Source organism: Sediminibacterium soli, assembly GCF_009939225.1.
Classification (GTDB): Bacteria; Bacteroidota; Bacteroidia; order Chitinophagales; family Chitinophagaceae; genus Sediminibacterium; species Sediminibacterium soli.
On sequence record NZ_JAACJR010000003.1, the window covers coordinates 1 to 57,671 of the forward strand.

47 protein-coding genes (1 of these 47 running past the window's edge) are annotated in these 57,671 nt (G+C 49.1%); 30 read left to right on the forward strand and 17 right to left on the reverse strand.

The window, feature by feature from the left end; all coding sequences use genetic code 11:
* Window positions 1–122: 122 nt before the first annotated feature.
* From GWC94_RS00140 to GWC94_RS00160, 5 genes are all read right to left on the reverse strand, one after another.
* Window positions 123–443, reverse strand: a complete 321-nt coding sequence (locus GWC94_RS00140; RefSeq protein ID WP_161832982.1) for a phage antirepressor KilAC domain-containing protein — start codon at window positions 441–443, stop codon at window positions 123–125.
* A gap of 172 nt (window positions 444–615) precedes the next feature.
* Window positions 616–2,964: a DUF3987 domain-containing protein gene (locus GWC94_RS00145; protein ID WP_161832983.1), complete on the reverse strand. Its 2,349-nt coding sequence runs from the start codon at window positions 2,962–2,964 to the stop codon at window positions 616–618.
* Window positions 2,965–3,272: 308 nt separating this feature from the next.
* Complete coding sequence (locus tag GWC94_RS00150; RefSeq protein WP_161832984.1) at window positions 3,273–3,578, reverse strand: excisionase family DNA-binding protein; 306 nt, start codon at window positions 3,576–3,578, stop codon at window positions 3,273–3,275.
* A gap of 225 nt (window positions 3,579–3,803) precedes the next feature.
* Window positions 3,804–5,018 (reverse strand): site-specific integrase, encoded by a 1,215-nt coding sequence (locus GWC94_RS00155; protein WP_161832985.1) that lies wholly within the window; start codon window positions 5,016–5,018, stop codon window positions 3,804–3,806.
* A gap of 419 nt (window positions 5,019–5,437) precedes the next feature.
* Window positions 5,438–5,848, reverse strand: coding sequence for an agmatine deiminase family protein (locus GWC94_RS00160; RefSeq protein WP_317163418.1), 411 nt, complete (start codon window positions 5,846–5,848; stop codon window positions 5,438–5,440).
* A 287-nt stretch (window positions 5,849–6,135) separates the two neighbouring features.
* Here GWC94_RS00160 and GWC94_RS00165 point away from each other — a divergent pair, with 287 nt between their 5' ends.
* The 8 genes from GWC94_RS00165 to GWC94_RS00200 all read left to right on the forward strand — a co-directional run bounded on the left by GWC94_RS00165 (window position 6,136) and on the right by GWC94_RS00200 (window position 19,290).
* The gene (locus GWC94_RS00165; RefSeq protein WP_161832987.1) at window positions 6,136–8,520 is read left to right on the forward strand and encodes a WG repeat-containing protein; all 2,385 of its coding nucleotides are present in this window, start codon (window positions 6,136–6,138) and stop codon (window positions 8,518–8,520) included.
* 110 nt (window positions 8,521–8,630) lie between these two features.
* Window positions 8,631–9,314: a response regulator transcription factor gene (locus GWC94_RS00170; RefSeq protein ID WP_235918402.1), complete on the forward strand. Its 684-nt coding sequence runs from the start codon at window positions 8,631–8,633 to the stop codon at window positions 9,312–9,314.
* Window positions 9,311–10,576, forward strand: coding sequence for a sensor histidine kinase (locus GWC94_RS00175; RefSeq protein WP_161832988.1), 1,266 nt, complete (start codon window positions 9,311–9,313; stop codon window positions 10,574–10,576). The genes GWC94_RS00170 and GWC94_RS00175 overlap by 4 nt, the downstream gene beginning before the upstream one ends.
* Before the next feature lie 64 nt (window positions 10,577–10,640).
* The gene (locus tag GWC94_RS00180; RefSeq protein WP_161832989.1) at window positions 10,641–12,026 is read left to right on the forward strand and encodes a TolC family protein; all 1,386 of its coding nucleotides are present in this window, start codon (window positions 10,641–10,643) and stop codon (window positions 12,024–12,026) included.
* A 6-nt stretch (window positions 12,027–12,032) separates the two neighbouring features.
* Window positions 12,033–15,179: an efflux RND transporter permease subunit gene (locus tag GWC94_RS00185; RefSeq protein ID WP_161832990.1), complete on the forward strand. Its 3,147-nt coding sequence runs from the start codon at window positions 12,033–12,035 to the stop codon at window positions 15,177–15,179.
* Window positions 15,163–16,269, forward strand: a complete 1,107-nt coding sequence (locus tag GWC94_RS00190; protein ID WP_161832991.1) for an efflux RND transporter periplasmic adaptor subunit — start codon at window positions 15,163–15,165, stop codon at window positions 16,267–16,269. The genes GWC94_RS00185 and GWC94_RS00190 overlap by 17 nt, the downstream gene beginning before the upstream one ends.
* 21 nt (window positions 16,270–16,290) lie before the next feature.
* Entirely contained in the window at window positions 16,291–17,241 is a 951-nt protein-coding gene (locus tag GWC94_RS00195) for a DUF1259 domain-containing protein (protein ID WP_161832992.1), read from the forward strand.
* Between the two features lie 471 nt (window positions 17,242–17,712).
* Window positions 17,713–19,290 (forward strand): WG repeat-containing protein, encoded by a 1,578-nt coding sequence (locus tag GWC94_RS00200; RefSeq protein ID WP_161832993.1) that lies wholly within the window; start codon window positions 17,713–17,715, stop codon window positions 19,288–19,290.
* Window positions 19,291–19,557: 267 nt separating this feature from the next.
* Here the strand turns inward: GWC94_RS00200 and GWC94_RS17035 are convergent, their stop codons facing one another.
* Together GWC94_RS17035 and GWC94_RS00210 are read right to left on the reverse strand one after the other, a co-directional pair.
* The gene (locus GWC94_RS17035; RefSeq protein WP_161832994.1) at window positions 19,558–19,683 is read right to left on the reverse strand and encodes a DUF4172 domain-containing protein; all 126 of its coding nucleotides are present in this window, start codon (window positions 19,681–19,683) and stop codon (window positions 19,558–19,560) included.
* Window positions 19,684–19,737: 54 nt separating this feature from the next.
* Window positions 19,738–20,109: a response regulator gene (locus GWC94_RS00210; protein WP_161832995.1), complete on the reverse strand. Its 372-nt coding sequence runs from the start codon at window positions 20,107–20,109 to the stop codon at window positions 19,738–19,740.
* A 94-nt stretch (window positions 20,110–20,203) separates the two neighbouring features.
* Between GWC94_RS00210 and GWC94_RS00215 the strand changes: the two genes are divergently transcribed.
* The 3 genes from GWC94_RS00215 to GWC94_RS00225 are packed head-to-tail and all read left to right on the forward strand — an operon-like array spanning window position 20,204 to window position 21,869.
* Window positions 20,204–20,764, forward strand: a complete 561-nt coding sequence (locus GWC94_RS00215) for a DUF937 domain-containing protein (protein WP_161832996.1) — start codon at window positions 20,204–20,206, stop codon at window positions 20,762–20,764.
* 43 nt (window positions 20,765–20,807) lie between these two features.
* On the forward strand, window positions 20,808–21,239 hold the full coding sequence (locus GWC94_RS00220; RefSeq protein WP_161832997.1) for an EthD family reductase: 432 nt from the start codon (window positions 20,808–20,810) through the stop codon (window positions 21,237–21,239).
* A 60-nt stretch (window positions 21,240–21,299) separates the two neighbouring features.
* Window positions 21,300–21,869: a dihydrofolate reductase family protein gene (locus tag GWC94_RS00225; RefSeq protein WP_161832998.1), complete on the forward strand. Its 570-nt coding sequence runs from the start codon at window positions 21,300–21,302 to the stop codon at window positions 21,867–21,869.
* A 50-nt stretch (window positions 21,870–21,919) separates the two neighbouring features.
* On the opposite strand, the gene GWC94_RS00230 is transcribed toward GWC94_RS00225, so the two are convergent.
* Both GWC94_RS00230 and GWC94_RS00235 read right to left on the reverse strand, forming a co-directional pair.
* Entirely contained in the window at window positions 21,920–23,026 is a 1,107-nt protein-coding gene (locus tag GWC94_RS00230; RefSeq protein WP_161832999.1) for a PepSY-associated TM helix domain-containing protein, read from the reverse strand.
* Between the two features lie 33 nt (window positions 23,027–23,059).
* Window positions 23,060–25,414, reverse strand: coding sequence for a TonB-dependent receptor (locus GWC94_RS00235; protein WP_161833000.1), 2,355 nt, complete (start codon window positions 25,412–25,414; stop codon window positions 23,060–23,062).
* A gap of 219 nt (window positions 25,415–25,633) precedes the next feature.
* On the opposite strand from GWC94_RS00235, the gene GWC94_RS00240 reads away from it, so the two are divergent.
* Window positions 25,634–27,253 carry a GH35 family beta-galactosidase gene (locus GWC94_RS00240; protein WP_161833001.1) on the forward strand — a complete coding sequence of 540 codons (1,620 nt, stop codon included), beginning with the start codon at window positions 25,634–25,636 and terminating at the stop codon, window positions 27,251–27,253.
* Window positions 27,254–27,291: 38 nt separating this feature from the next.
* Here GWC94_RS00240 and GWC94_RS00245 read toward each other — a convergent pair whose 3' ends face one another.
* Window positions 27,292–28,707, reverse strand: a complete 1,416-nt coding sequence (locus GWC94_RS00245; RefSeq protein WP_161833002.1) for a DUF6055 domain-containing protein — start codon at window positions 28,705–28,707, stop codon at window positions 27,292–27,294.
* A 253-nt stretch (window positions 28,708–28,960) separates the two neighbouring features.
* Here GWC94_RS00245 and GWC94_RS00250 point away from each other — a divergent pair, with 253 nt between their 5' ends.
* Together GWC94_RS00250 and GWC94_RS00255 are read left to right on the forward strand one after the other, a co-directional pair.
* Complete coding sequence (locus GWC94_RS00250) at window positions 28,961–29,566, forward strand: HAD family hydrolase (protein ID WP_161833003.1); 606 nt, start codon at window positions 28,961–28,963, stop codon at window positions 29,564–29,566.
* 195 nt (window positions 29,567–29,761) lie between these two features.
* A complete protein-coding gene (locus GWC94_RS00255; protein WP_161833004.1) occupies window positions 29,762–31,387 on the forward strand; it encodes a hypothetical protein in 1,626 nt (541 codons plus the stop codon).
* 36 nt (window positions 31,388–31,423) lie between these two features.
* Here GWC94_RS00255 and GWC94_RS00260 read toward each other — a convergent pair whose 3' ends face one another.
* Window positions 31,424–31,669, reverse strand: a complete 246-nt coding sequence (locus GWC94_RS00260) for a hypothetical protein (RefSeq protein WP_161833005.1) — start codon at window positions 31,667–31,669, stop codon at window positions 31,424–31,426.
* Window positions 31,670–31,866: 197 nt separating this feature from the next.
* Between GWC94_RS00260 and GWC94_RS00265 the strand changes: the two genes are divergently transcribed.
* The 10 genes from GWC94_RS00265 to GWC94_RS00310 all read left to right on the forward strand — a co-directional run bounded on the left by GWC94_RS00265 (window position 31,867) and on the right by GWC94_RS00310 (window position 43,841).
* Complete coding sequence (locus tag GWC94_RS00265) at window positions 31,867–32,337, forward strand: ribosome maturation factor RimP (protein WP_161833006.1); 471 nt, start codon at window positions 31,867–31,869, stop codon at window positions 32,335–32,337.
* 49 nt (window positions 32,338–32,386) lie between these two features.
* Window positions 32,387–33,637, forward strand: coding sequence for a transcription termination factor NusA (nusA, locus tag GWC94_RS00270; protein ID WP_161833007.1), 1,251 nt, complete (start codon window positions 32,387–32,389; stop codon window positions 33,635–33,637).
* A gap of 135 nt (window positions 33,638–33,772) precedes the next feature.
* Entirely contained in the window at window positions 33,773–36,655 is a 2,883-nt protein-coding gene (gene infB / locus GWC94_RS00275) for a translation initiation factor IF-2 (protein ID WP_161833008.1), read from the forward strand.
* A gap of 153 nt (window positions 36,656–36,808) precedes the next feature.
* Entirely contained in the window at window positions 36,809–38,221 is a 1,413-nt protein-coding gene (locus tag GWC94_RS00280; protein ID WP_161833009.1) for a peptidylprolyl isomerase, read from the forward strand.
* Window positions 38,222–38,532: 311 nt separating this feature from the next.
* Entirely contained in the window at window positions 38,533–38,991 is a 459-nt protein-coding gene (locus tag GWC94_RS16730; protein ID WP_161833010.1) for a MarR family winged helix-turn-helix transcriptional regulator, read from the forward strand.
* A gap of 52 nt (window positions 38,992–39,043) precedes the next feature.
* On the forward strand, window positions 39,044–39,760 hold the full coding sequence (locus GWC94_RS00290) for a pirin family protein (RefSeq protein ID WP_161833011.1): 717 nt from the start codon (window positions 39,044–39,046) through the stop codon (window positions 39,758–39,760).
* Window positions 39,761–39,762: 2 nt separating this feature from the next.
* Window positions 39,763–40,635 (forward strand): pirin family protein, encoded by an 873-nt coding sequence (locus GWC94_RS00295; RefSeq protein WP_161833012.1) that lies wholly within the window; start codon window positions 39,763–39,765, stop codon window positions 40,633–40,635.
* 82 nt (window positions 40,636–40,717) lie between these two features.
* Window positions 40,718–41,245, forward strand: coding sequence for a YceI family protein (locus GWC94_RS00300; protein ID WP_202628588.1), 528 nt, complete (start codon window positions 40,718–40,720; stop codon window positions 41,243–41,245).
* Window positions 41,246–41,376: 131 nt separating this feature from the next.
* Window positions 41,377–41,940, forward strand: coding sequence for an NADPH-dependent FMN reductase (locus GWC94_RS00305; RefSeq protein WP_161833013.1), 564 nt, complete (start codon window positions 41,377–41,379; stop codon window positions 41,938–41,940).
* A gap of 53 nt (window positions 41,941–41,993) precedes the next feature.
* On the forward strand, window positions 41,994–43,841 hold the full coding sequence (locus GWC94_RS00310; RefSeq protein ID WP_161833014.1) for an amidophosphoribosyltransferase: 1,848 nt from the start codon (window positions 41,994–41,996) through the stop codon (window positions 43,839–43,841).
* 95 nt (window positions 43,842–43,936) lie between these two features.
* On the opposite strand, the gene GWC94_RS00315 is transcribed toward GWC94_RS00310, so the two are convergent.
* A complete protein-coding gene (locus tag GWC94_RS00315) occupies window positions 43,937–45,019 on the reverse strand; it encodes a mannose-1-phosphate guanylyltransferase (protein ID WP_161833015.1) in 1,083 nt (360 codons plus the stop codon).
* Window positions 45,020–45,104: 85 nt separating this feature from the next.
* The gene (locus GWC94_RS00320; RefSeq protein WP_161833016.1) at window positions 45,105–46,067 is read right to left on the reverse strand and encodes a KpsF/GutQ family sugar-phosphate isomerase; all 963 of its coding nucleotides are present in this window, start codon (window positions 46,065–46,067) and stop codon (window positions 45,105–45,107) included.
* Between the two features lie 215 nt (window positions 46,068–46,282).
* Between GWC94_RS00320 and recQ the strand changes: the two genes are divergently transcribed.
* Together recQ and tnpA are read left to right on the forward strand one after the other, a co-directional pair.
* A complete protein-coding gene (recQ, locus tag GWC94_RS00325; RefSeq protein ID WP_161833017.1) occupies window positions 46,283–48,568 on the forward strand; it encodes a DNA helicase RecQ in 2,286 nt (761 codons plus the stop codon).
* 81 nt (window positions 48,569–48,649) lie between these two features.
* Window positions 48,650–49,255, forward strand: a complete 606-nt coding sequence (gene tnpA / locus GWC94_RS00330) for an IS200/IS605 family transposase (RefSeq protein WP_202628589.1) — start codon at window positions 48,650–48,652, stop codon at window positions 49,253–49,255.
* A 414-nt stretch (window positions 49,256–49,669) separates the two neighbouring features.
* Here the strand turns inward: tnpA and GWC94_RS00335 are convergent, their stop codons facing one another.
* Both GWC94_RS00335 and GWC94_RS00340 read right to left on the reverse strand, forming a co-directional pair.
* Window positions 49,670–52,291: a DEAD/DEAH box helicase gene (locus GWC94_RS00335; RefSeq protein WP_161833018.1), complete on the reverse strand. Its 2,622-nt coding sequence runs from the start codon at window positions 52,289–52,291 to the stop codon at window positions 49,670–49,672.
* Between the two features lie 2 nt (window positions 52,292–52,293).
* Complete coding sequence (locus GWC94_RS00340) at window positions 52,294–53,883, reverse strand: site-specific DNA-methyltransferase (RefSeq protein WP_161833019.1); 1,590 nt, start codon at window positions 53,881–53,883, stop codon at window positions 52,294–52,296.
* Window positions 53,884–54,016: 133 nt separating this feature from the next.
* Here GWC94_RS00340 and GWC94_RS00345 point away from each other — a divergent pair, with 133 nt between their 5' ends.
* The 3 genes from GWC94_RS00345 (at window position 54,017) to GWC94_RS00355 (ending at window position 56,164) form a co-directional block, all read left to right on the forward strand.
* The gene (locus GWC94_RS00345) at window positions 54,017–54,370 is read left to right on the forward strand and encodes a helix-turn-helix domain-containing protein (RefSeq protein WP_161833020.1); all 354 of its coding nucleotides are present in this window, start codon (window positions 54,017–54,019) and stop codon (window positions 54,368–54,370) included.
* A gap of 275 nt (window positions 54,371–54,645) precedes the next feature.
* Window positions 54,646–54,900: a hypothetical protein gene (locus tag GWC94_RS00350; protein ID WP_161833021.1), complete on the forward strand. Its 255-nt coding sequence runs from the start codon at window positions 54,646–54,648 to the stop codon at window positions 54,898–54,900.
* Window positions 54,901–55,219: 319 nt separating this feature from the next.
* Window positions 55,220–56,164: an isopenicillin N synthase family dioxygenase gene (locus GWC94_RS00355; RefSeq protein ID WP_161833022.1), complete on the forward strand. Its 945-nt coding sequence runs from the start codon at window positions 55,220–55,222 to the stop codon at window positions 56,162–56,164.
* A gap of 204 nt (window positions 56,165–56,368) precedes the next feature.
* Here the strand turns inward: GWC94_RS00355 and GWC94_RS00360 are convergent, their stop codons facing one another.
* Window positions 56,369–56,617 carry a hypothetical protein gene (locus GWC94_RS00360; protein ID WP_161833023.1) on the reverse strand — a complete coding sequence of 83 codons (249 nt, stop codon included), beginning with the start codon at window positions 56,615–56,617 and terminating at the stop codon, window positions 56,369–56,371.
* 15 nt (window positions 56,618–56,632) lie between these two features.
* Window positions 56,633–56,758 (reverse strand): hypothetical protein, encoded by a 126-nt coding sequence (locus tag GWC94_RS16900; protein ID WP_262886234.1) that lies wholly within the window; start codon window positions 56,756–56,758, stop codon window positions 56,633–56,635.
* A gap of 79 nt (window positions 56,759–56,837) precedes the next feature.
* Here GWC94_RS16900 and GWC94_RS00365 point away from each other — a divergent pair, with 79 nt between their 5' ends.
* On the forward strand, window positions 56,838–57,671 hold the 5' portion of the coding sequence (locus GWC94_RS00365; RefSeq protein WP_161833024.1) for a glycosyltransferase. The gene runs 222 nt beyond the window's last position; 834 of the gene's 1,056 nt are visible here — the first part of the coding sequence; the start codon lies at window positions 56,838–56,840; its stop codon lies off the right edge, out of view.

Genomic DNA, 57,671 nt, shown 5'->3' on the forward strand with positions numbered 1-57,671 from the left:
AACAATTACCTTAGCCAAACAAAAACTGCTGAACCAAATAAGTCCAGCAGCCTAACTTTTTTATCAATATCCTATAAAAACCAAAAAAGAAAATCCTAAACTGTCAGATCAACTACTAACTATTACACATCAGGGTACCAGTCTTTCCAATATTGATATTCTCTTTCTTTGATCGTTCCTACATACTTTGACTGTAACCACTTTATTCCCTTTTCAGTAACTACTGTTTTATTCCAATGCCGATTATTTTTTGTTACTGTGATAACATCAAAAAATTGGTGTTGGTAAAATTCCTTGAAAGGTTTGTTTTTTGCTTCTTCAGTTTGAAGCACCTTTAACTCCCTTAAATGTTCCATTAATACATTTCTGCCAATGGTATAGCGGCCCAATGTGATATTCAAATGGACTGCCAATTCCGTCATTGAATAATTTACTTTTTCCATAATTGATTAATTTCTAAAAATGATTTGTTACCATAAAATTTAATTAAAAAGAGGCGGCACTTGCACCGCCCCTTTTTGTGAACATGGTATGTAGCCTGTATGACTTTTATACCTTTTAAACCTGCGGAGGATTTGGAGGGAGGAGGAATCTAAAAATTCTCTACTTAATTCTTCATGCCACTTTTTTATATTCTCCCTTTCTGACTCTTACCAACCTTTTTCCCTTATCAGCCAACCTTGAAAGGTATTTCTCTGCGGTGCTCCACGGAAATTGTATCAATTTTGCTACCTCCGCTGCCTGTGCAGTAGAAAATTCTGCTGGTAATCTATCGAAATACACCTCTTTAATGCTACCCACAACGTTCGCTTGTTTACCGCCTTTGATCTGAAAAAACACATTAACCATGTGATGTAATAAGCAATCGACAATGCTATTTGCGATTTCAAAGTCAGCATCCTCGCAGTAAATCTTCGTTGCCAATACAGCACCGGTATCCAACTGCTCGGTTTTTCTCATCACGGTCAGGATCATAGCAATCCTAAATAGTATAACGCCCATTCTATGTATAGAGCCAGCAACCTCATTGCCACAGGTTTGAATGATTAGCTCTTCCTTTTGGGTGAACTTCTCATGAAACCTTTGCTTTTGATCGTTTGTGAGGCTAAACTCTATATCACTTTCAGGGGCATCGATGTGATCAAACAGGTAGTGCTTCACCATATCTGCCAGTCTAATCCCCTCACTTTTAAATATCACTCCTAAATCCTGACTACTTGCGGGGAACACTTCTTTCCAACCACAACTTTCCTTAAAAGAATAGAAAGCAAATCTGCTTGTAAGACCATTTTCTACATCATGCAGGAGGTTTTCAACCTGTTGAGGAGTACCCGATACTAATACTGAAAGTGCTGAGCGTTCAATAGACATGTACTCATTATTGCCTTTGCGTTCATATTCTATAGGCTCATGCTGAAAAGCCTTGCGATATAAATGCGAGAACTGTCCATGTTGACTCTTATTGGCATCTGACAAAGTATCTGCCTCTATGTCAAATACAATACCACCCAGGTTCCCATTATCTCCCATACTCTGCTTTAGTTTAGCAGATGTATTGTCGGCCGGAATGAAGAACTTTTTCATGGTGGGTTTGGTCAACGCAGTATCATTCTCTTCATTTCCCTCCTCCTGCATTGATTTGAACTCTGCTAACTCCTTCTTGTAGTTTTCAAGTAGTTGCTTTTGGATTGTTTCACCAAGCATTCTTACAAAAGGTAAAACACCTTTGCCACTACCTGCAGGGCCAGAAACAAGCATAAACAGGTTAGACTGATACCTACGCCTATCATATACCCCAAACACCCTTGGAAAACAGGCACTCAATAATGTCAGAAAACCAAGAAAGAATATATCTCTTTCCCTGTTAGAAGGGAAAAGCCCTACCATATCCTTCATATACCTTGGCAGTACCTCATAAACACTGTCGGGTATATATGGTGTCTGCCATTCTTCATTCCGATTAGTCCATGTACCAAACTGTTCAGCTTGCTTCTCGTACACATCATCAAAAACACGAATCAGATCATTTTTCTCATCAAATGGATGTTCCGTATCAAGTACGGCAGGGTGATTTGAAAAGAGATTCTTGAAATGCCCAAGTGCGTATTCCTTCTGCATACCGAAATGAACACACATGCGAGCCAACCTTAACAACCAATTGTGCCTGTTGCCTACCTTAAACTCATTAGCATCACGAGATGCGATACGGCAAAGAATAGCAAAATTCCTATCACCGTTCCTTTTCTGATAGTCGAGTTTTAAAGGTTGATAGCTGAACGCTGGTTGCAAGCAAAATGGTATCGATGGCAATACTGGATCATCGTCTATTTCCTCCGCTTGTGTAACTGTTGTCTCTGTTTCAAAATAGCTGTTATTCAGCACAGGCTCTACTCCTGCAATTTGTTCCTCCAACCTTTCCTTACTATAAAAGGCTTGTGGGTCATGGCACAGGATACATGCTCTTGAAACATTAGTGCAATTTTTGTCAATATGAGTTGCTGGAAGACCAGTAAGCTCTACCAAATAGCGGCTATAAGCATAATAATTCTCCCGATAAGGATACTTACTGTTGCATACAAACACTACCTTGATACCGTTACCTTTTGGAGAAATGAATAAGAACACTGCCAATCCACCATCCAGTATCTGTTTCCTTGTTGTATCAACATCAGATATTTTGTCAATATCGATGCAAACAAGGCCAGATGATTGGATTAAGGCATTGTCTTTGCGTTCACTGAATGTTCCACCAAATGTTACATAAGGTAGCTTATTGATCTTGTAATCATCCTGCTCCTTACCTGTAAGGCGGCGTAATTCTTCAGTTGAATTCTGTAACGACTCACTGCCTTTTATCAACTCATACGTTTGTTCGAGCGTTACCTCGCTCAGTATAGCAATATTCTTTATGCCATACTGAGAAAAATTAATAACCATTTTATTGCTATTTAATAAAATACCCACCGATCTGTTCTTTTAACGATCTTGGTCTTAACACAGGATATTGTGTAAATAAAAATTCTCGGTACTTCATTCTGTTTCCCGATTCTCTATGTCAAAGAACTTATATGCTGTCGTAACATTGCTACTCGTTGCAGCACATAAGTAAGTAATCAAATAGTAGTCCATTGCTGCCAATCGGAATATTTGACTTGAGTACGCATTTATAAAAATTTTATTATCAGTAGATATTTTTATTAAATTTTTATTTGCAATCATGTCATGACAACTGACAAAAGAGGCGCTATCGGCGGGGCGCTTTCATCTTGCTTTTACATATTAACTTGCCTATTTTTTGAACGAATTGATGCCAGGAGTTCGCTTCTTTTAAACTTTCTCCTTCTGCCTATCTGATAGCTCTTCACACAACCGTCATGCAATAGTTTGGAGAAAGTGGGTAGGCTGACACCCAGCAACTGGCTTGCTTCCATTTTATTGAGGAAAGGCTCCTCGACTTGCGAGTTTGCTTCGCTGTTATCAGATGTTTTGGTGAGTGCAGAGAACTCCTCACGTATGATACCCCGTATCAACGTTTCTAATTCCTGCATGTCTGTTTGTTGGAGTAAAATCCCTTTCATTGTAACAAATTGGTATCAACTGTAATAGCTGATGATTAATACTCGGCGTTACCAATTTGTTCTTCAATCCGAAAGGGGAAGTGAAGATTCTACAATTATGAAACCGTTAAGCCGCCATTCTACTTGTTGGTTTCAATACAAAGAGCGGAAGAATATTTTCAATAACCAAAGAAAATTCTTTGATTCTTTTCATCAATTCAAAAATTAATGGCGCAACCTGTACTGTTAAGCAACCTGGCTGAAGGTGTTTGCATTGAAGAAAGGATGTCCTTGTATCAACTCCGCATTCTCCAACTCACTTACACGGATATATTGTAAGAATACAGCCTCGCTCTTGTGGCCCGTCATTTTCATGATTGAGATAGCAGGTACGCCGGCTAAGTAAGAGTTTGTTGCAAACGATCTTCTTCCTGCATGTGTAGATACCAACTCCCATTTCTTATGTACATTTCTCACAATCTTACCAGCGATCGTTTTAACTATCTCGACATCTGTATTGATCTTGGCCCTCTGCGCTATCTCTTTCAAAAGACCATTAGCGTGAGCATTTGTATAAGCTGGCGGAATTTCATTGTCATACTTTTTCAATATTTCCCTTACAATAGGATGTATAGGTATGATAACCTTGGCCTTTGTTTTGACGGTTGTTTTGGTGATAAAGTTTTCAGAAATATGTTCTCTTGTTAGCGTTGAAAAATCGCTGAACCGAAAGCCGGTGTAACACGCTATAACAAACAAATCCCTTACCGCTTCTATACTGCCCTCACCATTTAAGTCAAGTGAGTAGATGCTCTGAATCTCTGCTTCTGAAAGGGCGATTTTATCTACATCTTCTAATGGCTTTTTAAACAGCGTCGATTTGAAGAAAAGATTTGAATTGATTCCCCTGTCTGTTGCAGCATTCAAAAAGGTTTTCAGCACTTTTATTTGCTTACCTACGGTGTTACGAGCAAAATTTAAACTGTTTAGATACTGGATAAAACCGTTATAAAACTCTTCATCGATCTCATCAAATCCTACATCTTTCTTCCCCAGAAAGTTGATAAAGCCAGTCAAATGCCTTTTGCAGGTGTTATATACATAGATAGTACCTTCTGATTTGTTATTCACTTCGTTGGTGATAAACCTGTCTACATAGCTTAAAACTGTAACAGGTGCTGTCTTGAGAACAATCACCGGTGGTTTGGGATTCAGGTTGAACTTTTGCTCCAAATGAGCCTTCAACTGTGCCGCAGTTGGCACGAATCCTTCAAATTTGCAGCTTCTGAAATAGTCCTTTGCAGCCATTTCCATTTTACTCAGCCAGTCATTGATCGCTGGATATTCAAGCCTATTGTGTTTTACAATCGCCCTTTTTGCTGTAGGATCCCAATGATCTGGAAGAATCTTTTCGCCTGTTGTAAGCATCAGGCGCTCGAAGCAGTTGTATTTTGACTGCATGTAGATAGATATAGATGTCTTTGCATGAACATCTTTAAGGTAAAAATTGAATAGCGGCATTACCATTGTACTGATATTTTAATGTTTTGATTGGTTGTCCTTCTGGTTGTCCCGCAATGTTTTGAAGAATTTAAAGATTTTCCTACAAAAACATCATCTATTTGAAAACCTGCTTTTTAAACAACCTTCAAACAAAAAAATATCTAAAAAATCAGCAAAATTCAGCAAGTTAAAACCTGACCTGGTGGGCCCACAAAATTTCGCGAGAGTGCCGGATCTTCCGGCACTTTTTCGATTTTATAGATATAGTTGTCTATTTGGTTGCCTATAATATTTATAAATAAAATTATCGGCTTCTCCGCTAAACCTACGGCAGACCTCGGCAGCCTCGCCGAAAATCTTAGAACTTTTTCCGCAGATTAAAATGTATAACTGAGGCAATGTAATGAGCCGCCCATCTTTGCCAATTGATCACAGTTAATTGTTTTTACTTCAAACCCTAAGTTGGTAAGTATTTCAACGTTTTGCGTGTTGTAATACTTGGTTTCTTTAGCGGTTGGCAAAGTATATTCCGTTAAAATGATCGTTTTATTCAGCCGCAGAAAATTTATGTAATTGCCTCTTGCTGAATAAAGACAGGTTTTTTTGTTCTTCCGATAACATTCACAGGGAACGATTTCATCAATGGGGCGATCATAAAGATCAATCACCTCCAATTTTTCTTCTTCCAGCTTCTTTCTTATTGTGTAAAGAAAATCAATATCCGATTTTAAGAATGGCAATGATGGGTAATTAGATAGCAAGACCTTATTTTCTGCAATGAAATTTATAAAGGCATTGTAAGCTTCCCCTGTATGTTACGCATGTGAGGTTGGAGTTAATGAGTAAATGACCTCCTCCCATATTTCGAAGCACCCTAAATTATAGTAACGAGGCGGTACAAACCTGCCTCCCGCAGGGTCAGCGAATACCTACTTGTGGGTATTTTATTCCAATAATGCCCGTCCTACATTCGTGGTAGCCGGATATTGGCAGGCTTGCCTCCGTGAGCAGCTTTACTGAAAATAATTTTTCGCCAACTCCCACCGCTGATCTATCATTGTTAAAAATCCCCTTCATGAAAGTTGCAGGCTCGCTTATCGTATTGTTTATTTTTTTAATGACCGGACTGGGTGCCCAGACACAGGGCGCTGCTGCCAGGTACGACTATATCAAAAATTACGAGGGCTACAGCATCGTTTACAACCGGGTCTCCGACAATTTTGGCGATTACAACAGGAAATATGCAGTGCTGAATGCCGAGGGAAAACGCATCGCGCCGCTGATGTACGACAGTATCAGGCCTTTTTCCAAAGAGGGACTGGCTGTGGTGAAACACAGGAACAAATACGGATACATCAACCGCAGCGGCGCCGAGACAGTGCCCGCGCAATACGATCAGGCGTTTGATTTCACCGAAGGATTAGCTGCTGTAAAGCGGCATGGTCTGTATGGCTTTATCAACACAAACGGCACACTGGCCACCAACATCGAATTTGGATCGGTGCTGTTCTTCTCCGACGGACTGGCCGGCGTGGAAAAAGACGGCTACTGGGGATTCATAGGTAAAGACGGCAAAACGGTCATACCTTTTAAATACACGGACGCAGGTTCGTTTCACGAGGGGCTGGCTGCCGTGATCAGCAGCGGACTCACCGGTTACATCAATAAGACCGGAACAATGGTCATACCGCAACGTTACTCGCTGGGCGAGGATTTCTGGGATGGCGTTGCCGTGGTAAGCAACGGCAAATATGGTGTGATCGATAAAACAGGTAAAGAGATACTTCCCCTGGAGTTTGAAGCGATCGTGCAGGACGATCACAAAGTGTTGATGGTGACCGGCGGCGGTAAAACATCACTCTATTCACTTGCCGGTAAACAGCTTTCGCCCGAACGCTATGACGAGATACAATACTTCCACGACAATGTTGCGCTGGTGGTAAAGAACGGCAAAGCAGGTGCCATCAACAAAGAAGGCCAGGAGATCATCCCGCCCGTGCACGATGGCATCGGCAGATTTGTCGATGGGTTGGCGGTACTGGTGAAAGGCAGCAAATATGGTGTCATCAGTGCCACAGGAAAGACAATGATGCCCCCGGTTTACGACGGTCATCGCAATCTTGGCCGCGGCATTTATGTGGTGGCAAAAGGAAAGAATCTCGGGCTGTTTGATATCAACGCAGGTAAAGAAATAACAGCGCTCCGGTATGATGGCGCGGGAACTAAAAACAATGGCGTTTTACCGATGTACAGGAATGGGAAATCCGGGTATGTAAACGGGCAGGGCAAAGAGATCACCGCATTTAACTATGATCAGTCGCTCGATATGAAGGATGGCATTGGTATTGTGGCCCTGGATAAAAAAGCCGGTTTTGTGGATTCAACGGGAAAGGAAACAGTAGCCCCGATGTACGATGAGGTCAGCGCTTTTTTAAGTGATCTGCTACTGGTGAGCGACAAAGGAAAATATGGCTATATCGATAAAAAAGGAAAAATCGTGATACCCATCCAGTATGACCAGGTGTACACGCACAGCAGGGAGTTTATGGAGGTGGTGCTGAAAGGAAAAAAAGGACTGATCAACAACGAGGGAACATTCGTGTACGATATCAAATCCGACTGGATAGATGACCATGACTATGATCTTTTTCTGGTGAAGGAGAAAAACAAAAGCGGCCTGATAAGAGCAACAGGAGAAACTGTGCTGCCCATGGTATACGAGCGGATAGAAGATTTTAGTGAAGGACTTGCCGCCGTAAAATTGAACGACAAATGGGGATATGTGGACAGGAACGGAAAAGAGATAATACCCAGGCAGTTCGATGAGGCCCACGGTTTCAACGAAGGTTTTGCAACCGTGAGAAGTGGTTCCGCATGGGGCGCAATAGACAGGGCAGGGAAAACGGCGGTGCCATTCAAATACACCGGGTCGCTTTATTTCTCCGAAGGACTGGGTGCGGTGAACAGTTCACCTTACGATGCCGATAAAACGCCTAGGGGTTATATAGACCGTAAGGATAATATGGTACTCGATATGAAGCGGTATAAATCCTTTGGCCTGTTCAGCGAGAGCCTGGCAACAGTGCAGGACAATGCAGGCCGGTTCGGATACATCAATAAAGCCGGGAATGTGGTGATCCCGCTGAAATTTGAAAAAGCAGAAAGTTTCCGCGATGGTGCCGCAGAAGTAAAACTGTATGGGAGATCCGGATTTATTAACCAACGCGGTAACCCCATCGGCACCATCAAATACGATGATGTGGGTTATTTCAGCGAGGGTCTGGCAGCGGTATGGCTCGACAAAAAAGTGGGGTTCATCAACAAAAAAGGTGAAGAAGTGATCCCACTTGTATTTGATAAGCTCGGCTACTGGAGCAACGGTTTTAAAAACGGGCGCGTCAAGGTATACCAGAATGGCGCACAGTTCTATATAGACAAGAACGGCAAGAGGATGGAATAAGAGGATCGTGAACCGTCGATAGTCGGGTTAACCGGATACGCAGAGATGGCCACTTTTGGTTTCAGGACAAATACCCAAATTTCTCCCAATTTAGCCGGTAATTTTGCGTAATGATCGATATGCGCTTACTGGTGGTGGAAGATGAGGCAACACTGCTGCAGAGTATCAGAGAATACTTTGCGCTGGAAGACTTCACCTGCGATGGTGCAGCCACCTATGCTGCCGCAGTGAACAAAATAGACGACCATCCATACGACTGTATCATTCTCGACATCAATTTGCCGGATGGCAACGGACTCAGGCTGCTCCAGTATCTGCGCAGGCAGAAAAAGGACGATGGCGTCATCATTATTTCTGCGCGCAACTCCGTCCAGGACAGAATTTCGGGACTCGATCTGGGGGCCGACGACTACCTCACCAAACCTTTTCATTTATCGGAACTGAATGCACGCGTAAAAGCCCTGCTCAGGCGAAAAAGCCAGCGCTCTTCCGATGTGCTGGTTGCTGATATGTTCGCCATTGACCTGGCAGCCCGCGTGGCAACCTGTAATGGCTGTCAGCTTGCACTTACCAAGGGAGAATTTGATCTGCTGGTCTATCTGATCAACAACAAGAACCGTGTAGTGAGTAAACAGGCTATTGCCGAACATATTTACGGCGATCAATCCGATAATATGCCTTCTTTCGACTTCGTGTATTCACAGATCAAGAATTTAAAACGAAAACTGAAGGAAAAAGGGCACGAAGACCTGATCCAGTCGGTTTACGGGCTGGGCTACAAATTATCATTATGAGCAAACCGCTGCTGCAAAAAAATACAAAATATTTACTTACCTGGCTGCCGATGGTACTGTTGGGCTGTTCGGTGCTTTTTTTTCTTCTGCTTCGCATGCAGGCGCATCACATGCAGGACAAACAATTGCAGTTAAAGCAGCGTAATGTATGGAGCTCGTTTACCGGCACAGGTGGCGCGGTTGCCCCGCATGTCAGGGGTGAATACGATATCGTGAAAAGGAGTGATACCTTGTCTGTAGGGCAGGGAGCATTGCGGGATACCAGCCTCTACTACCCCGACAGGGCTAAACTGCTTCCCTTTGAAACCCTTACCAGCCGTTATACATGGAATGGGGATGGGTATGAGGTGACTGTCTATGTTTCTTCCACGGAAATATCGCACCTGATCGTTAAAGTTTTTATAGCGGAAGCGGTGATCTTATTGCTGCTGCTGGTTGCCATTGTGGTGCTTAATCGAAACAGCGCAAAAAGACTGTGGCAGCCATTTTCTGCGTCGTTGCAGAAGATGGAAAACTATGATATAACACGTAACCAGCCACTCGATCTTACTGCAGAAACAGGTATTACAGAATTCAATGCTTTGCACAAGGTGATCGGTCAGCTGGTCGACAGGTCCAACAGCGCGTATAATAACCAGAAGCAGTTTGTTGAAAATGCTTCGCATGAAATGCAGACGCCGCTTGCGATCATCAGATCCAAGCTGGAACTGCTGATCAATGAACCCGGTCTCACCGAAAAAAATGCGGCCATTCTGCAACATATCACGGAAGCCAACGATCGTTTGAGCCTGATGAACCGAACACTGCTCCTGCTCGCCAGGATTGAAAACAACCAGTTCCCCGAAACGGAAACGGTCAATATCAGCAATTTACTGCCACGTCTTCTGGCCGACCTGCAACAGTATTACGATTCCTTTCCTTCATTGGAAAGCAATATCGCTGCGAACCTAACTGTTGTGGCTAACCGATCGCTGATAGAGATACTTCTTTACAATCTGCTTACTAATGCCGTGGTGCATAATACAGAGAACGGCAGGATCAGGATGACACTTGAACCGTCCAGGCTCTCCATTTCCAATACGGGTAAGGTATTACAGTATGATCCCGAAACACTGTTTGAACGCTTCAGGAAGGATTCCTACAGCACCAAAACAACAGGACTTGGCCTCGCGTTGGTAAAAGAGATCTGCATTTTATACGGCTACACAATCAGTTATGAACACAGCAACGGCTGGCATACCGTAAGCATATTATTTGCATAACACTTCCGCCCAAATTTCTCCCAAATTGGCTGGTAGCTTTATGTACAAATAAGGTGCAGCCTCTATGCAAAACAGAACCTTCACTGCCTTTCTTACCCTTGCGGCTATTTCAATTATTCATTCCTCCCTTTGTGCCCAGCAACCTGTTGATACAATAATCAGTCTGAAGAATGCCGTACAGGCAAATGCTGTACGCTACCATCTGCTGCAATCCAGAAAATACGAAGCAGGGGCGGCTGCCAGCCATGTGGCTGTAACCAGTTATAGCAGGCTTCCGTCGATAGATGCGTCGTACCAGGCAGGTTTTGGCACGGCCAATAACCTCACCGGCATATTTTATCCGGGCAATATTCTCCCGATGACAGGCCCCCCGTCCGGTGGCAACAATTACAGTCCCGCCACCGGCAGCGCCGCCAGCGTTCTTCTCAACTGGCAGGCAGTTACGTTTGGCCAGAGAGATGCGCAGATCGCGGTGTCGGTGGCCGATGCCGGGGCGCAGGCGGCCGCTTATAAACAACTCGCATTCGGTTACGCCGTTAACGTTATCAGCAAATACCTCGACGTTCTGCTTGCATATGATGCAGTGGCTGTTCACCAGCATAATATTGAACGGATACAGGCAGGTTTGCATGAAAGCAAAGTGCTCGCCACTACGGGAATAAAGCCGGGTGTTGACACCGCGCTTTTTATTTCGGAGCTCTCCAAAGCCCGTATCGCATGGTTGAAGTCGCAGAACGGACTGCAGACAGAGCGGTTGTTACTCGGGCAACTGCTTGTAACCGATAAACTGCCGCTGCCTTCGGACAGCAGCTTTCTGGAACAGTTGCCTTTCGTGTATTCCGGCACGGATTCTTCTTTGGCAAATCATCCAAACATACTGTCTGCAGAAAAGCAGATCGCGCTGAACAACGCAAAGGAAACAGCATTAAAAAAATCGTATCTGCCTACGCTGAACATATGGGGAACCGCTTTTGCACGTGGCTCCGGCTTTCTGAATGACGGCAGCATCAAAACCTGGGATGGTCTTGGTATCAGCCGCTACAATTATGGCGCAGGTGTGCAGCTTGCTTTTCCCATCATGAAATACGGAGAGGTAAAAAAGCAGCTGCAGCAACAGTCATTGATGACAAAAGCTGCCGAAGAAAACTTACTCGAGCGTAAAAACACGCTGTCAACACAGCGGCGTATTGCAGCCACAACTTTTCAAAACAGTATTGGGGTAGCCAGCGAAGCGGGTATACAGCAAAAAGCAAGTCTGTATGCTTTCAACGCCATGCAGATCCGATACAATACCGGGCTGGTCAATTTTACCGACCTGGTGCAGTCGCAATACATGTTGCTAAAAGCAGAACTGGATCTGAAGCAGGCTTATTGGGATGCGTGGAAAGCGCTTTTGTTACAGGCTGCGGCGGGGGGAGATCTTTCTATTTTCTTAACCGAAATCCGATAAATAATTATGCTCCGTTTGATACAATTTGCCCTGCGTAAGCCCATCACCGTAATAGTGGTTGTAGCGGGCATTGTTCTGTTTTCCATTCTGGCGATACGAAAATCTGCGATAGATATTTTTCCGGTAGTTAATGCTCCCACCATCTATGTCGCGCAGACCTACGGCGGTCTTTCACCGCAGCAGATGGAGGGTTTTGTCACTTCTTATTACGAATATCATTTCCTGTATATAACCGGTATCAGGGCGGTGGAGAGTAAATCCATACAGGGGCTTGCCCTCATCAAACTCCAGTTTCACGAAGGCACTGATATGGCCGCTGCCATGGCCGAAGTGATCTCCTATGCCACACGAGCCAGGTCGTTTATGCCACCGGGAACGGTACCGCCCTTTGTAATGCGTTACGATGCGGGTTCTGTTCCGGTGGGTCAGCTTGTTTTCAGCAGTCCTTCAAGATCGTTGAACGAAATACAGGACCTGGCGCTGTTCAAGGTTCGCCCCATGTTTGCCGCGCTTGCCGGTGTATCAGCGCCGCCTCCATTCGGTGGTAACCAGCGAACCGTGCTGATAAAGGCCGATCCCGAAAGACTGCGCAGTTATAACATCACAGCCGATGAACTGGTGACAGCCATTGCTAAAAACAATACCATCATGCCGGCGGGTAATATCCGTACCGGCGATAAAATGGTGATCACTTCTTCCAACAGCGTGGTAGATAATTTTAAAGAACTTGAAAACGTAACCGTAAAAAATACAGACGGAACGGTGGTATCTGTAAGAGATCTCGCAACAGTCGACAACGGCGCCGATATCACCACAGGCTATGCACTGATCAACGGGAAAAGATCAGTATACATTCCCGTTACAAAGCGGGCGGATGCGTCAACATGGGACGTGGTACAGTCCATCCGCAAAGCGCTGCCGGAGATGCAGGCAGCCATTCCGGATGATATTAAAGTGTCTTACGAATTTGACCAGTCGGGTTACGTGGTCAATTCACTCAAAAGTCTTTTGGTCGAAGGGTTACTCGGGGCGCTTCTCACAGGGCTTATGGTGTTGTTGTTCCTGCGTGATATAAGAAGTGCGCTGATCGTTCTGTTAACCATCCCGCTGGCGCTTTTGTCTTCGGTGGTCGGTTTGTATATCACAGGTCAGACCATCAACATTATGACGCTCGGCGGCCTGGCGCTTGCCATCGGGATATTGGTTGATGAATCCACGGTCACCGTCGAGAACATCCACCATCATCTTGAATCGGGTAAATCAAAAGCAAGGGCCATCTGGGATGCCTGCAGGGAAATAGCCGTTCCCAAGCTGCTGATTCTATGCAGTGTCCTGGCTGTTTTTGTGCCCGCGCTGTTTATGTCCGGGGTGCCCAGATCCATGTTCCTGCCGCTGTCTCTTGCCGTGGGCTTTTCCATGATCGCTTCTTTTCTTTTGTCCCAGACGCTGGTTCCCGTTCTGTCAAACTGGTGGCTGAAGCGTTCGGCGCATGCAGCGCCGCAGGCAAGGCTGGAAAAGGTTAAGCTGAAATTATCGGCAAATATTGAACGGTCGGGCAGAAAAGCAGGTGTTATCATACCGGTAATGCTCATTGCCCTGCTTGTGCTTGCGTATCTGGGTTATCGTACAACAGGCAAAGAGATATTTCCAAAAGTGGATGCGGGACAGATGCAGGTACGCCTGCGCCTGCCCACAGGTACACGCATAGAACGCACGGAAGATATAACCAGGAACCTGCTGAGCGCCGTCGATAGCATAGCAGGTAAAAACCAGGTTGCGATCAGCTCCGCATTTGTTGGTCTGCAGCCGCCTACCTATGCCATCAATCCTATTTTTCTTTATACCAGCGGTCCGCATGAGGCGGTGATAAAAGTAAACCTGGTCAAAGGTGCCTCTCTCAGTATCGAAAAATTAAAGGAAGACCTGCGCGGATGGATGACTAAAACCAATCCTGCCGGTTTATTGTCTTTCGAACCTGCCGACCTGGTTGACCAGGTGATGAGTCTCGGGACAAACAACCCCGTTGAAGTGGTGGTGCAGGGACGCAATCTTCAGCAGAGCCGGGATATAGCAGAACGGCTGAAAAAATCGCTGGCAGGTTTGTCCTATCTGCGCGATTTGCAGGTGGCGCAACCACTCGATTACCCGACGATCCAGATCAATTATGATCGGGTGAGAACGGGACAGATGGGTCTTACAATCGAGCAGGCCGGAAAATCTGTAACTGCCGGCTCCTCGTCCAGCCGTTTGATACAGCCGGTATACTGGCTGGATAAGGCATCCGGCAATGCGTACCAGGTGCAGGTGGAGTATCCGCAGTTCCTGATGAACAGTGCAGAGCAGGTAGACCAGATCCCGGTTGGCAAGTTTGGCGACCAGACAATCTACCTGCGTGATATAGCGGAATGGAAAAAAGGCAATTCCGTAGGAGAGTACGATCGCATTAATCAGCAGCGCTTTATTACGCTTACAGCTAATCTGCACAGGAAAGACCTGGGCAGCGCCATAACCGATATCACTGCAGCTATCCGTTCGCTTGGCGGCCTGCCGCAGGGTGTGAAAGTGTATGTGCGCGGGCAATCAGAAGTATTATCGCAGATCAGCAGCGAACTCTCCATTGGTCTGTTGCTCGCTGTTGTGGTGATCATGCTTATGCTGGCGGCCTATTTCCAGTCGTTCAAATTGTCTTTGGTGGTATTGAGCGTGGTTCCCGCCGTGTTGGCCGGCTCCCTGCTTATGCTTCTTATCACGGGTAACAGTTTAAACATACAATCCTTTATGGGTTGTATCATGGCTATCGGTGTGGCGATCGCCAATGCCATACTCCTGGTGGCCAACGCGCAAGATATACGACGAGACCCCGCCACCCGTTTTGCCGGTGCGCATGCCGCGGCCAATCGTCTTCGCCCCATCATTATGACCAGTATTGCGATGGTAGCGGGTATGTTGCCCATGTCGCTGGGTATAGGGGAAGGCGGTAAACAAACGGCGCCGCTGGGTATTGCGGTGATTGGCGGATTACTGTTCAGTATAGTGGCAAGTCTGTGGCTGTTACCGATAGTGTATGATTTCTTTATCAAAAAAACGGCCGGGGCAGGCGTATCGTTAGACCCTGATGATAAAAACTCAATTTATTATGACAAAAACAGCTAAGCATTCCGCGTTCATAAGCGCCGGCATTGCAGGCATGCTCGGCATGTTAGTAACGGCCTGCAACCAGCAGCAGGTAACCGCTTCGGTAACGGACAAACCGAAAATCGATTCCGTAAAAGTGTTTGTGCTGACGGTGGATTCAGCAAAAAAATCCATTATGCTGCCCGGGGAGCTGATCGCATTCGAACATGCGGAAGTGCGGTCAAAAATCCAGGGCTATGTGCGCCGCCTTTCGGCAGATATTGGCTCCAGGGTGAGCCGGGGACAGGTACTCGCCCTGATCGACGCGCCGGAAATCAATACCCGTCTGCTTGAACTCAATGAAAAAATAAAAGCAGCCGACGCGCGTTACCGTTCCAGCAAAGACTATTACGACCGGCTTTCGCTGGCATCTCATTCAGATGGTGTGATTGCACCGCTGGAATTGCAAAAAGCCAGGAACCAGCTGCTCGCCGACAGTTCGGAACACAATGCAGCCATGCTGGCTGCCAGATCGTACCGGCAGGTTGGAAATTACCTGGCCGTAGTGGCGCCTTACAGCGGTATCATCACGAAAAGAAATATTGTGGAAGGCTCATTTGTAGGCAATCCCTCTGATAAACCATTGTTCGAGCTGGAGAATAATACAACGCTCCGGCTGCAGGTGGCTGTTCCCGAAATCTACACAAATGCAGTGCTGTTAAACAATACCGGCGATCTGACAACACGCTCCATGCCGGATAAAAAAATCAAGGCAGCGCTTGTCCGCAAATCGGGAAGCATCGCCACTGAAACAAGAAGCGAGGTATGGGAATTTGCGGTGCCAAACCCGGCAGGCGAACTGAGGGCCGGCAGTTATGCAGATGTGAAACTGGTATTCGCACGAAAGGGTGTGTCACTGATAGTACCCGTTTCGGCAATCGTAACCACACAGGAACGTAAATTTGTGATCAGGGCTTCGGGCGGCGCCACCCAATGGGTAGACGTGCGTACAGGCTTTAACCTGGGTGACAGACAGGAGATATTTGGTGAACTTTCACCCGGTGACACAGTCGTAACAAAACCTACCGAAGAGCTGAAGGCGGGTACAAAAATTGCCATCAAATTATAATCATACCTAAATCCGATAAACATGAAAACCCTGATAAAACCTTTCGCCGTTATCGCCCTGCTGGTCGTTGCTGCGGTGGCGCTTACCTCCTATTACAGCGATCGTAAAACGATTGCCGATCAGAAAGCGAATGTGCTCGAATGCGCACCGTTTACCGATCTCGATTTTGCAACCATCGAACGTATTACAGGAATGAAAGGGGTGCAGAAAAACGGAGAGTATAAACTGACCGTTCCGCAAAACGACCTGCATGTGGTGGTAGATGGCTTTAAGATCATTCCTGCAATGGGCCTGGGCAGCTGGATAGGATTTACGCCGCATGGCAGCGGCGCGATGATCATGGGTGATATAATTTTGACTGAAACCGACTTGGCGCCCGTGCAGGCCGAAGTGATTAAACAGGGACTTTCCATTACCGCCATTCACAACCACTTTGTACGTAATCACCCGAATATTATGTTCATGCACATCGATGGCAAAGGACCGGTGGAAAAAACAGCCGCTATGGCAAAGGCTGTGTTTGATAAGGTAAAAGAAGTTCGTGGCGCCGATCCGAAAGCGGTCAAAGCCGATTCGGTCAGAAATACGCTGAACACCGCCGCCCTGGATGCAGCCATTGGCGCAAAAGGAGACATGAGCAAAGGCGTGTATAAATTCACCATAGGCAGACCCGATGTGCAGCTGTTGGAAGATGGCGCAGCTGTCAGTGCTTTTATGGGCTTCAATACCTGGGCCGCCTGGCAGGGAACGCCCGCTAAAGCGGCTGTTTGCGGTGATTTTACCATGCTCGAGAACGAAGTGCAACCTGTCATAAAAACCCTGGTGGAAAACGGCATCGAGGTAGTGGCGGTTCACAATCATATGGTGCAGGAATCACCCAAAGTCTTCTTCCTGCACTACTGGGGTACCGGGCCTGCGGACAAACTTGCGCATGCATTGCGTGCGGCCCTTGATCAGACCGGCAGAAAATAATAATAGGTGCTGTAGTTGCAGAGGAAATGCGATCGGTTTCTGAGGACAGACAACCTCATTACCCGATAACCCATTTTACTGCCGGTAAAGCAGTGCCGGTATGGTTCGTGTGCCAGCATGTATACCTTCCCTGCATGTATGATCAGTTCTTCTGATCATTTTTTTTGTGCACCATAGCTGGTACCTATTTCTAGGTATTTTTTACGGCAACGGTCAGCTGCGGTAAAATGGGCCGTAAATTGACCTGTTATGCAGCCCTTATATTGGTTGGCAACGGAAAAAACTTCCCGGCAGCTGTGTAATCCAGGTTGTCCCGGCATCCTTTTTCGGAATGTTTTCAGAAAGCGATTCTGTCCTATTTTAGGCAATAGCGCTGTTCTGAGCCCGTTTGCGGGTGGGTGCAGTACGCCTGAACATTGTTAACCTTATGAACCAAGCAGCATGTTTTTCGGTAAACAAAATCAATACCAGATGAAAAAGTTTTTTTTGACAATGACCATCGCCTGTATGGTCAGCGCCGTTTTTGCCCAGGAGGGAAATAGTGTGTACGATAAATGGGTGGATGGCAAGCAGAAATACGGGATTGCCGACAGCAATGGCAACGCCCTTACCGCCGCCAAATACGACTGGATAGCCAACCAGTACCAGGATGGCCTGATCCTGGCATATATCTCGGAACTCAGGAGCGTGGATAATTCCAACAATCCGTTTGCCGCTGTCAAAACCGGTCATTACTGGGCACATATGCATGGATACCTCGATATGAAAGGGAAGGAAGTGATCCCTTTCAAATACTGGGGCGCCAAAGGATTCAGCGACGGGTTTGGATTGGTGACGAACGATGGCACAAAATGGGCGATGATCGACCGGCGGGGCAGGGAGCTCACACCTTTCAAATATGCGGAGATCAGGAATAACTATTACGATGGCGGTAAACCGGTGCGCGTATACATGATAGAGGAAGGACTAAAGAAAAGATACGGCGTGATATCTACCGGCGGCAGGGAGTTAACGGCTGCCATGTACGACAAGATCGGTACATTTTACGACGGCGTGGCCCTTATGAACCAGAATAACCTGATGGGTGCGCTCAGCCTCGATGGAAGGGAAATAACGCCTGCTAAGTATACCAACGTAGAAGAGGACGGATTTGCAGGAGGTATGTGCCGGGTGCAATCAAATAACAAATGGGGCTTTATCGACAAAACGGGCAGGGAAGTGGTTCCGGTGATTTACGACCGTGTGTTCGTATTTGATAAAGATGGCAGCGCCATTGTAAGAATAGGAACCACTTCAGGTCGGGTCGACAAAACAGGAAGAGTGGCGGTGCCGCTGAAATACGGCACCGTGGAGCCGCTCTCGGACGGCATGTACAAAGTGCTGCTTGAAAAAAAATATGGCTGGGTTGACCAGTCGGGCAAACCGGCCATCGAGCCGATGTACGATTATGCCTCCTCATTCGTGAATGGCTATGCCTACGCGAGACTGAATGGTAAATACGGCATCATCAACAAGAACAACGAAACCAAAGTTCCTTTTCAGTACGAGGAATTGGGAAGGCTGGCCAGTGATAAACCCCTGTTTTATTTCGGTCGCCAGGGGAAAAAAGGGTTTTTTTCCGAAACGCTGACGGAAATGGCCCCTCCGAAATATTCCCAGCTGTACACCCTGAAAGAGGGTTATGCCTTTGTACAGGTAGGCAACAAATGGGGGCTGGTCGATGAAAAAGGCCGGGAAACCGTAGAGGCGAAGTATGACACACTTGTGCGGCAGGACGATGCTGTGCTGGCAGTGAAAGATAGAAAAATCGGGGTGATCGCCAACGACGGATCGGTGATTGTTCCCGTGAAATACGATAGGCTGTACGGTTTCAGTGAAGGTCTCTGCGTGGTGCTGCTCAATAATAAAATGGGTTATGTGAATGGCGAAGGCAAAGAGGTCATCCCGCCCCAGTTCGACGAAGTGACCGATTTTGAGAATGGAAGAGCCCAGGTTCGATTGGGCAGCCAGACGTATTTTATCGATAAAACCGGCAGGAAAATAAACTGAGGATACCTGCAGTTTCCGGAAGTGCTGAGGCCGTTGCGATCAGCCGCGGATGGCTGAATAAGAAACCGCTCTCTCTGCGAAACTCACCTCCTCCGCGCCTCTGCGGTGAAAACAGGATACCGATTCACCGCAGAGACGCAGAAGGTGCAGCGCCGCGCAGAGATAAGAGAACTTCCAATGTCTTGTCCTGTTTCTTCCGAACAGCTTAGGTGATCGGACGAAGCAGCAACGATTTCCCGTTCTTTTAGCCGTGTCTTTCAGTAATGCTCACGCAACAGCTGACTTGTGCTGCGGCCGTTTCCCCTGCCTGTACCGGATTTCGGTCAGCAGTGCAGACAGCCGTTCGCTGTCCCAGGTAAAATTCGGCCATTTGGCCTGATCGTAGCTATACACGGTATTCTCCGCATATCAGTTCATTCACCGCAAATCATGCGGAGAATAATCGGCTTAATCTCCGCATTTATCAAGCAGCCTGGTTACCGTTGCACGAAGTTCCTTGAGGGTGAATGGCTTGCGTACAAACCCATCTGCCCCGCAGGCTTCGGCCAGTTGTTCTATATCCGGACTTGCGGTTATCAGAAGAACAGGTGCGCGGCTGTACTGGTTGCCAGATTTGATGAACCGGGAAAGATCCATCCCGTTGGTTCCGGAAATATTTTTGTCAAGGATGAACAGATCGGGGATGGGCATAATCGCATCTGTTACCAGCGCCCCGGTGGTAAAACAGGTTACTTCATAACCCGCCGACTCCAAAACAAGGGTTATGGTTTCGCAAATGGCGTGATCATCTTCTATCAGTATGACCTTCTTCCTCCCCATATGGTATGGTAAAGCAAAATCCGGGCCTGCAACCATAACACTGCCCGCTTCCCCATCACAGCTATTTGCAGTATATTAGGGAAAACAATCCAATATGATAGACAACCTGATCGCCCTGGTAAAACAACATGCAGGCAGCGCCATCATCAACAACCCTGCCATCCCCAACGAGCAGAACGAGGCGGCGGTGGCTTCGGCTTCCGACAGTATACTGGCCAGCCTGCAGCAGGCGGCTTCGGGGGGCGGCCTAAAAGATATCCTGGGTATGTTTTCCGGAAATGGCGATGTGGCCGCCAGCCCGCTCACGCAAAATGCAAAGGACCGGTTTACAGAATCACTTGCCGGCAGGTTTGGCCTGGACCAGGGGCAGGCGGCTTCGGTGGCGAATAACCTTATTCCCAATGTAATGACCAGCCTGGTGAACAAGACCAATGATCCGGGCGACAACAGCTTTGGATTTCAGGATATTATGGCAAAGCTGTCCGGCAGCAGCCAGGGCGGATTGGATTTTGGCGGACTGTTAAACAAATTCAGATCCGGCGCTTTTGATGTGGATGGCGACGGCGATACCGATCTGCAGGATGCCATGAAAATGCTCGGCGGTGGCGATGGCGGCGGGATCATGGGTAAGCTGAAAGGCCTGTTTGGCGGATAGCCGCGTACCTGTAACCCGGTTCCCCATCACAAATAAACATAGCATGAATACAGTAAAACTTCTTTTCCTGTTTGCCATTGTAACGGCATCGCTAAGCTGCAAAACGAGCCGGCTAAAACAGTCGCCCCTGCCGGAGACGGGGATGTTTAAAGTGGCGATACTATATCCTGGCGGGGAGGACAAAAACTTCGATATGGATTATTATGAGAACAAACACATGCCGATGGTAGCCGGCTTCCTGGGAAAAAATTTGAAATTTTACGAGATCGATAAGGGCATTTCCGGCAGAACGGCAAACGACAAAGCGCCTTTTGTGGCGATAGGTTATTTTTTCGTGACGGATGTGGCCGAATACAATAAGGCGATTGCCCAAAACATAGATACCATTCGCAGCGACATAAAAAAATATACCAATATCCAGCCTTCTATTCAGATAAGCGAAGTCAGGAAACTGGGATTTACTGACGCAAGGTAAGAATCGGGAAGGGGTATCAACGACAGGCACCCGCCGGTAAAAGAATAAACAAAAACGATTATGAGAAGGATAATTTCATTTATGCACCTCTCGCTCGACGGTTTTGTGGCAGGACCGAACGGGGAAATGAACTGGATCAAAGCCGAGCAGGAAATTTTTGACTATGTCGGTAAGCGGATCAGCGAAGGCGATACGGCTTTATACGGAAGGGTAACCTACCAGATGATGGAAAACTACTGGCCCACCGCAGGTAACAAACCCAACGCCACCAGGCACGAGATCGAACATTCGAAGTGGTACGGCAAAGTGCACAAAATCGTGTTATCAAAAACAATGAAGAACGCGGACCTGCCCAACACCACCATTATCAGTGATAACCTTTCCGAAAGGATACAGGAAATAAGGCAGCAGGAAGGGAAAGAGATCCTGCTTTTCGGCAGCCCCACCGCAACGCATTCACTTATGCAACAGGATCTGATAGACGGCTACTGGCTGTTTGTGAACCCGATTATCCTTGGGCAGGGCATTCCCCTGTTTGCAGGTATCAAAAACACAACAAAACTGCAGCGGGTAAGCACCCGGCCATTTGATTGCGGCGTAACCGAACTGAATTATACGGTGGACAGATAGCAGTGCGTAGCAAAACCTTCCTGCGTATGCAGCCGGTCTGTGCTGTAAGATCACTCCTTTGCTTTTTTCGTGCGTCCCCACCAGAACAAAAAACCGGTTATTGGCAAACTGGCAACAACCAGGGCTGCAAAGAACAGTGCGATCCTGCCGGGTAAACCCCAGAGTATGCCGGTATGCACATCGTAGTTGGTGCGCTTGATGATATCGGCAAAAGTTTTGGTATCGCTGTAATTACCCCATACATACGAACCCGGTATTTCCTTTCCGCTGTAGCTGTCGAAAAAAAGAAAATCTGTTTTGTACAATGTTTTCCTGTCGGGGTTTGCGCGAACCAGTAAGGGAGCGGTTTTATTGGCGGGGAATACAAATATAAACGAGGCATACCGCGCATGCAGCTGGTTGCTGAGTTTGTTCCAAACAATATCTTCCGCTGCGGTTGCCGACAGCACATGCGTGGTGTCCGATACGGGCGGCTTGGGATGTACAACCGATCTGCCGGACCCTGCAAGCCGGTAAGCAAAACCGGCAAAACCCTCGAAGGCAAAGAACAGTCCCGTGATCACCGTAAGAATCACCAGCCAGGAGGCATAAAAGCCAAGCACTTTATGCAGGTCGTAGTTCAGCCGTTTGGCCGATGCATTCCATTGGATGGTAAAACCCTGTTTGCGTGCACCCCTGTTGCGCGGCCACCAGAGCACCATGCCGCTTACGATCATAAAAAAGAAAATCACCGCCGACCATTTTATCACATCATGTCCGTAAGGTATCAGTAGGGTGCGGTGTATTTTCAGGATCACACTGATCGGGTCGCGGTCGTTATCGCGCACTTTCAATACCTGGCCCGAATAGGGATCGATGAAAACCGAATAACTGTATTCCTCTTTTTTAAAGAGGAATACCATCGCCGATTTATCTTTTTCCAGGTAATAGATCCGCAAAACGAATTTGCCCGGCACCTGCTGCTCTGCGGTTTGTTTGAGTACGGACGGCGGCAGGAAAGAAGCATTGCGTTCGGCTACATGGCGGTAGGGCTGCAGGTCCTGCAATTCCGGCGCAAAGCAGTACAATGCGCCGGTAATTGCGATGATAAAGATGATCAGTCCTGTAGAGAGACCTAACCATAAATGGATCCTGCCCGATAGCTGCTTCAATGTCATTTTAGTCAACCGTTTTTTTGCTGTTGAGCCGGGTTAGAGCTTTACCTGCAGCGTCAGCCGGTAGGCCGCGCCCTTGCCCTTGGTATAACTGTCGTTAAACGTACCCCATTGTGAACGCGCGGTAAAATAATCGGCGTTGAACATATTTTCAAGACCCAGGTTCAGCGAAACGGAACTGTTTGCCTGGTAGCTGATAACTGAATTGAACAGGTGGTAAGGATTTACCGGTGCCTTGTACGGGTCATAAGAACCGCTGGCATTTCTTGCAAATCGATCGCGGCGCAAGATGCCTGTGTACTGCAACATTACATTCAGTTTGCCCGGAATGATGGCATAGTCTGCATGACCGGTGATCTTGGGTGGCGCAATACGCTGGCCCGGAAGGTATTCATCGCTCTTGCCGTTAAAAGAACCGTCGTTATCGCCGTCCAGTTTACCCTCTGTATATGTATACGATACACCCGCCTGCAGCCTTTTGCTTACCTGCATGTCTGCAGACAATTCGAAACCGGTGATACGCTCGGGTGTTCTTACCACGACAAATATACCGTTCTGGAATACGCTGTTGGCGCCCAGATCCGATTTGCTGATATAGCCGGTTGCTTCAAAACGGAATTTGTTGAACTTGCTTACAAACCCTGCCTCATAATTGCTCACGATCACCGCCTCGGTATTGATCTTGGCAATATCGTTTACGCGTGCCGCACGCAATGCCAGTCCCACATCCGATACACTGAATCCCTGTGAAAAACTCACATAGGGCTGAAAATAATCGGAAAGATGGTAACGGGCGCCTGCATTGAATACCCAGGTGTTGTAACGCAGGGTTCCTCCCTTTACATTCATAGAAGGCGTCACCACGCCGGTGGTGGTATTCCTCGAGGGTAAAGTGGCATAATCGGATACGCCTATGCTCACTTTTTCGTAACGCACGCCGCCTTTCAGCACCAGTTTGCTGAACAGGTTGAATTTTGTCTGGAGAAACGGCGCCAGGTTAAACATATCCATTTCCGGTACCCAGATGCGTCCGTCAACCAGCGGCTGCGAAGTGATATCGCGCTGGGCATCCAGTCCGTAAGTCAGGTTGGCATCCATATTCCTGCCAACAAAAGGCGTATTGAAAACAACACGCGCACCGTTCTTTTTAGAAAGGATGCGGGAGATACCGCCGTCTACAAACGCTTCGGAATAAAAGAAAATATTGTCTACGCTCTGGTAATAGATATCCGCATCGTAATGTGTGTTGGCAATACCGGTTTCGCCGCTGAACTGCAGGCTCAGGTTATGGTTGCCTCTTACGCCCTGCGGAACGCCTTTGGCCTGTCCCTGCACCGCCGTTGTTTTTACGCCGTTTTTATAATCGCCGTTAACGGTCAGGTAATTGGTGGTTTGCCTGCTGCTGTAAAAATTATAGCTGGCCTGTACCCTGTGACGCGCATTGATCTCATAACCCAGTTTGGCAAATGCGTTATACGAATCTGTTTCGCCCAGTCCGTAAACCGGGGGCAACACATCTCCTTTGGCATCTTTCAGCTCACCGGTCTGCTCGTAAACGCCGCTTGCCACATAGCTGAGTTTGTTCTTATCGCCATAGAATGTCTGGCTCAGTCTGCTGCCCACACTGTTGGCCGATTTTACAAGCGAACCCGTCATGCCAACCGAAGTAAGGCTGTTCAGCACTTTATCCGTCTTTGCATTTTTGGTGAAATAGTTGATCAGACCGCCCGCGGCGCCGTTGCCGTATATGGCTGTTGCGCCTTTTACCACTTCCACCTTTTCGATCACCGAAGGATCGAGCGCACGAAGGTCCATGGCGCCGTTACGCAGGGGTGTTGACTGCGGTATGCCATCCACCATGATCAGCAGGCTGCGGCCGCGAAGTGTCTGGCCAAAATTGCTGCTGAGTCCTGTACTCGGCGCCAGGCCGGATACGCGGTTCTCCAGGATATCGCCCAGGTTGGTGGTGATATTGATATTCTGTTCGATGGTTTTGCTGCCAAGGATCACTACGGACGACGGCACTTCATCGATGGTTTCCCGAACCCTTCCCGCCGAAACGATCACTTCGGTCAGCTGGCTGGATGCGGATTCCAGGCTGATGTTCGCCTGCACAGCTGCATTGACCACCTGGATGCTTTTCTGTTCCGGTTTATTACCGATCATCGATACCAGCAGGGTATAGCTGCCCGCAGGAACCGAAGAAAAATGGTACCTGCCATTGACATCGGTTACCGATGTGCGGTTATTTTCTTTTAACCGAACGGTCACCGAAGGCGCAGGCACGCCGTCGGAAGCGGTTACCGTTCCCGAAACGGTAAAAACTGACTGCTGACAAAAAACGCCCAGCGGGGAGATGGCCAGGCATACTATAAAGATCACTATTCTCATACATAGATAAATTGCGCGCAAAACTGGGCGTTCACCGCATAAACCGGCATAAGAATCGGGAAAAATGGGTTACGATAACCGGAAATACTGCGGAAATGCCAGTCTCCGCTGTTTGATTACCGCAGTTTTTCAGCAAACCGGCGGCTTCTAACCCTGTTTCCGCTTCCGTGCTGCGCTTTCCTGTCTTTCCTATCTTTATCCGGCGCATAAAAACGTCATATGAAACAATATTGCCTGTTCTTTTTTGCTGCGCTGGCAGCCATGATATCCAACCTGACGGCGCAGATCCCGCATCTGGCAATAAAAGCCCCTGCCACGCAACTGGTCGTACACGGAAAACCATTTATGATACTGGGCGGCGAGCTGGGTAACTCCACGTTTACCAGTGTGGAAAATATGGCGCCGGTATGGGAGAAGGCAAAAGCGCTCAACGTAAACACCCTGCTGGCCCCGGTTTACTGGGAACTGATAGAACCGGCCGAGGGGAAATTCGAATTCGGGCTGCTTGGCAAACTCATCGCGGAAGCGCGGAAGCAGGACCTGAAACTGGTGCTGCTCTGGTTCGGCTCCTGGAAGAACAGCATGTCCGGTCATGCGCCCGCCTGGATCAAGACCAACCCGGTAAAATACCCGAGGGCCAAAGACGAAAAAGGTACGAGCCAGGAGATACTGAGTCCTTTCAGCGCAGCCAACCTGCAGGCTGATAAAAACGCGTTTACGGCGCTGATGCAATACCTGAAAGAGACAGACGGTAAAAACAACACGGTGATCATGGTGCAGCCGGAAAACGAAATCGGTATGTTGCCATCGGCCCGCGATTACCATCCCGCGGCCGATAAACTGTTCAGCGAAGCCGTGCCCGCGGAACTGATGCAATACCTGCTGAAAAACCGGGCCGGGCTGGTGCCCGAACTAAGTGCATGGTGGAAGAAACAGGGGTATAAGACCAGCGGCAGCTGGCAGGAGATTTTTGGTGATGGCTACCAGGCAGACGAATTGTTTATGGCATGGCATTTTGCCAGATTCACCAACGAGATCGTAAAAGCGGGCAAAGCGGTATATCCATTGCCCATGTTTGTGAACGCAGCGCTGATCAGACCCGGTAAGATACCCGGCGAATACCCCAGCGCGGGACCGCTTCCGCACCTGATGGATATTTGGAAGGCGGCCGCGCCCGACATCGATATGTTATCGCCCGATTTTTACAACCCCGATTTTGAGCAATGGAACGATCTGTATACACGGCAATCCAACCCGCTGTTCATCCCCGAGCACCGGTTTGATGCTACGGTTGGTCCCAAAGCCTTGTTTGCCATCGGTCATTATGATGCCATCGGTTTTTCTCCCTTCAGCATTGAGAACGGCGGAAAACAGGAGCGCGAAGTGCTGGCAAAAACCTACCAACTGCTTAGCCGTCTGCAGCCGCTGATCAGCGCGCACCAGGGCCAAAAACGCATCGATGCCGTGTTACTGGATAAAGAAAAGCAGTTATCGACGGTGGTGCTGGGCAATTACGAATTCTCCTGTAAGAACAGCTATACGCTTGGCTGGGAAGCGGGTGCTGCCGGCGAACAGTGGGATTTTGGCGGTGCCATCATCATCCAAACCGCCGCCAATGAATTTTACATTGCGGGATCGGGTGTGGTGATCACCTGTAAAAATTTCCGCCAGCGGAAAAAGAACACCGGCATACTCAAAACAGAGGAAGGCATATTCGAAAACGGAACCTGGAAAGTGCTGAAACATCTCAATGGGGACCAGACACACCAGGGAAGACATATCCGGATCGGCCACGGCGAGTACACCATACAAAAAATCACGCTATACGATTACGAGTAAGGGCTGGGCGGGATGAAGTTTTGACAGAGTGCCATTTTTCAAAAAGTTTGCGCGACCGCCGTTTCCCGGACAATGCTGTCCACCGGTGCGGTTCCCGTTATTTTGAAGCAGTAGGGCCATTGTTCTTCCTGCGGTTTGGCATCGGTCTCCTGTCTTTGACGACCCAATGCAACCGGCCAGTGCTCGGTAGGCGCACCCATCACAACCAGCCACAGGTATTCCGTTTCTTTCGGCACCTGGAATACCATACGGCCGTTTGCGTCTTTACCGGTTGCGCCGTATACCCGGGTGCCATTTTTCTGGTAGGCAACAAACCCGTAGCGCCAGCCGGCATTATCTGTTTTCACCGCCGTAAAACCCGCTGCGCCGGCAATACCTTGGAAATCCAGAGTAACCTTTGTTCCTGCCCGGGGAACTTTCAGCTGAATGCCGTTGTAGCCGTAGTTCTGCGGGCAGTTTGCCTGGGAAATGGTGAACCAGCCTTCTTTGGCTGTAAGTGAAGTGGTATGCTGGTTGGCATATTGCCGGGCAACGGCTTCGATACGCTTCATATCCCAGGTAATAAACCGGCGGCAGGCATCGAACATTTCATCGTTGAACTGCTCCTGTGTAAGGTTGGTGATGCGTTTGTAGGTGGTTACCGGGTCTTCGCCGGGTAAAGTGGCCCTTGAAAAATTGCCGAAGAATTCGATGCCGTGCTTATTCGACCAGTATTCAAAAACATAGGGCGAATGGTACATATTGATGGGGTGCAGAAAAGCATAATGCGTTTGCTTCATAAAATCCTTCAGGTGGTAATTCTCGAAACGCATCCATTCGGGATATACCTGCCAAAGCATATACTGTGCAGACATTTCAGATATGGCCCCTCTGGGTCCGCGGCCATTGTCGGCGCTGATCATATACTGGAAGGAATGGCCCAGTTCATGCGCCAGGGCGCCATAGGGCGCTTTCGACATCCGCACGGCGGGCGTCCATAACATGCCGATCTTATTTTCGGTGCCGCCGCCAAATGCCGTTGCGCCGCTGCCGCCGATCACGTACAGGATCATTTTGTACTGATCGGTCAGCGATTTTCCCTTCTGCACCAGTTTGAGGTCGTTGACATAGTAATCGTAAAACCTTTCCAGCTCCGGGAGGGCTGCAGTTACATCGAAACGCTTTTTTTCATCGGGATTGGCCATCGGGTCCTTACCGAATTCCTTCGACCAGAACACCACGATGTTCTTTGACTCGGCCATTCTGGAAAAACTGAACTCGCTGGTATCGCTGAAATAATTGTTCCTGTCGGGTGTACGGTACACTTTACCGGGTAGGTAGAGTTCTTTTTCGCCGGCCAGTTTGATCCTTGCATAGGGCTCGGGTGCTGCGGTACTGCCGCCATTGCCCTGTGCCATCAATGTAACAGGAAAAAAAATGGGTACAAACACCCTGAAGACCCGTTTTGCAGTCATGGTTCCGGTATTAGATCAGTAATGGAAATGAATGTAGCGTTAATGAAGCAGCTTTCCGGACCGGCGCCTGTATCGGTTAAAATATGTATGAACTTGGTTAATCCACTTGAAGAAACCGGGTTTGCGAAAGCCCTTCCACAAACCTGTCCGCTAAAAATGGCTACCTTGTCGCACGGTTTTTGAATGGCTAACCGGAACCATTTTCAAATTTTCAAATCCACCTGCCCGCGAGGCAGGTCCTCAAATTTTCAAATTGACCAAGTCTCTTATTTTCGATCTCGGCGGCGTTATTCTCGATATAGACTTCGCCCTTACCCACCAGGCATTTGAGCTCGAAGGTGTGGAAGGGTTTGAACGCCTCTACAGCCAGCAGGCAGCCTCGCCTTTTTTTGTGGATTTTGAAAAAGGGGAAAAGACCGCACAGCAGTTCTTTGATCATATACGCAATATATGCGGGTGCCCGCTGAGCGATGAAACCATCCGTCGCTGCTGGAATGCGCTGATCATCGGTTTCGATCCCGCCAAGATAGACTGGCTCGGGAAGCTGACGGCTAAGTACCAGGTATTCCTGTTCTCCAACACCAATATCATCCACTACCAGGAATTTGCAAAACAGTTCTATACGCTGAAGGGAAGGGACTTCAACGATCTTTTTGTGAAAGCCTATTATTCGCATGAAATGGGCCTGCGCAAACCCGACCCGCAATCTTACCAGTCAATTCTTACAGAACAGGGGCTGCAAGCAGCAGAAACCCTGTTCATCGACGATACCCTCAAAAACATAGAGGCCGCCAAAGAGCTGGGTCTGCAAACCATCCACCTCCCCAAACCCCAAACCGTACTCGATCTGACACTCTGATATTCCCTGCTCTCTATTCCCCGCTCCTCCGTTCCCTGCTCTTCCGTTCCCTGCCCTCCTGTTCCTTGTTCATCCGTTCCTTGTTCTCTATTCCCTTCCTACCTACTTCTCGGTATTTTTTATTTTTTCCATCCCTGCTTGTGTAATCAGCCGTGGATTTGCATTTAGTTTGTCGAACCCAAGCACTTAATTGCCATGACCAGAGTAATACCTGCTGTTCTGCTGATCCTTTTTTTTCAACCCCTATTGAACGCGCAGAAGTCAATGCCCGTAAATGAGCGCTGGGTATTCTTTCCCTATGTTACCGGCGAAAGGATATCAGATAAGAAAATAAAGGTGATGGTCATTGCAAAAAATATTTTCCGTTTTGACCTGTTAGACCAGGCCATCGGTATCGATGAGGCACCGATATTCCTCGACTTCCGCCAGCTGATTGAGCCTATCAATCGGGACGAAAGAGAATTTTCCGCAGATTATGATAATGTTATGCTGGGGAGCCCGGTTATTGAGGATCTTGGGGGTGGTTTTTTGCGCTGGAATGCCACCACGGTCCGTGAAAACGATCTGCAGTCTTCCGACAATACCTTATCCGCAATCGAAAAGATCAGGACAAATCTGATAAACCGCTACAAAAGGGAGGGATACAAAATATACCAGGTGGATTTCACACCCAATACCGGTATAGAAAACGGCAGCGGGTATGCCTATTATGACCCATCCAAATCGAAACATATTCCTTTTTCCTATGAAAAATTGTTGCCGCTGTCGCCACTGTATGTACCCGTATATCGAAAGGGCGAAATAAAAGACATGTTATCGGCGCTGGCACCTTCAAGCAAATCTTCCTCCGGCTTTTCTGGTCTGGTGATCGAATCGAAAGAGCCTAAAAAAGAAACCAAAAACAAGTCCTCTAATTCCGGCAGCGGGGGATTAACGGAAGAGCAGATACAAAGAAATATCGCCTATCACCAGGTTATTGCCCGATCGATCGAAGCCGAAGGAGATAAGTTATACGCTGCAGGCGAATCTAATTACCGGGACGCGTTAGCAAAATACGAGGCTGCGCAAAGAGAATCCTATTCTTACGATGTGCAAGCCAAAATAGACCACATAAAAAGCGCTACCTGGGTGGGCATGGCCGACGCAGGCACCGCCCTGGCAACCTCCCTGCAGAATATTGCAGAATCAACCGATCCGCACGAAAAAACAAAAGCCGGGTTTATGCTGTTTAACTATGCGGGGCTGTCCGGCGGATACACCAAGCTCATGAACCCCTCCCTGCAGAAGCCAGTGGATATCTATCTTTCCGTTATCGTGCACAGGATATTTCTGTCCTGGGAAATCCGCGTAGGCTATACGGAATCCCCCATTTATGAATATACCATTCAAAGATACCAGTCCGCCACACCGTATAAGGTGCAGATACAGAACACCTGTCTGATGGCCGGCGGATCCGTAGGACTCAATATACCCCTGAAGCCACTTGTGTTGAATGCCATGTACGGGATAGACCTGGTAGACGGTATTTCAACAGGAAGAAAACTGCTTACGAACGATTTCACGCTGAAAGATCTCGACATGATTCCCCTGTGGAGAACCAAAACCACCTTCGGCGCAACGCTGAATATACCAAAAACAAAGCTGTCGATAGGCGTACAGTACCACCTGTATTCGATCAATGGAAAAGACTACACCAAGAACAAGGAAGGGCATGAGATCACCTACAATAAAGACCCCTCCGGTAAATACTATTACGGAAAAACCACCAATGACGAATACAAATTCAGTAATCTGGGGGTCAGCATTGGCTGGACATTATAACCGGGAATGAAAGACAGGCGCAGGGAAGGCGCCTGTTTACCTGACTTCCTCAAAATCGATATAATCCTTCTCGGCCGCTTTTTCTTCAGCCTGGCGGGCAGCCTGCTGTTCCTGTTTCTGCTGCTGGAACTGTTGCTGACGGGCATATTCCTGCTGTTGCTGCTGCATCTGCTGTACATTCTTTCTTACCTGGGCGCTGGCCTTGCCCACAGGGATCAGCAGATCCACGATAAACCTGTACAGCAGGTAAAACAGGATCGCATAAAGGATGAATCTGGACATAATCGACAAAGATAGAGCCTATTGGTAGGGGAGGCTGTTAAAATATTACAGGACCGAGGGTCAAAATTCAAAAGTCAAATACATGCTGGCTGGACTGTTTTTGGCTTTTGACTTTTGATTTTTGAATTTTCTTCCTACTTTTGCACCAGAAATGAACCAACAGAAGGGAACGGAGCCGTTCCCTTCTCCTTTTTTATATGGCGAACGAAGCGGTATTACAACAGGTGGAGCAGCTGCTGGAGCAGGTACTGGCCGATGAGCAGGGGTATTTCCTGGTGTCCATGCGGGTTAAACCCACCAATAACCTGAAAGTGTTCCTTGACGGCGATAACGGCATCACTATCGAAAAATGCGTGCAGGTTAACCGTAAACTGTATAAGCTGATAGAGGAAAGCGGTATGTTCCCCACAGACGATTTTTCGTTGGAAGTGTCTTCTCCCGGGGTAGACGAACCCCTGAAAATGCACCGCCAGTACGTAAAAAACACCGGCCGCGATGTGGAAGTGGTGTTCGCCGATGATACCCGTAAAGAAGGAAAGCTCATTGCCGTGACCGAAAACGATATCCTGCTCGAGCATACCGAGGGTAAGGGTAAAAAAGCGGTCACACAGCAGGCCCTTATACCATTCAGTAACATAAAATCAACCACCGTTCAAATTAAATTTTAAAACAGCTTCGGCCCTTGTGGCCTGAAGTTTGGAACTAAAAAACACAGATATGGCAAGTATCAACCTGATCGAAGCATTCCAGGACTTCAAAGACGCAGAGAACATAGACCGTCCCACGATGATGAAAGTGGTGGAAGACGTATTCAAAACCCTGCTTCGCAAGAAATTCGGAAGCGATGAGAATTTTGACGTGATCGTAAACGCGGAAAAAGGTGACCTCGAGATCATCCGCCGCCGTATGATCGTGGAAGATGGTGAAGTACTTGATCCCCTCGCAGAAGTGGCTTATTCAGAAGCGGTGAAGATCGAACCCGACTTTGAGGTAGGCGAGGAACTGTACCAGGAAATGGAGATCGACGATTTTGGCCGCCGCGCCATCCTCGCCGCCAAACAAACCCTGGCCAGCCGTATCAGCGACCTGAAAAAGAATGTACTGGTTAAAAAATACGGCGACCGTATCGGCGAGATCATCAGCGCAGAAGTGTACCAGGTATGGAAAAAAGAAGTGTTGCTGCTGGATGAAGAAGGCAACGAGCTGATCCTGCCCAAATCAGAGCAGATACCCCAGGATTATTTCAAAAAAGGCGAGAACATCCGTGCCGTTGTGGCCCGTGTGGACCTCAAGAACAACTCTCCGGTGATCATTCTTTCCCGTACCAGCCCGCTGTTCCTGGCCAAATTACTCGAGATAGAGGTACCCGAGATCTTCGATGGCCTGATCGCCATCAAAAAGATCGTACGCGATCCGGGAGAAAGGGCAAAAGTGGCAGTGGAATCGTACGACGACCGCATCGATCCCGTTGGCGCCTGTGTGGGTATGAAAGGAAGCCGTATCCACGGTATCGTACGCGAACTGAAGAACGAGAATATCGACGTGATCAATTTCACAAGCAATATCCAGCTGCTGATCCAGCGCTCGCTTACGCCTGCCAAGATCAGCTATATGGACCTGGACAATGAGAACAAACACGCCGAAGTGTACCTGAAAGCCGACCAGGTTTCCCTGGCAATCGGCCGCAGGGGCGTTAATATCAAACTGGCCTGCGAACTCACAGGTTACGAGATAGATGTCTTCCGTGAAGACGAGGAAGTGACCGATGAATTCGATATCGACCTGGACGAATTTGCAGACGAGATAGAACCATGGGTGATCGAGGAACTCAAGCGTATCGGTTGCGATACCGCCCGCAGTATCCTGAAACTGACCTCAGACGAACTGGAGAGAAGGACAGACCTGGAAAAAGAAACCATCGAAGAAGTAAGAAGAATTCTGCAAGAAGAATTTGACAGGGAAGAATAAGCAGCAATTAAGCAGGTATATTTGTCGGGGAAAAGACGAGCCGGCTTAGAGGCGAAAGACATTAATTCAGTCCATGGACCCTTAGTCCATAGTCCATGGACGTGCAACAATGGAACATGGACGCAAAAAAACTGAATGTCAGAACTGAAATTACCCAGACTGTTAGCAGCCGCCAAGGAGTTTAATATCGGGCAGGATACCCTTATTGAATTCCTTGTGAAGAAAGGATTTAGCCGGGACGAACTGAAACCCACTGCCAAGCTTTCGGAGCCGCAGTATTATGCGTTGCAGGCAGAGTTCCAGAGCGATAAAGTAGCCAAGAACAAAGCAGACCTGGTAGAAATACCCAAGGGCGCACAGGCCGAAGCCAAGAAGAAGAAAGACGAGGAGGAGATCAGCTTCCGCAGCAAGGAAGAAAAAAAGGCCCCCGCAAAAGAAGAGCCCAAGCCCGCAGAACAGCCGGCGCCCGCTCCGCCCAAAAAAGAAGAACCCCAGGCCGCCGCAGAAGCCGATGTAGTGAAGATCGAAGCGCCGGAAATCGAAGCGCCCGTGGTACTGGATAAGATCGATCTTTCAGCGATCGACTCCTCCACAAGACCCAAAAAAGCGGCCCCGAAGAAAAAAGAGGAAGCACCTGCTCCCGCGGCCCCTGCAGAACAGCCCGCGGCCAAGGTAAAAGAAGAAACACCTGCCCCGCCGCCGCCGGCTCCTGTTGAAGCAGCGGCGCCCGCAGCGGCAGCACCCCCCGCAACGGAAGAAGCCCCTACCATCGAAAACATACGGGCAGAAAAACTCGAGGGTCCCAAGATCCTGGGTAAGATAGAACTGCCGGTGAACAGCGATACGCGTCCCAAACCGATGGCACGCGATGAAAAACGCAAACGCAAACGCATACCCGTAGACCGCAAAGGCGATGTACAGGCACCCCCGCAGCTGGATGCACAGGGCAGACCGATGACAGGTCCCAACAGACCGATCGTTCCGGCCAATAACCGCGGTGGTTTTACCCGCGACAACAACAACCGCGGCGGCGGACAGCAGAACCGCGGTGGCGGCGGCGGCCGTGGCGGCGGTAACCGTTTTGTGCCACGCGAAGAAAAAGAGATCGATCAGAAAGCGATACAGGACAAGATCCGCGAAACACAGGCCAAACTGGCAGGCAGCGGCGGTAAGAAAAATACCAAGGCCAAACTGCGCCGTGCCAAACGCGACGAAGCCGCAGAAGCCATGGGAGAGGAAATGCAGGACAACAAACTGCAGGTAACGGAATTCGTAACCGTAAGCGAACTGGCCAACCTGATGGACGTAAGCTTTGCCGATGTGATCGGTAAGTGTATGAACCTGGGTATCATGGTATCCATCAACCAGCGCCTCGATGCGGAAGTGATCGAACTGGTGGCAAGCGAATTCGGTTTTGAAGTGGAATTCATCGGTCTGGAAGACGCAGAAGAATTTGACGAGGAAGAAGACGTGGACGATGAAGAATCCCTGGTGCCACGCCCGCCGATCGTTACGATCATGGGTCACGTTGACCATGGTAAAACCTCATTGCTCGACTATATCCGGAATGCCAACGTAGTTGCCGGTGAAGCCGGTGGTATCACGCAGCACATCGGTGCCTACGAAGTGTCACTGCCCACGGGTAAAGCCATCACCTTCCTGGATACGCCCGGTCACGAAGCGTTTACCGCGATGCGTGCCCGCGGTGCCAAAGTAACGGATATTGCCATCATTGTTGTGGCCGCGGACGACGCCGTGATGCCCCAGACAAAAGAAGCGATCAGCCACGCGCAGGCCGCCGGGGTGCCGATGATCTTTGCCGTGAACAAAATCGATAAAGACGGAGCCAATCCGCAGAAAATATACGAGCAGCTGTCGCAGATGAATATCCTCGTGGAAGCCTGGGGCGGTAAGTTCCAGAACCAGGAGATATCGGCCAAACAGGGATTGAATGTAGACGTACTGCTTGAGAAAGTGCTGCTCGAGGCCGAAGTGCTGGATCTGAAAGCCAACCCCGAAAGGGAAGCCGGCGGCTCCATCATCGAAGCTTCGCTCGACAAAGGCCGCGGTTATGTAGCCACCATACTGGTACAGAACGGCACCCTGAAACAGGGCGACCTGATCGTATCCGGGCAGCATTTTGGCCGTGTAAAAGCCATGTTCAACGAGCGTAACCAGCGCATAGAAGAAGCCCCGCCATCCACACCGGTGGTGATACTGGGTCTGAACGGCGCCCCGCAGGCAGGTGAGAAATTCAAAGTGTACGAAGACGAATCCGATGCAAAAGAAGTGGCAACCAAACGTGCACAGATCATGCGCGAACAGGGTCTCCGCGCAAGAAAACACATTACGCTGGATGAGATCGGCCGCCGACTGGCACTGGGTAATTTCAAAGAACTCAATATCATCATCAAAGGCGATGTGGACGGTTCCGTGGAGGCATTGAGCGATTCACTGCAGAAACTTTCTACCGAAGAAGTGGCGGTGCGCGTGGTGCACAAAGGCGTAGGACAGATATCCGAAAGCGATGTATTGCTCGCAACCGCATCGGATGCCATCATCATCGGCTTTAACGTACGACCCTCGATGCAGGCCAACAGGCTGGCAGAGACAGAAGGTGTTCAGATCAGACTGTACTCCATCATCTATACCGCCATCGAAGAGATCAAAAGCGCCATGGAAGGTCTGCTCGAACCCAAGTTCGAAGAAAAGATCACCGCCAACGTGGAAGTGCGCGAAGTGTACAAATTCGATAAAGCCACGGTTGCCGGCTGTTATGTGCTCGACGGAAAGATTTCGCGCAACAGCAAGATCCGTATCATCCGCGACGGTATTGTGGAATATCCAAAGGGAGAAGGCCAGGCCGCGGAACTGGGCAGCCTGAAACGTTTTAAAGACGATGTGAAAGACGTAAGCACCAATATGGAATGCGGTCTGACCATCAAAAACTATAACGATATCAAAGTGGGCGATATCGTGGAGGCATTTGAAGAGCAGGAAGTGAAAAGAACGCTGTAGCAATCAGGGATTGACGGATGATGGAGTAATGGATGGTGGCACAAGGCAAATCCGCTGACCCCCAATCCGCTGATCCGGTTGTTGTTCAACTTTAACGTCTCCTTTACCGTTACACCTGTTCACCCTGAGTATTTTTGATCGATATTGAAGTTTATGAATAAGTCAATTTTCCTGATTGCAATAGGTATCCTGGCGGGTGGCATCGCTTCTGCCCAGACAAAAAAAGTGGTGGCAGATAAGATCGTTGGACAGGTGGGCGACAAAATCATCCTGCGGTCCGATATCGCCAATGCACTGGCCGATTTGCGACGCCAGACACGCGGCCAGGAAAACGTGGTGCTTCCTTCGGAATGCGAGATACTGGAGAGCCAGCTCATCCGCAAAGCACTGGTGCTGCAGGCGCAGAAAGATTCCATCCAGATAAGTGAAGACGAGATCGAAGGCATTCTCGATAACCGCATACGCCAGTTCATCATGAGCTACGGCTCAAAAGAAGTGCTGGAAGAAATTGCCGGTAAAACCGTTTACCAGATCAAGGAAGACAGCAAGGAAGGCATACGCGAAGGAGAATTGTCCAAGGAAATGCAGAAAAAGATCGTGGACGGTATCAAGATCACGCCAAGCGAAGTGAAAGCGTACTACGCAAAGATCCCGAAAGACAGTCTGCCATACTATGAAAGCGAGATAGAAGTAAGCCAGCTGGTGGTATATCCCAAAGCCAACAAGGATGTGGAGGAATATGTGTCCAAACAACTGTACGATTACAAACGCCAGGTGGAAAACGGCGGCGGCAGCAAACGTTTTGACCAGCTCGCAAAATCCTACAGCGAAGACCCTGCGGTGAAAGAGAACGGTGGACAATACACGCTGAACAGAAACGACAAAAATTCCTGGGATCCCACTTTTCTTTCTGCGGCTTTCAAGCTGAAGGATGGACAGGTATCTCCCGTGATCAAATCCAAATTCGGCCTGCATATCCTGCTGATGGTGGCGCGGTCCGGCGACGAAGCGATCGTAAAACACATACTTCGCATTCCGCCCGTAACCGATGATGAGATAAAGGAAGCGAAAGCGCATCTCGACTCCATCCGCAGACAGGTGGTGGCGGGTACCATGACTTTTGGCGCGGCCGTAACCAAATACAGCGATGACGAAGGCACCAAGTATGCAGCCGGTGCACTCTCCGGCCGCGATGCGGCGGGCAACCCCACCAATTTTCTTACCATCGATCAGCTCGATAAAGACCTGACCGTGCTGTTGCCCACCCTGAAACCCGGTGAGTACTCACAGCCCCAGGTATATGTCGACGAAAGAAACCGCAAAATGGTCAGGATCGTGTACCTGAAAAACAGGACCAACCCCCACCGCGAAAACCTCAACGAAGACTATAACCGCATTGCACAGCGTGCACTGGAGGAAAAAAAGAGTTCCGTACTGGAAAAATGGTTCAAAGACCATATACCCACCTATTTTATTTCTATCGACAAGGACTTTGGCGGATGCAAGGGTCTTAATGAATGGCGCCTTGCCGCAGCCCGCGCGCAACAGGCCAGGGGAATTAAGTAAAGGCGATGGCTGAGAATGGCTGTATGGTTAAATGGCTATATCGGATTACCTCTCTGCGAAACTCCCCTGACTCCGCGTCTCTGCGGTAAAAAAACGTTCCGGAAAACTTTCACCGCAGAAACGCAGAAGGAGCAGAGATGCGCAGCGCCAGTGATAACCATTAAACCATACAGCCATTTAACCAGGCAACTCCCACACCTGTCCCTAATTTCCCAAACTCCCATTCCCCTATCAAATAACTGAAAATCAATATATTGGAAAAACGGAAAAAATAATTTTGCAAATTGAATGTATGTACATATATTTGTGTTGTGAAATTAGAACAGGCGATACAAAGCCATAAATTCAAGAGTGAAGTGCATAAAGCGGGACTGAATATCCTGTACACAGCCTGGTGGCTGAAAACAGTGATGAGCAAGGAACTGAAGGAGTTTGGGCTGACCCATGAACAATACAATGTGCTGCGCATACTGAAAGGGAAGCATCCCGAGCAGATGTGCGTGCGCGATATTGCCTGCAGGATGATCGAAAAGAACTCCAATGTTCCCCGTATCATCGACAGGCTGGAACTGAAGAAACTGGTGAAGCGCGCAACATCGGCGCAGGACAAACGGGAGACCGTGATCAGCCTTACACAGGGCGGTATCACCATACTGGAAGCATCTACCCATGCGGTTAACCGCGTAACCGATGCCAACCTTACGGTAACCGAACACGACGCGCAGCAACTGAACCAGTTGCTGGAAAAGATCCGCAGTAACGAAGGATAAATTTTTTTACCTAAATAGATGTATATACATCTAAATAAAAAAAGGAGCTTATATGAAAACCATCTTACACAAAGCAGCCACCCGCGGGCATGCCAATCATGGCTGGCTGAACAGTTACCATACATTCAGTTTTGCCGGCTACCACGATCCCGAACGCATGCATTTTGGTGCACTCAGGGTATTGAACGATGACACCGTGGCAAAAGGAATGGGTTTCGGCAAACACCCGCACGATAATATGGAGATCGTTTCCATACCCTTGTCGGGAGACCTTCACCACAACGACAGCACCGGCAGGGATAAGATCATCCGCCAGGGCGATGTTCAGATCATGAGCGCCGGCAGCGGTATTGCACACAGCGAAATGAATGCAAACAGCGACAGGGACGTGAAGTTTCTGCAGGTATGGGTGTTTCCCAAAGAGAAAAACATAGCTCCCCGCTACGAACAGAAATCTTTTGCACACGAAGACCGCAAAAACAGCATAGCTACCGTGGTGGCTCCCGACGACGACAGCGCCGTATGGATCAACCAGGATGCCTGGTTCTCTCTTGCTGATCTTTCTGCCGGCAATGAGATCGGATACACCCTGCACAAAAACGGCAACGGCATATATGTATTCGTGCTGGAAGGCGATGTTACGGTGAACGGGCAGGCGCTGAACAAACGCGATGGTCTTGGCATAACCGGTGCGGATACCATCAGCATCAAGGCAGACAGTGAGGCACAATTATTATTCATTGATGTACCCATGACAATAGGAGGTTGATCATGAAAACGAACAGAACCATCAGAAGCATTTTATATGCCCAGCCAATGGATATGGGCGGCCTGGCCATCAGGCAGCCGTTTCCATCGCATAAAGCGGAGCAGATCGATCCGTTCCTGCTGCTGCACCATGCAGACAGCCGGGTTCCGGAACATACGGATGTAAAACATGCCGGTGTGGGTCCGCATCCGCATCGCGGGTTCTCCCCGGTGAGCTTTATTTTCAAAGGCGGCGTGCACCACCGCGACAGTCGCGGTAACGACAACATCGTTTACGCCGGCGGCACCCAGTGGATGAATGCAGGTATGGGCGTGATACACAGCGAACGGCCCCCTGAAAACATACAGGAAACCGGTGGCCGGCAGGAGCTGATCCAGCTTTGGGTGAATTCGCCCGCAAGCCATAAAATGGATATACCCGATTACCAGCCGCTGACCGCCGCTGAAACCCCGGTAATCGTTTCCGGAGACGGACTGGCAACGGTGCAGGTCATCGCCGGGGAACTGAACGGGGTAAAAGGCGCCATCAGGTCTTTGTCACCTGTGAACACGTTTACCGCGGAACTGAAAAAAGGAGCCCAATACCGTTTCCCTGTTCCGGTATCGCATAACGCATTTATCTATTTACTCGACGGAAAGCTTGCCGTAACCGGCGAGGGTGAAGTGGAGGGCCACTATGCCGCGATATTCAATAACGACGGCGAAGGATTTGAGGTAACCGCGCTGGAAGATACACGGCTCTTTATCGGTACCGGCGAACCACTGAATGAACCCGTTGCATCGCATGGCCCGTTTGTGATGAACAACCAGACCCAGCTGATGGAGGCATTCCGCGACTACCAGATGGGAAAGATGGGGGTACTGATAGAGGAATAGGAAGAAAATCGATCAATGGGCAATGGTCGATCGCCAATTGAACCAATCACTCAAATACATAAACAATCTAATACTTATCAACATGTCAACTTACAAAATCGATGCAGCACACAGCGAAATCACGTTTAAAGTGAAACACCTGATGATCACCAATGTAACCGGTAGCTTTACCAGGTTCGACGCCACCATGGAAGCCGATGCCGCTGATTTCAGCGACGCCAAGATCTCGTTCGAAGCGGATGTGGACAGCGTGACCACCAATAACGAACAGCGCGACGGTCACCTGAAAAGCGAGGATTTCTTTGCGGCTGAAACATACCCGAAACTGAGTTTTGTCTCCAAAAGCCTTACAAAGAAAAGCGACGACCAGTACCAGCTTACCGGCGACCTGACGATACGCGATGTAACCAAAACCATTGACCTGGCTGTGGAATACGGCGGCACCATGACCGACCCCTGGGGACAGGTAAAAGCCGGTTTTGAGATCAGCGGAAAGATCAACCGCAAAGAATTCGGCCTCGGCTGGGGCGCTGTTACCGAAGCCGGCGGCGTAGTGGTAAGCGACGAAGTAAAACTGCACCTGGCCGTGCAAATGGTAAAACAGGGGTAACTTTGTGAATTCGTGAGTTGTTATCGTGAGATATTATCGTGAGTTGACGTGAGTTAAAAACCTCATTCTCTTCCTCACGCCAACTCACGGTGACTCATGTCTGACGTCTCACGATTCCCAAAATATCGACAATGCAAATAGAAATCATCTCCGGCAGTCCCAGAAAAGACAGTACCTCTCACCGGGTGGCTCTGTTCCTGCAGCGGTACCTGGCCGAACATACCAACCATTCTGTGGGGATCATTGATGTGCGTACCTGCAACCTGCCCCTGCTGCAGCAGGTATTTCAGAGCGTGGAAAAAACACCGGAGGAATTCAGGCCGCTGGCGGAGCGGGTATTTGGCGCAGAGGCTTTTATACTGGTAACGCCCGAATACAACGGCAGCTATTCCCCGGCCATGCAGAACCTGCTGGATCATTTTCCCAAACAGGTGCATAAACCATTTGGCATTGTTACCGCTTCGGCGGGCATGATGGGCGGTATGCGGGCCAGCCAGCAGATGCTGCTGCTGATACCGGCACTGTTCGGTGTTGCATCGCCCTATATGCTGATTGTGCCGCAGGTAACCGCCAAATTCGATGAAACGGGAAATTTAACAGATGCCGGCTTCGAAAAACCTGTGCAAACGTTTGTCAGCGAGTTTTTATGGCTGGCCGAGGCCCTCAGGCCGCAGCTGGCGGATTCTTATAATTAACGAATAAAAAAAGTGGCGGAGTTGTACCTTCGCCACTTCTTTTTGAAACCATCATGAGCGACGAAATCAAACATGAATGTGGCCTGGCCTACATTCGATTGAGAAAGCCTTTTTCCTATTATCTCCAGCAATACGGAACGGTGATGTACGGCCTTAACAAGCTGTACCTCCTGATGGAAAAACAGCATAACCGCGGTCAGGACGGCGCCGGCATTGCCACCGTAAAGATCAATACCGAGCCGGGCAACCCCTTTCTTCACCGCATGCGCAGCAACGCGCCCCAGCCCATAGCCGATATTTTCTTCCGGATAGGCCAGGAAATAACTGAACTCGAAAAATACCAGCCGGATATCAAACAGCACCCCGGTCTGATGAAGGGCCATGTGGATGTGCTTGGCGAACTGCTGCTGGGTCATTTACGGTATGGCACACAGGGCAAGAACAATGTGGAGTTCTGTCACCCCTTTATCAAACGCGACCTGATGCCGGGTAAGAACCTGGCCCTGGCGGGGAACTTTAACCTGGTGAATACCGATGAGCTCTTCGACCTGATCAATATGAGCCCGGGCGATTTCCAGAAACAAAGCGATCTGGCCGCGATGATGGAAGTGATCCATCATTTCCTGGGTAAGGAAGACGACAGAAGTCCGAATGCGGCCGATGTTTTTGCCGTACTGAAAAAAGCCACACCGCTGTTCGACGGCGGTTACACCATTGGCGGTTTACTGGGTAACGGCTACAGTTTTGTGATGCGCGATGCACATGGTATCCGTCCCGCCTATTATTACATTAACGATGAAGTGATCGTGGCCGCCAGCGAGCGTGCCGCCATCCGCACCACCTTCAATGTTGGCGAAAATGAAGTGCTGGAGCTGATGCCGGGTATGGCCCTTATTGTAGACGATAAAGGCAACTACACCCGGCAGCAGGTGCTGGAACCCAAAGAAAGAAGGGCCTGCAGTTTTGAACGCATTTATTTTTCACGCGGCAGCGACGAAAAAATATACCGCGAACGCATTGCGCTGGGGCACCACCTCAGCAAGACCGTTCTCGAAACCATTAACTACGATCTCAGGAACACCATATTCTCGTATATACCCAACACGGCGGAAGTGGCTTTTTTTGGCCTGGTGAAAGGCATGGAGGAATACCTCAACAAGATAAAGGTAGAGCGCATACTGAGCTGGGGCAACGATTTCAACGCGGAGAAACTGGAAGAAATGGTGAACCGGAAGATCCGCCAGGAAAAGATCGCCATCAAAGACGTAAAACTCCGCACGTTCATTACCGAGGATGCCAACCGTAATGAAATGGTGCAACACGTATACGATGTCACTTACGGAACTGTACGACGGAACGAAGATACACTGGTGGTGATCGATGACAGCATTGTTCGCGGCACCACGCTGAAAGAAAGCATCGTTCGCATGCTTGCGCGGCTGAGACCGAAAAGGATCATCATTGTTTCTTCCGCTCCGCAGATACGCTATCCCGACTGCTACGGCATTGATATGAGCAAACTGGGTGATTTCATCGCCTTCCGTGCGGCCACGGAATTGCTGAAAGACCGCGGTATGGAGCATGTGATGAAAGATGCGCACGAAAAGATCAGGGAGATGCAGCGCACCAACCAGCTGCATACGGAAAACGTGGTAAGACAGATCTACAAACCGTTCACGCCCGAAGAGATCTCGGCCAAGATCGCCCAGCTGATTACACCGGCAGGACTGGATATTCCGGTTGAAGTCATTTACCAGACCATTGAAGACCTGCACGACAGCTGTCCCACCAATACCGGCGACTGGTATTTTACCGGCAACTACCCCACCCCCGGCGGCAACCGCGTAGTCAATAAAGCTTTCCTGAACTATATGGACGGGAAGAATGTAAGAGGGTATTAGGATTTTGGATTTTAGAATGGGAAATTTTGGAATTGCTATGAACAACTTCAATTCCAAAATTTCCCAACCCGCCTGCCGGCGAGGCAGGTTCTCAATTACAAATACCTGTCTCCCTTATTTCTTTTTACTTCTGCCACATATTCCTTGATGGATTGTTCCTTTTCTTTTTTGCAGATAAGCAGCACATCGGGTGTGTCTACAATAATGGCATCGTCGATGCCCTGGAGAAGAACGAGTTTTTCTTTGGGTGAGGAGATCATACAGCGTGTGGCATCGATCACGATCACGTTATCGCCGGCAACGGCATTGCCCAGGTAGTCTTTTTCCAGGTTATCGTAAGCGCTGTTCCAGGTGCCCAGATCGCTCCAGCCGAAAGAGGAAGGGATCACATACACGTTATCCGCTTTCTCCATAATGGCGATATCGATGGATACATTGGTGCAAAGCGGGTAAATGCGGTCTATCGCCTGTTTTTCTTTCGGCGTATTGAAATCTTCCTTCTCATTATCGAACAGCTCGAACATTTCGGGCTGGTAAATTTCGAATGCCTTGATCAGGGTTTTTACCTGCCATACAAATATGCCGGCATTCCACAGAAAATCGCCGCTGGAGATAAAAGTCTTGGCCAGCTCCAGGTTGGGTTTTTCCGTGAAGGTTTTTACTTTATAAATATTGTCTGCCGCGGGCAGGCTTTCGTGTTGTATATACCCGTAGCCGGTATTGGGGTGCGTGGGTTTGATGCCGAGGGTTATCAGCGCCTTGATATGGCCTACAAATTCCAGTGCCTGCAGCGTGGTATTGCGGAAATTTTCGTTATCGAGGATCATATGATCACTGGGTGCCACCACCAGCGAAGCTTCCGGATCTTTTTGCAGGAGTTTAAAAGAAATATAGGCAATGCAGGGCGCCGTGTTCTTGCGGCTGGGTTCTGCGAGTATGTTCTCTGCCGGCAGCTCGGGCAGGTGCTGCCTGGTAATGGCAACATATTCTGCGCTGGTAACCACATAAATATTTTCTGCAGGGATAAATGCGGTATACCGCTCGTAGGTCCACCTGATCAGCGATTTGCCCGTGTTGAGTATATCCAGAAACTGTTTGGGATAGCTGGTGCGGCTGCTGGGCCAGAACCGGCTTCCGATACCGCCCGCCATAATCGCTACATAATGATGCTCGTTCATCTTTCTCGGAGTTTTTAAAAATCGTTGCTGCAATGATAGACCCAAATTCCCAATCGGCAACGGCCATCGGTCATGGATTGTTTACTTATACAATACCCTCTCTTACCAGGTCGTGGATATGTAAAATACCCTGGTATATACCGTCGTCGGCAACGATCAGCTGGCTGATATCATACCGGCGCAGCAGGTCCAGCGCTTCAACCGCCAGTAAACCGGAAGGCACGGTTTTGGGTGAGGGCGACAGAATATCTGCTGCCTGTATGTTCCGGATATCATCGTTCTTCTCCAGCATCCTGCGCAGATCGCCGTCGGTGATGATGCCGCAGAGCTGGCCTGCCCCATCCACCACCGCCGTTACACCCAGTCTTTTTTCGGTGATCTCAACGATCACTTCCTTTAGGTTAGCATCTGGCAATACCTGCGGTTTGCCGTTGGCACGGCTGAGATCGCCCACGCGCAGGTACAAACGCTTGCCCAGGTTGCCACCGGGATGAAACCTGGCAAAATCCTCTCCGCTGAAACCATTGAGCTGCATCAGGCATACCGCTATCACATCGCCCATCACCATCTGCGCCGTGGTGCTGCTGGTGGGCGCCAGGTTATTGGGACAGGCTTCCTGGCTTACCGTTGTATTGAGTATATGATCGCTGTTCTGCGCCAGAAAACTGCCGGTATTGCCCACCATGCCGATCAGCGTGTTACCAAAATTCTTTACCAGGGGTACCAGCACCTTGATCTCGGGGCTCTCCCCGCTTTTGCTGATGATCATGACAATATCCTCCGGGCCGATCATACCCAGGTCGCCGTGAATGGCATCTGCCGCGTGCATAAACAGTGAAGGCGTGCCGGTGGAGTTAAGGGTGGACACGATTTTCTGGGCAACAATGGCGCTTTTGCCGATACCGCTGATCACCAGGCGCCCGGTGGATTGATGGATGCGTTCAACGGTTTTGTTAAAAGCCCCGTCGATAGAAGCAGCCAGTCCGGCCACCGACCTGGCTTCTAAATCAATGGTATGCAGCGCGGTTTGACCGATGGAAGAATTCATTGACCCAAAGGTAAACTTTAACGTCAAACTACGGGTAATGCGTGTATACTTTGGTAACTTCGCCATCCTTTACAAAAGACGCGTTCCGCGATCCGTTGATCTTACCTGAAGCCTTTACAGGGTAGCCCAGAAATTGGGGAAAATTCAGAAAAAGAGTTATATTAATAGGGCCGTAAACGTGTGTCCGTTCCCCGGACGGAAAAAACTGATCATACATGGCAACCACTACGAGGAAATCGGCTAAGCCTGCTGCGCCCAAAAAAGCCGCAGCGGTAAAAAAGCCGGCGAAAAAGACGGAAAAGAAGCATTTACACGACATCCATGCCGCACTGGAGACCTATTTCGGTTTCAGGGATTTTAAGGGAACGCAGGAAACCGCCATCAACAGCATACTCAACGGAAAAGATACGTTCGTGATCATGCCTACCGGCGGCGGCAAAAGCCTTTGCTACCAGCTCCCCGCCATGATCCTTCCCGGCTGCGCCATCATCGTATCGCCGCTGATTGCGCTGATGAAGAACCAGGTAGACCTGGTGCGCGGCTACAGCGAAAAAGACGAAGTGGCGCATTTCCTGAACTCTTCGCTTAACAAGGGACAGATCAAAGCGGTGAAGGACGATCTCACCGCAGGCAAGACCAAACTGCTGTATGTAGCACCCGAAACCCTTACCAAACAGGAGAACCTGGAATATTTCAGCGATCTGCCGATCTCGTTTTTTGCGGTGGACGAAGCGCATTGTATTTCCGAATGGGGTCATGACTTCAGGCCCGAGTACCGCAGGCTGCGCGAGATGATGGACATCATTAACCCCGAGGTGCCGGTAGTGGCGCTGACGGCAACGGCCACACCGAAAGTGAAAAGCGATATCATCAAGAACCTGGGTCTGCGCGAGCCCGATGTATTCCAGTCGTCCTTCAACAGGTCCAACCTGTACTACGAAATACAACCCAAGATCACCAAAGACCAGACGGTGAAAAGCATTGTCAGGTTCATCGCGGGTCATAAAGGCAAAAGCGGTATCATTTATACGCTGAACAGGAAAACAACCGAAGAATTATCGGAGATACTGGTAGCCAATGGCATCAAGGCCGTGGCCTACCATGCCGGACTTGACCAGAAACTGCGTGCCGACAGACAGGATGCCTTCCTGAATGAAGATGTACAGGTAATCGTAGCCACGATCGCATTCGGTATGGGCATCGATAAACCCGATATCCGGTTTGTGATCCACTTCAATATTCCGAAATCGATCGAAAACTACTACCAGGAAACCGGCCGCGCGGGCCGCGATGGCATGGAAGGCCTCTGTGTACTGTATTATTCGCATAAGGACGTGTCCAAGCTGGAGCACCTGATGCGCGATAAACCGCTCAGCGAAAGAGAAGTGGGCGCGCAGCTGATCGATGAAACGGTAGCCTATGCGGAAAGTTCCGTTTGCCGGCGTAAAATACTGCTTCATTATTTCGGAGAAGAATGGGACACACCCAACTGTGGTAACTGCGATAACTGTCTGCACCCCAAAGAAAAAATAGAAGCGAAGGAAGAAGTTGTCAAAACACTGAAAGTGATCAGGGCGCTCGATGAAAGGTTTACCGCAGACTATGTGGTGAACGTGCTGATGGGCAAGCCTACGCCGCAGATCAACCTGTACCGTCATGATGCATTGCCGGTGTTTGGTATCGGTAAGGATAAGGAGCCCCATTTGTGGAACAGCCTGATCAGGCAGATGCTGCTGGAGAACCTGATCAAAAAAGACATCGAAGAATACGGTCTGCTGAAGCTTACGGAAAAAGGAGAGAAATTCCTTAAGAAACCATCATCCTTCAAGATCGTACTGAACAATCTTTTTGAAGATGCGCAGTTCGATGAGGACGAAAACGAAGGCGGATCGCAGAGCAGTGCGGCAGCTGATGAGAAGCTGTTCAATATGCTGAAAGAGCTGCGCCAGAAAGAGGCCAAGCGAAAATCGCTGCCGCCCTTTGTTATTTTCCTGGAAACATCGCTGCAGGATATGGCTACCCTCTATCCCACCACGCTGCAGGAGCTTGAGAAATGCCAGGGTGTAAGCAAGGGCAAGGCCTTGAAATACGGCAAACCCTTCGTGGAGATGGTCGCGAAATACGTGGAAGAGAATGATATCGTAAAACCCGATGACTTTGTGATGAAGAGCGTGGCCAATGCCGCCAACAACAAGATCTATATCATCCAGAACGTTGATAAAAAAATACCGCTCGAAACCATCGCCAAGAACAAAGACCTTCGTCTCGACGAGCTGCTCGAGGAAATGGAGACCATTGCCGCCAGCGGCACCCGTCTCAACCTCGACTATGCCATCGATGAATGGCTGGACGAATACGAACAGGAAGATGTGATCGAATACTTCAAGAACTGCGAAACTTCTTCCTTACAGCTGGCGCTCGAAGAACTCCAGGAACATAATTTCAACTGGGAGCAGCTGAAGCTGATGCGGATCAAGTTTTTGAGTGTGTACGGGAACTGATAACAGTCGCTGAATGCTGTAAGGCTCCGCTGCGCAGGTTCCGGTTTGATGGCATGCGATTCTTTTTGTTAACCTGATTGAGTGGCCTCAGAGCCGCGGATGTTGATTCTCTTTAAAATTATTCCCGGCGCTTTCAGGCGCCGGGTCTGTTTACTGCTGACATCAGGTATAAATACGCTAAAACAGGTAACAAATCTTTATTTGCTTTGCGGTATGTCCTGCACCCAGGTATGCATACATTATGTTTGGGCAACGCGATCGCGCCGCCCCACACTGGTCATGCCCTGCCGAGGGCAATTGTTTACACATATCCGGGAAAACGCTTTACTCAAAGGGATACATCTCGACAGGATCAATGGCCATACAGATCATGTGCATTGCCTGGTTTGGCTGCAGCCCGCGCAATCTTTGGCTTCGGTGGCGCAGCAATTGAAAGGAGAGTCTGCCTATTGGTTCAATGTTCTGTCAGGTATAAACAGTGCTAAACTGCAATGGCAGGAAAGTTATTTTGCGGCTTCTGTGAGTCTTTCAGGATTGTCTGCTGTCAGGAAGTATATTGATAACCAGGAAGCACATCATGCTGTTAAGACATTTGAAAAGGAATATGATGAGTTGATGAGGGAATATTTGTTTATTAAGGACCTGGATAACAGTATTATCAGCTATAGGCGTAACATCAGGCGCTAAAGCGCCGGTCAAAATTTTTTTAGCTTTCTCTTTATCCACGGCCTAAAGGCCGCGGCAAACCTTAATGGGCCGGGCAAATGCCAAATATTACGGCAAACTTTGAATGATGCGGTAAACGCTGAGGCCGCGGCAAACCTTAAAGGGCCGGGCAAATGCCAAATATTACGGCAAACTTTGAATGATGCGGTAAACGCTGAGGCCCGGCAAACCTTAAAGGGCCGGGCAAATGCCAAATGTTACGGCAAACTTTGAATGATGCGGTAAACGCTGAGGCCGCGGCAAACCTTAATGGGCCGGCAAATGCTAGATGTTACGGCAAACTTTGAATGACGCGGCAAACGCTGAGGCCGCGGCAAATGCTGAGTGACGTGGCAGACGTTAAAAGACCGCGTAAGGGATGGGGAATAACCTCGCTTATAATTGCCGGATCAATTCCTTGGCCTTGTCAACTTTGAAGGCACCTTCCACCTGGCGGGTATCAAAAACCATGAAATAGTAGAAACGGGTACCGGCGGTTTCGGCCCAGGTATTGCCCAGCCTGCATTTGGCGGCGCTATCCGAGTTATCCCTGTCATCGCCTTTTGTTTCGAGCACAATGATATTACCCGATGTGGTGACGATGATAAAATCCGGGTAGTGGTTGCTTTTGAAACCGTTGATGGCAAACCCTTTTCCGCGGCTGAGGTTGCGGTGCCAGAATGCAATATTCGGCAGACTGGAAATATCTGCGATCACGGCCGCTTCAAAATGGTTCATATCCGCCTCCTGCTCATAGAGTGATTTGCCGATGGCGGGACCAAGTCTTCCCGGGACAAGTGTTTCCGGGAATTTCCATTCGGGTGCTGCAAGTATTTTCCTGAGCTTCAGCGTATCGTTGAACCTGAGCTCTGCGTAACGGTCTGCCAGCTCCCTGATCTTGAAACGGATCTTCGAAGCGTAATTGGCAGGCTGTACAATCATATCCCGCAGAATTTCCGGCGACTGGTTCTGGACGATCCGCGCTACATAGGTGGAGATTTCCTGGTCGGCAATCGGGTATAAACTTCCGATTGACTGCATAACAAGGTGTGCGATATTTTTAACCTGTCCTTCTTTTGGCTGCGCGAGTATGTAATCGATGATCGGGTTCCTGTTATCCGGATCTGCGATCTTGGTATACTTGGGCGTGTATTCGTTAACACCCGTCTGCTCAATATCTACCTTGAAAAGATCGGAAGCGGCCTGTTCAAAATCGATCTTGGTATCTTCGTTGCCAAGCCTGAAATCTTTCAGTAACGACTCCTGGTTCAGCAATACCTTACCCGTACCGAAGATGTCGTTTTTAGGTGTTTCCAGATAGAATTTCGGCAGCAGTATGTCTGCAGCCAGCAACCTGTTGGCTTCCGATATCCGGTAATGGGGCACTTTATTGGGCATTTCCTGGAAAAAATTTTCATCAGGATTGTTGGCGCCCACGACCTTCTCGAATTCTTTTTCCTGCTGTTCAGCCATTCCTGCTATCTCCGAAACCACCTGGTCGTTCACCGCGCCGCCGTTTGCCGGCTGGTAGGATATCCTCCCGATATCGATATCGGGTTCCGCAAGGGTGTTCTTCTGTTCGGGAAAAAGAAACCGGTCAAGCGGTTTCTGCACCACCTGTTTCTTCTCTTCTTCCTGCATGGTATCGCACTGCCGGTAATCGTTCTCGCTGAATCCCGATGCCTGCAGGCCCCGTACAATGTTCTGAAGTGTTTCGTTGAAACGCGCCGAAGCCGTAAGTACATACGATACGTTCAGCAGGGTTTCGCTGTGCCGGCTTACATAGGGCTGTCTTAATACCCGCCCGAGCAATTGCTCCACTTCCACCGCAGAAGACCTGTCGGCAAGCGACGCGAGCACATAGGCAAACGGACAGTCCCATCCTTCCTTCAGCGCGTTGATGGTGATGATGTATCTTACGGGACAGTCTTTCGACAGCAGGTCCACTCCCTTCAGCTCGTCTTTTTCTGCGGTCTTGATCCTGATCTGCTCTCCTGGAATACCGATTTTCAGCAGCTGTTCCTTTATTTTTTCAAAAGTGGTATTGTCTTCGCTGGTCCTTGACTGCGCCTGAAACAGCACGATGGGCCGTATATAGCGGCCGCCGTTCTTTTCCTGCTCCACCGCTGCCTGTTCCAGCCTGCGCTGCAGGTGAAGCGCGCTGTTGATCACATCGGTCTTGTCATGGTGGTTGTAAACGATCACCGGCAGCTTGACCATATGTTCTTTCTTCAGCTCGATAGCGGGTACCAGGCTGATGATATTGCTGTTATCTCTTGGTGTGGCTGTGAGATCGAGAATAAAAGAAGGATTCAGCGATTTCATCATATCCACGCTCAGGTCGCTTTCTGCGTTATGGCTTTCATCCACCACCAGAACGGGTTGCAGACTGCGGATCACATTAACCAGCGAGGTTTCATCTGCGTCTTCCAGCAGCGGGGTATCACTGGTGTACCGGGCGGTAAACGAGGAGAGCTGGCTGTTCTGCTGGTAGGTTTTTCTGTCTTCTTTATTGCGCGCCCGCAGGCTGGCAAAGCTCATCACCACGATCGACAGCTGGTCTTTTACCACGGTGGGGTTAAAATTGGCGCCCTGCAAAAGATCTTTTTTCTCGTATACCTCCACCCTGTGCCGGAAAAGGCTGTTCAGTTTCTGCCGGTAGGGATGATCGGGGTTGCGAAGATTGTTTACCGTCTGGTCCAGCAGGTTGCTCCAGGGCACCAGCCAAACCACCAGCCTGGCGGCCGATATAGGAAAATGACCGAAGATCGTCTGCAGCGCATGGCAGGCGATAAAGGTTTTACCGCCGGCAGTGGGCACTTTGATGCAGATATGCGCGGCATTGGGAATCGTATTCTTGTACGGCTGCATGCCCTGACCCGAAACAGGGTTGTATGGGCCGATCCTGTCTTCCCAATAGGTATTGAACGCCTGCGCGGTGCTCAGGTACTTATCCAGATAGGAGAGGTACGACGCCAGGTCCTTGATAACTCTTTGCTGGTAGCTTTTCAGTTCCATGACTAAAAGCGTTTGATATCCCGCGGGATCTTTTTGAAAATGATATTACGCTCAAGCATAAATTCGGGGGAGAGCAGGCAGTTGTCTGCATAAAAAATATACTGCAGCGCCTTAGTGGCAACGGTGCCGAGCAGGTCGAAATCGAGTGTGGTCAGTGCGTTTTTCTCATAAATGAAATAATAGGCTGTGTCTTCTTTCGTGCCCAGCAGGTAGGGTTCGTTGCCGTTTGCATGGCGTGTGTACCGGCTGCGTGTTTCACTGTACCAGATGTATTCCCTGATCTTTTCGGCATCGATGGATTCGTTGAGGAAATCCTGGTTCTCCCCGGCAAAAAGCGGTTTGCCCAGCGAGTAAAAGTCGAATGCACCGGGGATGCCTTCCGTATCGCCGTAACCGCTGATCACACGCTTCACCCTTTCGGCAGTGATGGTATCCGCATAGTCTTCCATTTCGATCAGGATGAATTTGCGGTTGCCGCCATCCTGTTGGTTGGCGTTTATCACAGCATGGCCGGTTGTTCCGGAACCTGCGAAGGAATCGAGTATGATATCATCCGAGGATACAGCGATCCAAAGTATTTTTTCGATCAGCGTAACAGGCTTTGGTGTTTCAAAGGGTGATTGTGCATCCTGAAACACTTTTTTTAATTCCTGCTTGGCCGATTGGTTATGTCCGACTTCGGTATAAGGCCAAATTGTGAGGGGAACAATACCATCTTGCACATCAGACAGGAAACGCTTCAGTCTGGGCATATTCGATCCGTTTTCACCCCACCATATTCTTTTGTCATTATCGAATTCTAGGAATTTCTCCCTGGAAATACTCCAGCTTCTGCCTTTTGTAGGATAAAACTCCTTTTTTGAAGGAGACAGTACTGGATAGATGTCTTTCTGCGTTTCTCTTTTTACAGTCAGATCACTGGATGTCCATACACCACGTGGATCCTCGTCAATATTTTTATACCTGGAATCCTGGTCTTCGGTTCTGGTTAAAAGATTACGCCGCCATAATGATTTGTTTTTTGCATAACAGACCACGAAATCATGGTTATCGGAAAAGAATTTGGCATCATTTTGCGGACTGAATTTTTTCTGCCAGATAATGTTGTTGACAAAATTGGCGGTCCCAAAAATTTCATCGCAAACAAGTTTCAGATTTGCCTGTTCATTATCGTCAATCGAAATAAATATCGCACCGTCTTCGCGAAGCAAGGAATAGAGCAGACGCAACCTCGGATACATCATACAAAGCCACTTGTCGTGTCTTGACAGGTCCTCGCTTTCCTTTCCCACCACTTCGCCCAGCCATTTTTTGATCCTGGGGTCGTTCACATTGTCGTTGTATACCCAGTTCTCATTGCCGGTGTTATAGGGCGGGTCAATGTAAATGCATTTGATCCTGCCTTCGTATTCCGGCAGCAGGGCTTTCAGCGCTTCGAGGTTATCGCCGTGTATGATCTTATTGCCGCTGCCGGCCGGTTCGGCGGTTTCACCGTTCCTGTCAAACCCGTACCGGTGCTGCAATACCCTGAACGGAACGTCCCGGTGATGGTTCATCACCTTTTCTTTTCCTATCCAGTGAAGTGTGGGCATCCGGCAGTTGGTTTCCGTCTGAAAATGTCGCTAAACGACAGATTTGTTATATAAAGACAGTAAAAGTACTTAAAAGTGCAATTACTATACTTTAAAGACAGAAACAAAACAATCGGTTCTTGAATTTTGGATCGTGAAAAAAGAGCTTGGATACCGTATCAGGAAACTCAGGGAAAGCCGCGATTTTACACAGGAGAATATGGCGGCGGAACTGGGTATAACCGGAGGCGCGTATGCCAAGATCGAACGCGGCGAAACCGATCCCTCTTTTACCCGCCTTCACGATATCGCAGACATACTCGGCGTATCCGTTGCCAGCCTGATCGGCGGCACAGGCGCATCCCCCAATGAAACAGGAGAGCCCGCTGTTGGATACGGCGCCGTATCCCGGTCCGAAATAGACCACCTTACCCAGCTGATCGGCCGCGCTAACAGAGAAATCGAAAAGATCAGGACAGAACTCGCCGCGTTGAAAAAAAGGCGGTAGCCGGGGTTGCGGCCCGGTTGACTGCCATTTCCTCAAACTGTGACAATACTGCCCCGTATATTCAAATACGGGAAATTTCCCCTGTTTCAACCAGTCCGGTCTCGGTTACTTTGGCCTGTGGGACGGATGTGTTCCTGTAAATTTTGCATCACCTGTTAAACCGGTTTAACAGGCTGGCACCAAAGTTGTATGCATACAGAAGCAGCGCAACTGTTCGGCAGGGTGTCTTTTCAACATCCCCGGACCACATTTTATAACGGCTTAATCGAGGAAATATGTACATACAGAACCTACAACCCGGGCTGGTCGATATCATAAGTTATGTGACCGTTCTGGCGCAGAAGAACGGGCGCCTGGTTTTTAAAGTGCTGGACCTGGAAGGGCGTATTGCCAAAACAATACAGGCCTATGTAAACGAAGGCAGGCAGCAACTGGAACTGAATATGGGTGATCTCGTATCGGGCCGTTATGTACTGAATGCTTTCAGCAACGATATTTTTATCAAATCGATCCGGTTCGATAAACAGTAAGTCTTCTTCAATTGGGGGTATGCATATTGGTCCTGCTTCGGCAGGGCCATTTTTTTTGGAGCGATTGGCGGATTATGGATTCGCGGATTGGGAATTCTTCTCTGCGGGACTCTGCTCCTCACCGTCTCTGCGGTGAGAATCTGCTGATTGCCATCAATCTGAGTGGTACAAGTTTTTTTACCGCAGAGGCGCAGAGAGTGACATAGTCACGCAGAGTAAGTAATCCGCGAATCCATAATCCACTAATCCAATAATCGATCCAAAATGCCTACTTTTCCAGGCTGATTTTCGGGTATTTATTCAATTAAAACCAAAGTTTATGGCTATTCCAGTGGTTGATCTTGCGGATTTCCTTAGCGGGGATCCGGGCAAGAAAGCAGATTTTGTACAGTTGCTCGGCAAAGCGTACGAGGAGGTGGGTTTTGTGGCGGTTAAGAATCATGGTATTCCCGACGAGCTGATCGCCAGCCAGTACGAATATGTACAGCAGTTTTTTTCGCTTCCCCTGGAGAAAAAACTGCATTACGAAATCGAGGGACTTGCCGGCCAGCGCGGGTATACCAGTTTCGGGCGCGAGCATGCCAAGGGCAGCGAGGCGCCGGATCTGAAAGAGTTCTTCCAGTACGGTCAGACCGTGGAAGACAGCGATGCCATCAAAGAGGAATATCCCGACAACGTACAGGTGGCAGAGATCAAACCCTTTAATAAAACGCTGTTCGATGCCTACCGTGCTTTTGAAAAAAGCGGGAAATCACTGTTGCGGGCCATTGCGCTGTACCTTGGCCTGGAAGAACAATATTTTGATGCGCATATCAGGAACGGTAATTCCATCCTGCGCTGTATCCATTACCCGCCCATAACCAAGGAACCCAAAAGCGCTATCCGCGCCGAACAGCATGAGGATATCAACCTGATCACCTTACTCGTAGGCGCTTCTGCCGATGGTCTGCAGATTCTGACCAAGCAGGGCGAATGGGTGAACGTTACCTCCCTGCCCGAGCAGATCGTGGTGAATGTGGGCGATATGCTGCAGCGGCTCACCAATAACAAACTCCGCAGCACCACCCACCGCGTGGTGAACCCGCGGAGAGAACTCTGGCATACCAGCCGTTTCTCCATGCCCTTCTTCCTGCATCCCCGCAGCGAAATGAGTCTTGCCTGCCTCGGCAGCTGCATCGATGCAACCCATCCCAAAGCCTATCCCGACGCCACGGCAGGAGAATACCTGGATGAGCGGTTGAGAGAGATCGGGCTGAAGAAATAGGGAGGGAACGGGGGAGCAGGGGAACAGAGGAACAAGGAACGGGGAACAGAGGAACAAGGAACGGGGAACAGAGGAATAAGGAATGTCGAATGTCGATCGGAAAGGAGGGGAAGAGAATAATGAACAGATGAACAAGGAATGTTGAATGTCGATCGAAAAGGAAGAAAGGAGCAGGGAGCAGGGTTGGCGGGGGTGACTGTTGGGTTAATTTTTATTGTAGACGAATACAAACGCTTTTCCTGCTCTTTCGCGGAGGATGGCCTGTATGTGATGGGGTTTGCGGATGATTTTGTGGCGGCGGAGGTGGATGATTTCGTTGGCGGTGCAGAATGCCGTCCAGTTCTCCACATGATACAGCACGGCGTTCAGCCTATCAAGCTGCCTGTCGAATTCCGCGGCACTGGTATGTGCTGTGGCGGATACCAGAAGCAGATCCCTGGAAAAGCCATTCATCCCTGATCGTTTTGCTTACTTATGACTGGGGCATCCGCAGAACTTCGTTCCGTTGTTTTTCTGGAAGATACCGCAGGACGTGGTGCTCAGCATCATCAGCAATAACAGGATAACGAAGATTTGGTTTACTTTCAGTTTCATAATCTGGTTCTAAATTACAGCTTTCAATACGATCGCCGTCAAACCGAGCAAGCTGACCGGAAATTTTAACATACGAAAAGTGCTGGTGGCCCCGCTCGACTGGGGACTTGGTCATGCCACCAGGTGCATTCCGGTTATACAGGCCCTGCTTGGCCATGGTTATGAAGTGGTGCTGGCTGCGGAGAATGCACAGGCTTCCCTGCTGCAGGCCGAATTTCCGCAACTGCCCTGTCTGCCGCTGCAGGGGTACCGCGTACGTTACAGCCGCTCGCGCCGGTGGCTGCCGTTCCGCATGCTTTGGCAGCTGCCCGGCCTGTTTCGTATCATTAAAAAAGAACATGCATGGCTCGACCGGGTGATCGATGAACACCGTATAGACCTGGTGATCTCGGATAACCGGTACGGATTGTATTCGAAGAAACGGCCCTGTATTTTTATTACGCACCAGCTAACGATCAAAGCCCCGTTTACATGGCTGGAAAAAAAATTACAGCAGGTCAATTATCGCTATATCAACCGGTTTACCGCATGCTGGATACCGGATACCGGCGGGGAAAACAACCTTGCGGGTCTGCTCGCGCATCCTGCGGTAAAACCGCTTATACCCGTTCGGTATATTGGGTTGCTATCACGTTTCAACAGAAAACCGGCGCCCATCGTTTATGATTACTGTTTCCTGCTCTCCGGTCCCGAGCCGCAGCGTAGCATACTGGAAAAGAAAGTGATCGGGGGATTGCGGGATGTACCCGGGCCGGTACTGCTGGTCAGGGGGCTGCCTTCCGAAACCGGTATACCCGCGGTTCCGTCCAATGTAACCGTTGTGAATCATTTACCCGGCAAGCGGATGGAGGAAGCGATCCAACAAAGCGGTCTGGTCATCAGCAGAAGCGGGTACACTACGGTGATGGAGCTG

Coding starts and splice junctions, on each gene's coding strand:
- GWC94_RS00140 (WP_161832982.1), bottom strand. CDS start 443: ATGGAAAAAGTAAATTATTCAATGACGGAATTGGCAGTCCATTTGAAT.
- GWC94_RS00150 (WP_161832984.1), bottom strand. CDS start 3,578: ATGAAAGGGATTTTACTCCAACAAACAGACATGCAGGAATTAGAAACG.
- GWC94_RS00155 (WP_161832985.1), bottom strand. CDS start 5,018: ATGCAGTCAAAATACAACTGCTTCGAGCGCCTGATGCTTACAACAGGC.
- GWC94_RS00165 (WP_161832987.1), top strand. CDS start 6,136: ATGAAAGTTGCAGGCTCGCTTATCGTATTGTTTATTTTTTTAATGACC.
- GWC94_RS00170 (WP_235918402.1), top strand. CDS start 8,631: ATGATCGATATGCGCTTACTGGTGGTGGAAGATGAGGCAACACTGCTG.
- GWC94_RS00175 (WP_161832988.1), top strand. CDS start 9,311: ATGAGCAAACCGCTGCTGCAAAAAAATACAAAATATTTACTTACCTGG.
- GWC94_RS00180 (WP_161832989.1), top strand. CDS start 10,641: ATGCAAAACAGAACCTTCACTGCCTTTCTTACCCTTGCGGCTATTTCA.
- GWC94_RS00185 (WP_161832990.1), top strand. CDS start 12,033: ATGCTCCGTTTGATACAATTTGCCCTGCGTAAGCCCATCACCGTAATA.
- GWC94_RS00190 (WP_161832991.1), top strand. CDS start 15,163: ATGACAAAAACAGCTAAGCATTCCGCGTTCATAAGCGCCGGCATTGCA.
- GWC94_RS00195 (WP_161832992.1), top strand. CDS start 16,291: ATGAAAACCCTGATAAAACCTTTCGCCGTTATCGCCCTGCTGGTCGTT.
- GWC94_RS00200 (WP_161832993.1), top strand. CDS start 17,713: ATGAAAAAGTTTTTTTTGACAATGACCATCGCCTGTATGGTCAGCGCC.
- GWC94_RS00210 (WP_161832995.1), bottom strand. CDS start 20,109: ATGGGGAGGAAGAAGGTCATACTGATAGAAGATGATCACGCCATTTGC.
- GWC94_RS00215 (WP_161832996.1), top strand. CDS start 20,204: ATGATAGACAACCTGATCGCCCTGGTAAAACAACATGCAGGCAGCGCC.
- GWC94_RS00220 (WP_161832997.1), top strand. CDS start 20,808: ATGAATACAGTAAAACTTCTTTTCCTGTTTGCCATTGTAACGGCATCG.
- GWC94_RS00225 (WP_161832998.1), top strand. CDS start 21,300: ATGAGAAGGATAATTTCATTTATGCACCTCTCGCTCGACGGTTTTGTG.
- GWC94_RS00230 (WP_161832999.1), bottom strand. CDS start 23,026: ATGACATTGAAGCAGCTATCGGGCAGGATCCATTTATGGTTAGGTCTC.
- GWC94_RS00235 (WP_161833000.1), bottom strand. CDS start 25,414: ATGAGAATAGTGATCTTTATAGTATGCCTGGCCATCTCCCCGCTGGGC.
- GWC94_RS00240 (WP_161833001.1), top strand. CDS start 25,634: ATGAAACAATATTGCCTGTTCTTTTTTGCTGCGCTGGCAGCCATGATA.
- GWC94_RS00245 (WP_161833002.1), bottom strand. CDS start 28,707: ATGACTGCAAAACGGGTCTTCAGGGTGTTTGTACCCATTTTTTTTCCT.
- GWC94_RS00255 (WP_161833004.1), top strand. CDS start 29,762: ATGACCAGAGTAATACCTGCTGTTCTGCTGATCCTTTTTTTTCAACCC.
- GWC94_RS00260 (WP_161833005.1), bottom strand. CDS start 31,669: ATGTCCAGATTCATCCTTTATGCGATCCTGTTTTACCTGCTGTACAGG.
- GWC94_RS00265 (WP_161833006.1), top strand. CDS start 31,867: ATGGCGAACGAAGCGGTATTACAACAGGTGGAGCAGCTGCTGGAGCAG.
- nusA (WP_161833007.1), top strand. CDS start 32,387: ATGGCAAGTATCAACCTGATCGAAGCATTCCAGGACTTCAAAGACGCA.
- infB (WP_161833008.1), top strand. CDS start 33,773: ATGTCAGAACTGAAATTACCCAGACTGTTAGCAGCCGCCAAGGAGTTT.
- GWC94_RS00280 (WP_161833009.1), top strand. CDS start 36,809: ATGAATAAGTCAATTTTCCTGATTGCAATAGGTATCCTGGCGGGTGGC.
- GWC94_RS00290 (WP_161833011.1), top strand. CDS start 39,044: ATGAAAACCATCTTACACAAAGCAGCCACCCGCGGGCATGCCAATCAT.
- GWC94_RS00295 (WP_161833012.1), top strand. CDS start 39,763: ATGAAAACGAACAGAACCATCAGAAGCATTTTATATGCCCAGCCAATG.
- GWC94_RS00300 (WP_202628588.1), top strand. CDS start 40,718: ATGTCAACTTACAAAATCGATGCAGCACACAGCGAAATCACGTTTAAA.
- GWC94_RS00305 (WP_161833013.1), top strand. CDS start 41,377: ATGCAAATAGAAATCATCTCCGGCAGTCCCAGAAAAGACAGTACCTCT.
- GWC94_RS00310 (WP_161833014.1), top strand. CDS start 41,994: ATGAGCGACGAAATCAAACATGAATGTGGCCTGGCCTACATTCGATTG.
- GWC94_RS00315 (WP_161833015.1), bottom strand. CDS start 45,019: ATGAACGAGCATCATTATGTAGCGATTATGGCGGGCGGTATCGGAAGC.
- GWC94_RS00320 (WP_161833016.1), bottom strand. CDS start 46,067: ATGAATTCTTCCATCGGTCAAACCGCGCTGCATACCATTGATTTAGAA.
- recQ (WP_161833017.1), top strand. CDS start 46,283: ATGGCAACCACTACGAGGAAATCGGCTAAGCCTGCTGCGCCCAAAAAA.
- GWC94_RS00335 (WP_161833018.1), bottom strand. CDS start 52,291: ATGGAACTGAAAAGCTACCAGCAAAGAGTTATCAAGGACCTGGCGTCG.
- GWC94_RS00340 (WP_161833019.1), bottom strand. CDS start 53,883: ATGCCCACACTTCACTGGATAGGAAAAGAAAAGGTGATGAACCATCAC.
- GWC94_RS00350 (WP_161833021.1), top strand. CDS start 54,646: ATGTACATACAGAACCTACAACCCGGGCTGGTCGATATCATAAGTTAT.
- GWC94_RS00355 (WP_161833022.1), top strand. CDS start 55,220: ATGGCTATTCCAGTGGTTGATCTTGCGGATTTCCTTAGCGGGGATCCG.
- GWC94_RS00360 (WP_161833023.1), bottom strand. CDS start 56,617: ATGAATGGCTTTTCCAGGGATCTGCTTCTGGTATCCGCCACAGCACAT.
- GWC94_RS16900 (WP_262886234.1), bottom strand. CDS start 56,758: ATGAAACTGAAAGTAAACCAAATCTTCGTTATCCTGTTATTGCTGATG.